The sequence below is a fragment of the Psychrosphaera algicola genome, assembly GCF_028401425.1.
Lineage (GTDB): Bacteria > Pseudomonadota > Gammaproteobacteria > Enterobacterales > Alteromonadaceae > Psychrosphaera > Psychrosphaera algicola.
The window spans coordinates 2,883,576-2,941,246 of the sequence record NZ_JAQOMS010000002.1; the positions used below are offsets into that span (position 1 = coordinate 2,883,576).

The following is a 57,671-nucleotide window of genomic DNA, read 5'->3' on the forward strand; positions in this document are numbered from 1 at the left end:
AAAACCTGCAAATTGTTTTTCAGCCGATATTTGACGTTATTGGCCAAGAACCAATGGGTTATGAAGCATTAACGCGCGGCCCTGTTTCTCATCCACTGCAGTTTCCTAATGTATTGTTTGAAGTGGCTCATGCATTTGGACTATTGTCCGAGTTAGAGCTTTTATGCCGCAGACTCGCATTTAAACGATTTGCTGAATTGGAACTTGCTGGCAAACTATTTATTAATGTAAGCCCGCATACAATTGAACAAAAGTCACATCCCCATGGCGAAACCATAAAGTTACTTCAGCAATTTGGGATCAAACCTGAAAAGTTAGTGATTGAAGTTACAGAGCGTTTTGAAGCTACTGATCCGTCTTTATTAAAAGACAGTTTGCAGCATTATCGGAACATGGGACTGCAAATTGCGATAGACGATTTAGGAACTGGCCACTCTGGATTAAAACAGTGGGCAGAGCTACGCCCAGATATAGTCAAGATTGACAGGTACTTTATTAGTGATTGCCATAACAACATTGTTAAGCGCGAATTATTACGAACCATTTTTGAAATGGGTAAAGCGACAGGGGTGAGTATTATTGCTGAAGGTATTGAACAGCATGATGAATATATACTGTTAAAAAACTTAGGCATGCAATACGCACAGGGCTTCTTATTAGCTAAACCGAATGTTTCACCGCAGAGTACATTCCCAAGCCAGTTAATACAATGTGTTGTTGGGAAAACAGAAGTCACAGGGTTTGATACTGAGCAATTTGAAATAGGTAACCTAGTTAAACCCGTTATGCCTGTCAAAGCTGACCGTAAATGCATCGAAGTTTATAACACTTTTAAAAGTGACGATAACCAACTTTGTGTTGCAGTCGTAGACGAGTACAACCAACCAATTGGTTTAGTATATCGTGATCAACTGGCTGAGTTATTTTCAAGCGATTTTGGTCGCGCATTATACGAACGCAAAGACATCGACATGGTGATGAATCCAGTAATGTTTTCGGTTGAAATTGGCTCGCCAATAGATGAGATCAGTAAGTACATTACCGATAACGACGAGTTTGATAAACGTCCTGAATTTATTGTAGTAAACAAAGGCAAATATGTTGGCTTGGCTAATGTTAGGTCCTTGTTAAAAAAATGACGGAGGAAAAAATCAAACATGCGCAACACGCCAACCCGCTCACAATGTTGCCTTAGCAATGTGGTTATCCAGCAACGTATCAACCATTTACTGAGCTACAATATTCCTTTTTCCATGGCGTACTTTGATTTAGATTATTTCAAACCCTTTAATGACATTTATGGGTACGCCGCAGGAGACAACGTCATTAAGCTGGTTGCCGATATTTTGTCGGAAATCTGCCGAGAGCATTTTGTTGGTCATGTCGGAGGCGACGATTTTGTCGTTATTTTTCAGTCCGGCGATTGTAAAGAGCACTGTCTTAACGTTTTAGAATGTTTTAATCAGCGGATAAGTCATTATTTTCAACCCGAGCATTTGATCCAGCGCGGCTATATGGCAAAAGACCGCGAAGGTAACGAACGACGTTTTCCTCTATTAGATTTATCCTGTGGTGTTATAAGTCCGGATGTTGAACTTATGGATACCCACCATGAAGTGTCGTTGTTAGCATCAGAAGCCAAAAAACAGTCGAAACAGGTTTCCTCTGGCATTGTCTATTTGCAAACGACAGAGGTAAGAACGGCATAGGCAGTAGCTTTAGTAAACTGTTAAATGCCAGTGGGTTATGGCTTTACATCACCCAAGGTTCATCAGTGTCTAGGCTGATTTTTAAGCTGCTGATAACATTTTTTAATGTGCTCGTTGTTTGACCAGCCCGATAAATCACATAAATCGGATATGAAAACTCCGGTGAGTTAGGAACCATTTCTAATTGACCGGAACGTAAATAGGTTTCAACAACCCGAGTTCTAAAGTAACCATTGCCACCGCGGCTTAACATAAATTTTAATGCAAGTGGCCCTAAATTAAAGCTCAGTGCAGCTTGGCGAGGAACGGGCAGGGCGGCGTCAAACTTGTTTTTAAAATCGGCGCCCCAGTCGATAAATAGATTGGGTAATGCCGACTCAGTTGAACGTACATGCACTAATTTTTCTTCGGCGACTTGTTCTACCGTCAGGCCCGAATAATAGTTTGGTTGATGCACAACTATGGCGTCTAAGTTTCCAAGTTGCAGTTGTTCAACTAATTTTTCGGTCGCCGCCACTTCAGTGTGCGCTGTTATCGACGGGTGTTGGTGTGTGAGTTGGTTTAGCCAGTTTACGACAATAGGATTCCACAAGCTTATATCGGCACCAATGTGTACAGATTCACTCAGGTTTATCGGCAGTCGTAATTGTGCTTCGGGCATTTTCCCAGGTTTGCACTAAAGCCAATGCGTATTTAGCAAATACCTCACCTTCCCGGGTAAGCTTGGCACCGGAACGATTGCGAACAAATAAGGTGCAACAAAGTTGCGCTTCCAAACTCCTAACCCTTGATGTAACAGCGGTTTGAGTGATATTGAGTTTCTGAGCGGCCTCGATAAAAGTGCCTGTGCCCATGATCGCTAAAAATGTCTTGGCGAGTGAAATATCCATTAGTATCAATATTTTTCATATTAAAGATGTTTAATATTCGTTATACAAACACATTTGCATCTTTTAGTCTCCTCCAATTGCAAATTTGGAGCATGTTTTGAGAACGTTTGTTATATCGAAGCAGGATTGGAACGAAGGTCGTTTTAATTGTGGTGGGATAAAAACAACGATGTTTGTTATCCCTTTGATGAAGTCATATTTGGCATTAAACCGTTTTGTATTTTGGTTACGGCATAATGGCTGAGTCTCAAAAATCAAATCGTAGAGTTAACTCGCCTCAAGTTTACGCAACTTTTTTAAAGCTCATAGGCTTTGAAAGCAGTAAAACCACATTTGCTGAAAAACTCATTTCTGGGGTCGGGGCAACTTTTGGGATCTATTTCTGCTTTGTCTTATCTCAAATCTATTTGCCCAGCGATTACTCATCTATTTTACTAACGGCAATGGGCGCAACTTCAGTGCTTATTTTTGCGTTACCCCACGGCGCATTATCGCAACCATGGAGCGTATTTGGCGGTCATCTTATTTCCACAGGGTGTGGCTTTTTAGCTTTTAGTATTGTGCCTGATGTACAACTGGCAAGTGCACTTGCGGTCGGGCTAGCGGTGTTTTCAATGTACATATCAAAGTGCCTTCACCCGCCCGGTGGCGCAACAGCCTTGTATATTGTGTTGACTGCTCACAGTGCCTAGGGTTTTGTTCTGTGGGATTTTGTTAGCGTTGTGTTGATTAACATCGGCGTATTAGTGTTATTTGCAGTCGTGTTTAACAACTTGTTTCATTGGCGTCGCTACCCAGCTTATTTAACGTTTCATCACGCGGAAGTGCCAGATAATAAACAACATCTTAGTCACGAAGATTTTAATGCAGCGCTACTGCAGCTCGACTCGTTTGTGGATGTTAGCACCGATGAGTTAATCACCATTTGTGAGCTGGCTTTGGAGCATGCGAAACATGCCCAGGTGGAGATGACATTTTAATTACCCCAGCTTGTTTTTATAGCAACGCCGGTCTGGGCATGGCGTGGGATGTTCGAGAAGTCATTCGGGTGACCAAAACAGATGTGGTCTATCGATCAGCGACCAACAAAGCTGAACCAATAAACCGTTGTCATTTAACAGAGTTTAAACGCTGGGCAAAATACGAGGTTGAATTTGAACATAACGCATGGCTCAAGAAACAACGATTAAAAGCCGTTTCTTGAGGCAACTTCATTAGCTTCTTGTTGCCTTATTTATTCAAAAACGTGGCGGTTATCTTATTGGCTTGTTCCGTCACCGACCCCTGCACCTGAACGACTTGTTGCTTGGCTGTGGTAACGGTTTCTGTTACTTGAGACATTAACCGCTCGAACTCATTAAAGTCATTTTGTTGTTGTTGCGCACAACTTAAGGTTTGCTCGGCAACATCCGAAGATGTTTGCGCTTTGTGGCGCACTTCGTCAGTAGTTTCAATTAATGACTGAGCAATATGTGTTTGTTGCTCTGCGGCCGTCGATATTTGCTGGAAATTATGTTGTAGGTGGTCACTATGGGCAGTTAACTCATTCAGGATATCACTTGTGTTGTCGAGTGATTCTTGGGTTTTCATTGCGAGCTTTCTTACTTCGTCGGCAACAACCGAGAATCCGCGACCATGTTCGCCGGCTCTGGCAGATTCAATTGCAGCGTTAAGCGCCAGCAAGTTAGTTTGGCCAGCGATGTTTTTGATCACATCCATAACCTCTTGCACGCTAACAATACTATTGATGAGTTGCTCTAACTTAGCGTAGCTGGTTTTGACTTGTTGTGCCGTAGATTGGCTTGCAGCTAACATTTGGTCAGCCCCTCGCGGCCTATAACCATTGCCTTTGAAGTGTCTTGGGCGTTTTGTTCAACATCTTTGGCGAGTTCGTTTAATCGATTGTTGATATGCGACAAATTAGCTAAAACGGCTTGCGTTTCAGAAACCTTATTTCCGGTTTCGTCTGTTGCCTGTGCAATTTCTTCGGTTTGCTCTATTAGTGAGTTTAGCGCATCTGAAACAACAACCATTTGTTCAGACTTTTGTTCTGCTTCTTGCTTTTGCATCGTTAGCAATTGGTCAAATGAACGGGCAATTTCACCAAATTCAGAATTTGCATCGCTATTAATCGCCACCATTTCACCCGTATTTACCAACTTATCAAACGCATCTCGTAGCGCTCTTAGCGGTTTCAATACTAAGGTATGTTGGACAAGGTAATTACCACCAACAATCAAGGTCGTTGCCAACATCATGATAGTAGTTAGAACCGTGACAAACTGATAAGTGTTTTGCTTTTGCTGAGTTATGTGGATAGCAACTTGTTCAGTTATTTGCTCAAGCTTATTTATGTCGGTTTTAATTTCGGCTAGCGACAACAAGCGGTTATCTATGGTCTTAGTCGTATTTTGGAGCTCTTTTGGGTAGCGATTTACAACGCTTCTGAGCGTGCTTATAAACTCTTCCGCGATGTCAGTTTTGTCATCGTCATCATCAAAAAGTCTAAGCCGTCGTCTTCTGATTCGGCAAATACGCCTAAAAGGCCGATGTTTGACAGTTCGTTATTCAATTGCGTTAAATTGGCGAGCGATCTGTCGATATTTAATTTAAAAGCGTCATCACCGGATGCCACAAAAAACAAGCGATAATGGGATAACTGCTGCGACTCATATAAAAACGAAGAAGCTAGGTGCAGTAGTTTTTTGCGACTTTAGGGTCATTGTCAAAATTTAGACTGGCGTAATCGGCCAAGCTATCTGCAGCACCAAATAATTCTCTTTCTGCATTATCGAGCAGTGCATTTTCATTGCCGCCTAACTTACCGAGTGCACGGTATTTTCCAGCCATTTTCTGTTGAATATTGGAAAGTTCAGAGGTTAATAGCTTAGTCGTCTCAAGATCGAAATTTTCGGTTTTTATTTGAGTTTTTATTTGTTCTACAAACGAGTCCGCATCGCTCAGTAAGAGCGCATCACCTGAATTTAAGTACATTTGTATCGTGCGATAAAGCCGAATGTTAATGTCTTGATAAACTTGACGGTAGCTCGAGTCGTTAACATCCGCTTGCACCAATCTTTGTTTAGCCCAGAACAGGATTAAGGTTAATGCTAAAACGACAGTAAAGATGGTGAACGAACTGGTACGAACTATGGTTGAAATTCTCATTTAAAAACACAAATCTAAGAAAATATGGCGACATACTATTTTAGAAATGTGTCAGTTAAATGACATTGTAGGATAAATCCGCAAACTAGTATTAATGCTGAGTTTTAGGGAAATAAGGCTTTGGTCGCAACTTACGACCAAAGCAATTACGTAATTAGGCTAATATTTGTAACAAAACCGACTTATAAACTTTGGTGAGTTCATGCAAGTCATGTTTTTTAACGTGTTCGTCTGTTTTGTGGATGGAATGATTGGGTAATCCGAGCTCAACCACTTGGCAACCCGCCGCAGCGATAAAGCGACCATCTGATGTACCACCAGACATTGAAAGGCGCGGAAATAGCTTAAGTTCGTTAAAAATAGCCCGTTCTACTTCTGCGATTAGATCGATATCCTGCGGCGCAATATGAGTAGGAATATTGATATTTTGGCTTGCTTCATCAACGATACTACTGCCGCTGGTAAAGTAAGGTTTGCAAGGCCGAGACCACTTAATATCAATGTTTTTAGTCAATTGCTTTAGTTGCATTAAGCCATCTGTAATGCGCTTAATGATTTGCTCTTGGGATTGTTTGTGGCTGTACCGTACATTAAATCGTAGCGTGCATTGACCCGGAATGATGTTATCTGTCCATGTTCCTGTGTCTATGCTAGTGATTTGTAACTGACTACCAGGAAGTCTTTGCTGCCTTCATCCCACGACAGTTCACTCAACCAACGACCTAACATCATCGCTTTGTGCGCTGCGTTATTAGCGTCCTGAGGATAAGCAACATGGCCTTGTACGCCTTGGATCACAACCTCGCCTGAGACAGAGCCGCGACGGCCGACTTTTATCACGTCGCCCACTTTACTTTGACTGCTCGGTTCGCCGATGATGCAGTAATGTGGTACTTCATCTCGTTGCTTTAAATACTCCATGATTTCAGCAGTCCCGAATTCAGCTTCGCCTTCTTCATCAGAAGTGATCAAGAAGTAAAATGTGAAATCGTCGAGATTAATATGAGGCAAGGCATGTTCAAATGCAGTTAACATGGCTGCGATTCCGCCTTTCATATCTGCAACACCGCGTCCGATCAGCAGACCGTCTACGTCCGTTAATGTGAACGGATCCGCCGACCACTGTTCAGGATATGGGGCCGGAACCACGTCAGTGTGTCCTGCAAAGGCTATGCGTGTTTTGCCTTTACCAATCTTGGCAACAAGGTTAGAAACCCCTCGACTTCAAAAGCATGGCATTGCATGCCGAGCCTTTGGAACACACGTGACAAGTATTGCTGACAGCCAGCATCATTTGGCGTGATGGATGGGCGGTGAATAAGTTGGACTAAATGTTCCATTGTCTGGTCCAGATCAAACTTAGGTTGATCCATAACGGTTTGAGTTTGCATAATTCTTTTACATATCTGTAACAATTGGTGCTATTTAACCCTGTCAACATGACAATATTGTTATCTTTAAATGAATGAATTATGACATCTCAGTGACAGGCGTTAATGTCCCGTATTTCAGCCGAATATGAATAAACATCTACTGCAAGATAACGCGTCAATGATGGATGATTTTGTTAAAAACCAAGGCATAAATTAATGCTGTCATTAAGGCATATGTAGCGGTGAGCGTGGTGTGTTTATCCACAATATACTGATATAAAATAATGAAATTGTGGATAAAACATGGTTGTTGCGTTCCCCTGTCGCGTTAATAAGCGACAGGGAGCTTAGATTAAAACTCCATTTTGTAAGCAACACTGAAGCCAATACCTTTGGTGGTCGAACGTAGAAGCTCGTCATCAAAAGAAATTTCTTTTGCTCATCTAAAATGTTGGTGAGTTTTAGTTTAATGGACGTATCGTACGTTGGATAATATGTGTAATTCATGTCCAAAGAATGGAATGGTTTTTCAACGGCGTCATCATAGCCGTCGATACCGGCAACAATCACACGTTCACCAAATACATTGTAAACAACCGTCGCAGAATGCTCGCCATTTGCTGAGTCATAACCTAATTGTAAGTTAACCACATATTCAGAATGCCCTGTTAGACGACGTTCTAAGTTGGTTATCGAGGTCGAAACACCAGTTTGGTCAACGATGTTTTGACGGTCCAAGTTAATTTCAGAATCACTTAATGTCAGGTTACCTGAGATAAACGAATTTTCAGCAAAAGTTCCGAAAACGTCTTTTAAAACGTAAAGGTCCTGCAGGAATTCAAACTCAATACCTGTCACTGACGCGTTTTCGCCATTGGCGATACGAATAAGCGGTGGACCGTCCTGAGAAGGGCTTTGCACGGCTTCAATAGGCTTGTCTAAATCTTTAGTAAAGATACCGACAGAAATGTTGTTACCCGCAGCCATGTACCATTCCCAACGGATATCAATGTTGGTCATATCTGTGGTTTCGAGTCCCGGTGTACCTGATACTGGAAATTCAGTAAGCGGGTCGATGTAAGTCGCCGCGGTGATTTCTCTTAAGTCAGGGCGAACAACGGTTTGACCATAGCTGAAACGAAGCTGCATTTCGTCATTCATCATGTACGTTAAGGCAAGTGAAGGATAAATACCGTCTTCTTCAAACGTTAAGTCATCTACAGACGTTTGGTTATTTGTTAGCTGAACTTCGCCACTAAATGGGTCGTAAGGCAGTGCAGTTTGACTGAAGTCTTCAAAACGAAAACCACCAGAGATGCGATATACGTTATTGATAAAGAAGTCAGCTTCGGCATAAAACGCGTTAATGGTTTGCTCGGCTGTGTATAAGTCACCGGCAATTGTGGTGTCATTTAGAACTGAGCGCACTAAGCTCGCGTCGGCAATGGCATCGTTGCCAAGTATTTCGTTGATATTGTTACCCGTTAAATCAAACCCTGATGGCAAAGCGCGGGTATCGATATCAAAGCGTCGGTTGTCAGCAGAACGTGTTTTTTCAACAGCACTTGCACCGACTTTAAATTCCATTTCCAAATTAGAAAGATAAACTGGTAGAGACGCGTTAAAACCAATGTTAGTGACTTCATCGGTCAGGTCTTGGAAATTGAAACGTGCAGCGGTACGGCCTAAACGAAGTGATGACTCGTTTTCTGCGTCGTAAATTCCGTCTTCATTGGTATCACCAACAATATAAGACAAATCAAGGCCGCTTGGTGCTTCACGTCGAGATTCAGAATCAGAAATAATCCAATCGATTCCTAATAAATTCAAATCAGCAAATGTGTGCTGACCACGAATTTGCAAAGCCGTTAAATTACGTTGTTCGTATACAATTTCTTTGCCGTTTAAAATGGCATTATTTTCAGATGGTGAAACGTTACTCGATCGGCCAAATTTATTCCGGGCTTTATCGCTCGTATCGTTTAAGACGATATAGGTTAAATCTAACTCGTGAGCTTTGTTGTAATTGGCGCCGAGGTTTAACATAAACGACGTTTTAACTTCGTTTGTGGTCGTTAGTATATCGTCGTAACCGCGCACAAACGTATATTCTTTTGAGCCGTCTTCGTTATCAAACGACGCCCATTGCTCTAGTTGATATTCTTTAGCGACTTGCCAAGCATTATCGTAGGCAAAAGTAGTCATGAAGCCGTACGTTAAATCACCGGCGTCATAGACATCACCAAAAGCCACATCAAACCCTAGATTTGGAGCGACTGTCGTGGTTTCTGGATTTAGGTCTTTATTTAAATCTAATAGACCCTGTAAGCTTTCGTCTGCACTAATTCTGTCAAGTGAAGTAGAAGCTTCGCCTACCGGAGCCCAAAACTGGCTGATTGATTGTGGCGCATCACGACTACCGTCATCCTGTCCCAACCAATCTGTATCGCTACCTGTGTAGGTAAGTCCGTCGTCAAAGTTATTGGTGTTGCCGCCGAGTTTAACGCTGAAATTAAAAATGCGTTCATCTGGAATGCTCTTTAAACGGATGTCGACATTACCACCACCAAAAGCTGCAGGCATAGAAGGAGAAAATGATTTTTGAACCGCTAGACCCTCGATGATATCGGCAGGAAATAAATCCAGTGGGATAACCGAACGAGTTGGATCTGGGCTTGGTACTGCTGCACCATTTAATAGGGTTGATGAATAACGTTCACCTAATCCACGAACATAAATAAATTTACCATCGACTAATGTTAGACCCGTTACGCGGCGAAGCGCTGATGCAGCGTCACCATCGCCGGTACGAGAAATCTGCTCCGCACCCATGATGTCGGCAACAAATGCTTGCCCACGGCGTTCTTCAAGAACGGCTGCGGCACTGCCTTTTAGGCGTGTACCCGTTGCGACTACTTCTTCCATTACGTCTTCGTCTTTGTCATCTTCAGCATAAACAAAGGTCGGTGCAAGTGCGGCTGTCATGGCTAATGTTAATGCTGACAAACCAAATCGATATTTAGTTAGGCTCATGATTACTCCAGAGTCATTGATTCTTTTAGTATTTTTAAACTATAAAATTTTGACGCTAGTCTACGGTCGGTTTGTGACACTTAGATGAAGCAAGAGTTACAGAAATATGTCACAGCGAAGGGATTGTCATATTTTGGAAATGCCAAGGCGCTTAGACTTGGATGCATTGATTTATCAGGCGTTATCGAAGCTTTCTAACATGGTTCAACAAACCACAGAGGCATGAGATTAAATAGGCGTGAAATAAAAGGATGACAAAAGAGCGATTATCATCGTCTTTTGCCATCAAGTTACGTTTGTGATTTTACGTTAAACAACTCAAGTCATATTGCTCAGGTTGGTGATACAGGGCAAAACCAAAACGCAGACGATCGCCACGGAAATCGGTTTTAATGCCATGTTCACTAAGGTAACTTGCGAGTTGTTGGACTTTGTCCTCAGGTAACCTAAATGTCAAAAAGTGACCGTGTTGATTTACCCTGTTAATTGGCGTGTCGTTCGAGGACTCGATGGCATCAAATAGACTATTTTGGATTAGATTACTGCGATTAATGTCAGGGTGTTGCAAGTCGTCGATGATGGCTAAAAACGCCCGTTGGCATTTGAGGACATGGTTGTGGATGGTATCAACGGTAATGCCATTCTTTTTAAATAAAGTTAATGACGCGTGTAAGCGATACATAGCCGATAAGTCCGTTGTCGCACCGGCAAACTGTTGGCCATTTTTGGCATAACCGACTTTGCCGGGAACACGCTGGTGGAGATCGCCAAATTCCGCAAACCAACCCGTGTAACTCGGCTGGAAGTTGCCATCTGGGATCACAGCAAAACATGCGCCTTCACCGCCCTGAGCATATTTGTAACTGCCCGCGAGGTAAAATATTTTGTGTTCTAATTCACTTAAGTCAGTAGGGATAGCAAAAAACCATGATAGCCGTCAATGGTGATGATTGGCGATTGCGGTAAGCCATCGATAAACTGCTTAAGATCTGAGATGGCCAAGCTGGAATTAAAAAAGACCTTAGCTACAGAAGATCCAGTCGTACTCGTCCTTGTTCGCTTGTTCAGTAAAACGTTGTTCAAAGGTGCTAAAGGGCTCGGTTGGGATTCGAACTATGTCGACGAGATCGTCCTGTTGCCAACGTTCACTTTGTCTTTGAAATGAATAAAACTCGCTGTCCGTGGTTAGAATCTTGATCTTTTTGTTTGGTCAAAAATGCTGTAAATACGGTAGAGAAGTTCATGCGTATTGGGCGCAAAGACAATTCGTTCAGGTGCTTGGATGTGCAGTGCGTCGGCAATAAGCGATTGGCACTGCGGCATTTTTTCGCCCAAAATTCGTTGCCATTTATCGTCTACCAGTTCTGCGGTGTCATCCCAGTATTCCAACATCGCTTCTCGTGTTACGTCGGGCCAATAATGATGACTGTGACAGGCAAAATGTTGAACATTAGGGTTTGCGGTTAAAAATCGCTGATAATACTGCTGAAACATAAGGCAATCCAAAAAAGGAGACAAGCTACAATTTATTGAACGAAATCAAATGTTGCAAGTCTGACAGGTGAGTTAAGTAAAAAAGCCAAAACGAAGTTGTAACAAAATCAAAACAGAACCTCGACTTGATCGCGGTAACTGAGTGCTTTGGGATCTAAAACTACATTCTTTGTTACAATTGTGGGTTTTAACTTAGCTTCTAACTAGGTCAAACTGCCTGCACACTATTTTTTAAAATAGCAGTTACCATGTCATTAATTATATATTTCACTATGGAAAGTACATGTTCAATATCACCCCTTTTAGCAAAGTTAATTCGGCACAAATACGCTCACTAGCCATCCCTTTGGTTTTGGCCTGTAGTTATTTTTCCCCGAACGTCTATGCCGACAGCTTCGATGAATTAAAAACATCGTTAGCATCGCTCACTGAAACGAGCTAAGGTATCGGGTCGAATTACCTTGTCGGTAGATGAAACCCGCGGTGAAAAAGACGATGATGATTTTGAGCAAAACTCTGGTTACATCAGTTCGTATATTAACTATGGTAAAAATGGCTTAGCGATTACCTATGACGCCGATATTATGAGTCAATTGGAAACCGAGTTTGAATTGGTAGCAGAAGATGAAGAGGCTAAAACGCCGACATTAAAGGGACTAAACGAACTTAGAACTCGAGATGTCACTGCGATATTATCCCAATCTCAGCGTCTACTAAAAATGTTAAAAACAGCTGAGTTTGTTTCTGAAAAACAAGTGGAATACAAAGGTCAGCAAGTAAGAGAGTTACAATTTAAGCTGGCATTGGATTCAATAATAAATGATCAACGAACGCGTGATTATGTGGATAAATTTAACAGCGACTATCGAGTCATTATCGACGACAACGGATTCCCAATGGCGTCAACGCTTACCTACAGCGGGAAAGGGCGTGCGTATATCGTCTTTTCATTGAAAGCGTCAGGTGAGCGCCATGATGAATATCGAGTCATAGGCAATCGGTTGGTGAATATTAGTTCTCACAACAAATCAAATTACGATTCAACCTTTGGTATAGGTTCAGTAGAGACTCAACGCTTTTTTGACGCAAGTCAAAAATCGGTAAGCCAACCACATTAATTTTGCTTTAGCGCACACGCTTTGCAAATACAGGCTTTATCTTTAAGGTCATCCGGCACTTTGTTTAGCAGTTCTTTGGTAAACGTAATGTCGGGTGATGTACACCAACAATCTTCTCCACAATTTGTCAGATTTCCGCACTGGTTATCGGTATTACACAAAGGGCATAAATTGGGTTCAACTCGGATGACTTCGCTACTCAAATGGACCTCGTATAAAACTGGTTAACGGGACAACGCTGCGCAGAATTATAGGCGATCATAATTGAATATCCATAGATTTCCGCACCTTGTTCATTTTCTGCGTCATTATCAAAATTGTTAGCTCTGAGGAATGGGATAAACCGAATTCCAAATAGCTATCACGTAAAAAGTAAATAGCAAAAAGCCACTGACATGCAGTGGCTTTTGATATTGGACGTTAAGGCTGATACCAACCTTAACGAATTTACTCTACTGGAGTTTAGTCTAGACCTACTGCCCAACCCGCTGTCCAGTCGTTGTCCGCATCTTTAACCGCACCGATAAAATCAGTTGTGTCGAAGAACGAATCTACTGCATTAACATCAGTCGCTGTTGTTGCGTCGATAGTGAAGTAACCATTTAACACTGCGGCTTTATCTGCTGCTTTAGTGTTACCAGCGGCTGTCCACCATGCGTCTAGGTCTACATCGTTGTCGCCATTTTTGAAGTTCTCAGAACATGCGATTACAGAAGTCATGAAGCTGATTTGTAAACCGCTAGTTGCTTCAAGGTAAGCTTGACCGTTCGGGTTAACGTCAGCGCCTTCAACTTCAAAACATTCGCCGCCTGCGTTAGTAATAACCGCGTTGTAGAACTTAGCTGCTGTACCTTCACGAAGATAAACACCTTCAGAATCTTTATCAGCTGTGTCGTAGGCGTTACCTATGATAGTGATGTTAGAAATCATAGGGTTAGATACAGGTGTTTTAGACATGTCTTTGTCGTTATCCGCTTCGATACCACGGTTAGCTTCGCCGTCTGCAGAATCGTGTTGGATAAGAACATACTGTAGTTTACCTACATAGCCGTTGTCCCAATCTACGCTGTCATCTTTGTTGCCAGTAAGGACTAAGTGTTTTGCATTAACCGCGCCGCCGAAGAACTCAACACCGTCGTCTGCATTTGCGTGTACTTGCAAGTAATCAACCGTTGTACCAGAACCAACACCAGCAAATGTTACACCGTTTAACTCGTTGTCAGGAGCAACTTCAAAGCCTGCATTTTTAACAACAACATACTTTAATGTACCTGAGTTATCAGTGTTGTCTGTGCCGCCAAATACGCCACCAGAAGTGACACCTTCAACTTGTAGAGCACATTCAGAACCGTCAGTAGGACATTTGTTAGAGATACCGTTACCTAAGATAACGATGCCGCCCCATTGGCCAGAACCTTCAGTTTGGTCAAGAACGTCTTCTTTAGATGTAAATACAACTGGCGCTGTCGCCGAACCAACCGCTTCGATTTTAGAATCACGTGAAACCACTAAGTAGTCGCCACCATTCGAACCGTAAACTGTTGTGCCTGCATCGACTGTTAAGATAGCTGACTGTTCTTTGTCACCACCAACAAATACCGGACCGTTAATCGCCCACAATTTGTCATTAGTTAATGTAAGGTTTGACGTTAAACGTCCAGAAATTTCACATGTATCCATTACACCGTCAACAGAATCAATTGATGCTGTGCCAGCAGGACAACCTGCAACTGATGGAACACCACCACCGAAACCAAATGCCCAACCTTCACGCCAATCTGATGTTTCAGGAATTGCACCGATAAAGTCTGCAGTTTCTAATGCGCCTTTACCTACAACATCCATTGCAACAACTTTGTTATCGCCTGTAATTGGAGAGTCATCATGTGCAAGTGGTTGGCCGTTAGCCGCTAAGAAAGCACTGTCAGATAGTGAGTTGTTTTTAGCAACATCAGTGAACCATGTATCTAGGTTTACGTCAGCATCGCCATACTTGAATGGTTCAGAACACGCGATTACGGTATTTTGAATCGTGATTTCGCCATTGCTTAAGTAGTCTTGACCGTTTGGATTTACATCAACCGCTTCAACTTCAAAACATTCGCCGCCAGCGCCTGTGATGATAGAGTTGTAGATTGACGCTTTTGTGCCTTCACGTAAGTAAACGCCTTCAGAATCTTTGTCTGCAGTATCGTAGCTGTTACCAACAATAGTTAAGTTAGCGATCATTGGGTTAGACACTGGTGTTTTAGTCATGTCTTTGTCGTTGTCGCCTTCGATACCACGGTTTGCTTCACCGCCACTGCGATTGTGTTCAACGTAAGCATATTGGATTGAGCCACGGAAACCGTTGTCCCAGTCAATTGAATCGTCTTGGTTGCCTGTTAATACTAAGTGTTTAGCATTTACTGTACCGCCGAAAAATTCAACACCGTCATCCGCATTTGCGTGTACTTGCAAGTAGTCAACAACCGTACCTGAACCGACACCACCAAATGTTACGCCGTTTAATTCGTTGTCTGGGGCAATTTCGTAACCCGCATATTTAACAACAACATATTTCAACACACCAGAGTTGTCTGTGTCGTCTGTCCCACCAAATACCGCTCCATCAAATGCCCCTTCAACTTGAAGCGCACAAGACGTACCGTCGTCTGGGCATTTATTTGAGCTTGCGTTACCAAGGATAACAACACCGCCCCATTGACCAAGGTGCTGTTTGCTCACCTAGGATGTCTTGTTTAGACGTCATAATAATTGGCGCGTCAGCTGTACCTTCAGCCATAATTTTTGAACCACGACTAACAACTAAGTAGTCGCCGCCAGTTTCGCCAAATATTGTTGCACCGGCTTCTACGGTTAGAATCGTTGCATCCGCATTGTCGTTACCAACAACAACAGGACCACGAAGTGCGTAAACTTTGTCGCTTTCCAACGTCATGTCAGCAGTAATTGTACCTTCAAGAAGAATGATGTCGGCTTCAACGCCAGTTGCCGCTAAGTATTCAGCTTCAAGTGTTTCTTGGTCAATTTCAGTTTGCGTTTTAGGTTCTTCATAACCTGCACAACCAGCTGGAATTGGCGTCACTGCACATTCATCAACTTCTGTCTTTTTGTCATCATCGCTACTACAAGCCGCTGTTAATGAAACAGCAACAGTCAGAGCTGACAATTTAAATAAATCTTTAAGTTCCATTTTGCTCTCCGCATTCAAAATTTTGTTGTTAATTACTGACTGGACAAAATGTCCAATTAATCGAAAAATCTGCGGCACAATCTACTGGTTGTTAATGTCATTTTTATAACGACTGTATGACGCTTCTGTTACAAATGGTCATTTGGGGTTGTCATAATTAGAAATAAATGGGACTTTGAAACCGGTTTGAATTTTAGTTATTTGACTGATATTTAACGTTTTTTATAATATTTGTGAGCGGATATGAGACCGTAACAATTGAGTCTCTGCTAGTGACTCGATCTTAACTTAACTCTGAAATTTGACGAAAAACGATTTTAATAAATACATTTTTGTCACTTGCTTGGGGTTGGTACAAATAGGCATCAATGTTAGAAAAAATGGCGTTTAATGGCTCCGCCAGTTCGGGGAAATATTGCAATAAGTGCGCTTGATAGTCGGCAAGGGTTTGCTGTGATTGGCGTGTTAAGTCTCGGGGCGTAAGCCTTTTTTAGGATTATGTTGTTTGTCATATTTTGTTAAACGTTGTTCTAGTTTGGTTAATACTTGGGTGATTTCATTACTTTGGCCACGGGGTCTGATTGTCATCCAGACCGCGCCTGCAATGATGACAACTAGGGTAATAAATACATAAAGGATATGGCGCATATCGGTACTTTGTAACCAACTGGTAATGCGATTCTCTTCACGGGTGGGATCAAAATCCAAAACCCATATCGTCCAATAATAATCAAGAGATTGGATTTGCTGGCGTAGGGTATTTAACCAAGCGACGGATTTAACCATTTCCATCGGCTCGACATTTACGTTGTTATTAATGACCTCTGAGCCGCCAAGTCCCTGCAAAATCCTATTTGGCGCAATCGTCGCAGTAGGGTCGAAGCGGTACCAATGTCCAGAATTGCTATTGTCTGCTTGTTGCACCCAAAATTCGACCTATAGGCATGCGCTGATGAGTCATAAACGTTAAAGTAGTTGCCATTGGGGTTGTATTCGCCTCCTTGATACCCTGCGACAACTCGGGTAGGAATGCCCTGTTGTCGCAACATAACTGCTGTTGCACTGGCATAGTGGGCGCAAAAGCCCTGTTGTGTATCAAACAAAAAGTTGTCTATATGATCCCCAGTTAATTTGGGTGGCGTTAAGGTGTATATAAAACCATTTTGACGGAAGTAGTTGGCAATAGATTTGATAAAAAGTTGGCTCTGCTGTTGTTTGTCACTGGTAGTTTGCTTTGCGATAGACATCCAACGATGGCTTAACTCCGCCGTATTTGCATGTAGGTTAGGTGGCAAATATAGGTTTTTTTCTTTTGCCTGTCCGTCAAAGTTATTGGTCTAGTTGAAACCTTTACCGCTTGCTCCGCACCTAAAACAGACACTAAAGCCAGCTGGCCAGTTTGCGCTTCATATTTCAGTTTAGTGGTTAATTTAGTGGCATAACTTAAAGTGTCATCGTGGTTATGGTTCACTTTGTCGGTATTTGAATGACTATTTGCCAACGAAAACAACCAAGGCTGGTGGGTTGGTTCCGCTATTACTGAATAGGTTATTTTAGAGGGGAAACGTCGTTGTCAGACGATAAATCATCAGCAATATATAGGGACGAATTTGATTGTTGGGCATTCCGAGAACGTTTGGGCAACCCGGCGATTGCCCAGGTTTTTCCGTTAAAGTTAGGCATTGTCATAACACGCCAATACAACTGCTGCTGGCTCGGATTGTTGTCATCAAATGCGACTCGAAAGGCCAAACGGGTTGATTGGGCTAATTCGGCTATATCACCTATAGTGTCATACTTTCACTGAGGCCCGACACCGTTTGCTCTTGTTTAGGTAGTTTCCAAAAAGGCGCTAGGTTTGGTAACAGTAAAAAATCAAAGCTGCTAATGGCACGCAAACCAGAGTGTACTTAATCAAAAATCGAAATGTATTTGATATGGGTTGTTCTGGGTTCTCACAAATAAAAAGGGCTAGCCAAGTAATCAAAATGAGCACGAAAAACAGCAAGCTATACAAAAGTGTTTGTTCGTAAATAAAACCAACGCTGATCAGGAAAAACAGACATAAACACAATTTATGCATAATAAAAAACTGTCGGGGTATTTGACTATTAATTGTAGCGGGCAGGGTAAACCACCAAAGAGCAGACCCTGCCAACAACAAGTTGACCATAGCGTTGATTAAGCCTGAGTGCCGAACAGACAACAGGATAACAACCGTCATCCCCAGAGCCCCGATATTTTTACTGGATGCGCGGGATAAGACACTAAGTAATGCTGAGCCTTGGTGGATTAACACTAATCGAAAGACCAAAAGACCAGAGCAGGCAATAAAAACCGCTGTCGTGATAGGCTCGTCCAATGCAAACATCAAGCAGAATAAAACGCTGGCAATAATTTGCTGCGTTAACTCAAATCGCGTATTGCTCGAATTAAGCTTCATGTGATGTTAGTCCATACAAGGCAAGGGCTTTTAAACACTCAGTAAGATGGGCTTCCCTCTATTTGGCATGATGATTTTGTTGCCAAATAAAGACGAGGTTAATGCCAACCCAAATTCGGCGTCTTGTTTGGTTAATTCAAAACAGGCGAAACACAATATCGATAAGTTTTGCTCTAAGTCGTGGCCCGATAGGGAAGACAAGGACAGCCACTTTAAGTCGATGTCGTTATTGGAATATTGTTTTACCAACCAATCTGCATCGGGATTTTTGGCTTGATGTTTCCATGAAACACGAGAAAGGGGTTGCCCAACTTGGTAAGTGCGGAGCTCATCAAAGTCCATGTCGCTGGTTGACTGTTTAGTTGAGGTATCAAGTTCCAAACTGTCGATATGATTTTGTAAAGTTGAGCCTGCAGTAGCTGAACCTAATTGCCATGGTTCGGCCAAAGGCGAAGGGTAAACCCATTGTTTGTTGGAAAAGCGTAAAAAGTCCAGCAGCGAAATAACCCAAATGGATACCGAGATTGAAGTCTAATATCTCCTAATTGCTGGTGGCCTCGCTGTTTCGCCGTGCAAGGAACCGTAAACGTCGTGTTCGCTTTGACGTCAAACACGCAATGCTCGGAACGGTCAGGTAAGCTAAAAATCCAATTGTGACGATCTTTTTAGAGCCTAGGTGCAACAACATTGAGAATGGCTCACCACTCACAGTGTCAGGTAAGTCTGTTAAGGCCAGCGTGGCGCCGTTTAAATTAAAAAACATAGGTACATCGCACCGAAAAGCCAAGTAAACAGCAAGTAACTGACAATAAGGATAGGGTTGTTTTGATAATTGGTTCCAAGGATAAAAAGCAACACGATCATCAGAAGTAAACTGAAGCCAAAACCCGTAGGAACAATAAATAAACGGCTATGGTCTAACGTCATCCGCGTTTGGCGAGGAATTCGCTTTTCGATAAACTTTTTTAATGTCCCTTTTTTTGGGTAGCCATCGTAATTACAACAAGGGGTCGACGTTATTTAAAATGGCGGCTGACATAGAGTGTTCATTACTTACGCTATGAATACCAAATCGATGTTCAGCAACCGCACCAAAAACCTGTTTTATATGATCAGGCGTAACATAGTCTTGGTTTTCGATAAAAGCATAAGCCTTCGCCGCACTGATCAAAGCCAAGCCTGCACGGGGAGAAAGTGGGTTAGGGCATTGCCCAGGTTGACGAGTAAAATGCAGCAGGCGCATGACATAACCTAAGGTGGCATCAGAAATATTCACATCTTGGATCTGTTGTTGAATTTCGGCCAATTCCTTTCCAGTAAATACGGCGGTCAGCGATTTTAGTGTCTGATTTGCGCCGCCATTTTTTAGCATAGTTAGCTCTGCCTCGTGTGGCGGGAAGCCTATGCTAATTCGCATCAAAAAGCGGTCTAATTGCGACTCAGGCAGTGGGTAAGTTCCGGTTTGGTGCAACGGGTTTTGTGTGGCAATGACAAAAAACGGCTTTGGTAGTGGGTAGGTTGTACCGTCAACACTCACTTGCAACTCTTCCATGGCTTCTAACAAAGCGCTTTGGGTTTTTGGGTTTGCCCGATTTATTTCGTCAGCTAAAATTAACTGATTAAAAATAGGCCCTTAGTGAAACTGAAAGGCATGAGTGTGTTGATTAAATATCGAAACACCAATTAAGTCAGCAGGAAGTGCGTCAGAGGTAAATTGAATACGTTGATAATCAAGGCCAAAAACAATGGCGAGCGCATGGGATAATGTTGTTTTTCCCATTCCCGGTAAATCTTCAATTAACAAATGCCCATTGGCTAAAAGGCAGGTCACCGCGAGTTTGACCTGATGCGGTTTACCTAATAAAACTGAATTTAGTTGTGTTAATACTTGCGAGATCGTTTGCTGATTTTTTGTCATGCTACTGCTCTTTTTATACGTACACCATGATACTAGATTGAAAACCGACAAAATCCTATAAAAACCAGCAGGTTTGGATCCTAAAAATGATTAATTAGTCGTTTCGTTTTCGGCCAGTAGGGACCGTAATACGAGTTGTAAATCCTCTTTGTCAAAGGGCTTAACCAAATGTTTGTTCATACCGATTGCAAGGGATTTTTTAATATCTTCTTCAAATGCGTTGGCCGTTAATGCAATTATTGGAATGGTTAATCTAAGTTTTTCGCGCAGAACTTTAGTCGCCTCATAACCATCAACCTTAGGCATATTGATATCCATCAATATAGCGTCATATTGATTATTGGGATCACTGCATAAATCAATGGCTTGTTGTCCGTCTCTCACTCGACTTACTTTATAGCCCATAGATTTTAAGTATTGCTCAGCAACATGGGCATTAATGTCATTATCTTCAGCGACAAGAATATGGAAATTGCTCGGGGTATGATCGAGTTTGTCGTTTGATAATGCAGTGATTAATGTGTCAAAAACTTCGATTCTTGCAGTGGCTTACTAAAATGGAAATCGAATAAGTTTTCCTTTAATTGAAAAGCGTCAAGGTTGTCTTCAGACGCTGAAATGAGGATTAGTTTTTGATTTTTTAGCGGTGATAATTTCGGTTTAAGTATTTCCGCAACTTGCTCACCACCCATACTACAAGCATGTTCAAATCGATGATAAATAAATCAAACTGATTAATATCGCATTTTAATAACTCTTCACCAGAACTAAAGATTTCAGCCATTACATTTAAGGCAACAAGTTGATGTAAAATAAGCTTTCGGCTGGTGGCTAAATCATCAACGACGGCGACTTTTTTATGGGCGAGGTCGTATTGATTATTGAAATTAACGATTTCGAGTTCCTGCTCAGAGGGGCTTTTGCCAAGGCAAAGGGCACAATAATCGTAAACTTGGAGCCTCTGCCATATTCACTGTGTAATTTTAATTCTCCATCCATTAGTGTGGTGAGTTCAGACACAATATTAAGTCCAAGGCCTGCACGATTATAATGTTTAGTCAAATCTTCAGGTGAGTAGTCACTAAAAATCACACTTTGCTGATCTTTTGTCATGCCAATACCAGTGTCCGCGATTTCGATGGAAAGTAAGACGTTTTCTTGTTGCAACTGACAGTGTGCCTTAAACGATATGGTTCCGTGGTCAGTATATTTAACGGCGTTATTAAGTAGGTTGTTGATGATTTGCCTAAGTTTATTACCAGCACCATATAAATTTTCTGGAATTGCTTCTGAAATGTCCATCTCTAACTGGATGTGTTTCTGGTCGCAAATAATGGCTATTGGCGACAAACACTCGTCGAATATTTGAGTGATGGAAAAGTTACTGTTTTTAACGGTATGTTCTCGATTTTCGATCGCCGAAATATCTAAAATTTCGTTAATAATACGTAGGAGTTGATTACCGGAACGCTTAGCGTTTCGAATAAGAGTGTCTTTCGCAATAACGCCTTCTTGTTCAATTGCTAATTCCAACATACCAAATAAGCCATTAAGTGGGGTGCGTAATTCATGACTCATATTTTGCATAAAGAGCGTTTTGGCTTCACTTGCAAATTCAGCCTGTTCTTTCAATTTTCGAGCGGTTTCCTTCTCACTAGATAGCTGTGCAATCGCAGTAGTTATTAGCCTCTGTAATGGATTAAATACGTAAATCAGTTGTGCAATAAGCGCAATAATCATGGCGATGGTCAACACAGTCACAACCCATTCCAATTTAACTAGGTTGTTATTGGCGGCAGCTTCAAATGTATCGACCCCAGAATTTAATTTGGTCATTAGTCGCTCAATTGTGGAGAACGGCATTTCATCTAATGTGGCATCAAATCCAAACTCGACCGTTCTTCTCGCCCAGAATATAAAATCAATGATGTCGCTGTTCAAAGAGGGGAGTCTTCAAAATAAAGCCGCTGAATTTCATCCGATAATGTTTGTTTATTTGCTAGAGGCAATGTTTGAGTGAGCTGATTGTGGTTCTGTTCGAATTGGGTAATTGCGGCCTCAAGTATGGTTAGATTTTGACGACGAGTTTGCATGTCAGAAGATTGCGCTAAACGAGTTAAATACAGTGTGATCTTCTGTGACAACATGCTTTGTTGACCAGCAATGTTGACTAAGTGATTATCACTTTTTTGTTGTTTTATAGTGAGTTGCAATGCCATTAGATTAATGATGACGAGCGCAAAGATTACGCCTAATCCAAATCTGTGTTTATTGCTGATGGTGTTAGAAAATTGTGTATTTACGTCCATATACTTATATTCGAAAGTCCTCTCGATAAGTAACAATAGTTAGGAATTAGTTGAACCGCAAGTGAAATAATTAATTGAGTTTACGAATTTATTGGTCTACATTATGTCATCCGACCAGTGGAGGAAGTATGATCCAGACGTCACGAACTTTAGACCTAAAAACTCACCAATTGCACTTACGTCATATTTATCAACGTGATGACGGCCAACCAATATTGATGCTGCACGGCACAATAGAAAATGGGCGGATATTTTATAATGACAAAGACAAGGGACTTGCCTGTTATCTAGCGAGCCAAGGGTTTAATGTCTTTGTTTTAGACTATCGTGGACGCGGTAAAAGTCGGCCTCAAATCAAGCATAATTTTAACCATGGTTATCACGAATGCATTGTTGAGGATATTCCGGCTGCTATTGAATATGTGTTTAAACTTACTGGCCGTAAAATGCATGTGATTTGCCACTCTTGGGGCGGTATTTTGTTTCACAGCAGTTATACCCGATTTGAGAAATTACAAAACAAAGTAGTATCTGCCATCTGCTTTGGAACAAAGCGACAGGTGTTAGTTTGGAATCTCGAGCGGTTATTAAAGGTGAGTTTGTTTTGGCATCGCTTTGCACCTTGGATGGCCAAAAAGTCGGGTTATTTAGACGCTGTAAAACTTGGTATTGGTGCCGAAAGTGAAACGTATTTAGCTGTTAAACAAAGCTCAGATTGGGTGAAACCAAGTAAATGGGTCGATTCTGTTGACGGATTTGACTACGGAGAGTCCGCTAAAACCACTAACTGGCCACCAACATGGCATTTAACGGGTTCTAAGGATCGGGTGTTGGGTCATTCAGATGATGTTAATTTATTTATTAATGAATCGAATCAAAACGCAAAGTTTTCGGAGTTATCGAAGGTCAATGGCAACATGCTCGACTATGACCATATCAATATACTTACCGACAAAAATGCGGTAAACGACCATTTTCCACTAATCAAAAATTGGCTTTCTGAACATTAACCAAGGGCTAACCATACTCCTACTGCGACCATAAGCGTGCCTGAAATTTTGTTCATTTTGGTCACGTTGTTTTCACTCTTTAATAAGTTAGCCAATGTTTTGCCACCAGACGCATATAACATCATGCAGACAAATTCCGAGACCATAATGATGGCAACTAATACCGTTAACTGCAGTGGCATCGACAGCTCAGGGTTAATAAATGGCGGCAGTAATGAAATCATAAAGGCCCAACCTTTGGGATTGGCAACGGCAGTTACCAGTCCTTGATTAAACAATTGCTTTCTCGATATGGTTTGCTGTTCTTGGGGCAAACTGGATAACGCAAGTTTACCTCTGTTAAGCCACATATTTAGACCTAACCACATTAAATATAAGCCACCGACCCATTTTAGAATTTGAAAAATAAATGGGTATTGCAGCATTATGGTCGATACACCAATGACCGCTGACACCGCAACAATCGCAACCCCAAGTAATTCACCAAACATCATCCACATCGTGCGTTTAACACCAATTGACATACCAAGAGTAAGTGCCAATGTCATACACATACTCTGGGTAATGCTAACGACAAAAAATGTAGGGATAAATAAGGCAAATAATGTGAGATCTAGCATGAGTCGGGATTACTGCTATTTGAGGGGGAAACAGGCAAACCAGATGTATCCGGTTTGCCCACAGTTTTATTAAACCTGGAGTTATGGATCAGAAGCTAAGTCGTCTGATTTAACCTTAGGTTCTTTGCTATAAAGCTTTTTTAAGGCTCTATATGGTTTTCGGCTGTCTTCCAAAATAAGGTACAAACAAGGTACCAAAATTAAAGTGATCACCGTAGCAAATAACACGGCAAAGCCAAGTGCTACCGCCATTGGGATAACAAATCGAGCTTGTAAGCTGGTTTCAAACATAATCGGCAATACACCTACAAACGTAGTAATCGACGTTAATGTAATCGCCCTAAAACGAACACAACCAGCATCAATGACAGACCGCGTTATTGAATGACCTTCTTTACGCATTTGGTTTACGTAGTCGGTCATAACGAGGCTGTCATTTATCACCACCCCGGCGGCGGCAATGAGTCCAAATGTCGACATCATACTTAGGTCGATGCCAAAGAAATAATGGCCCCAAATCGCACCGGTTAAACCAAATGGTATAACCGACATTATGATTATAGGTTGGCTGTAACTCTTCAGTGGTACGGCGAGCAACACATAGACCAGCATCATACCAGCTAGGAAGAACATAATTTGTTCGTTCTGCTGTGATTGTTCTTCTTCAATCGAACCACCGAGTTCGGTTTGCACCGATGGGAATAAGACTTTTAAATCAGGTAATAATGTTTCTCTGACTTTTTCAACAACTTCATTTGGCTCAACGGTTTCTTCGTCGATAGAACCCCAAATGTATACACTGCGGAAGCCGTTTTCACGTCGAATATAGCTGATACCAGGTTTTTCAATTAACTCAACCACATCGCCTAACATGACTTCTTGGCCGCCGGGAGTTGTCACGACAGCGTATTTTAAGTCAGCAAAACGCTCGCGTGTTAACTGAGGATATCTAACCATGACTCGGATTTCTTCGCCGCCACGGATAACACGTTGTGCTTCACCACCGTAGAAACTCGCGCCCATTTGTGACGCAATCGTCTGCAGATCTAATCCTAAGTCATACGCGACAGGTTTGAGCGACATTTGAATTTCTTTACTCGCAGGGTCAATGGTTGAACTGACATCAAACAGCCCATTTTCCTGCTGTAACATAGAAATAAATTTCAAACCTGCTGCATTTAAGGTGTCAATATCAGAACCATATAGTAAGTAACCAAAGTCACCGTCGCCATTGCCTTGGCTATTGACGTCGTCACGTACGGTCATCGACTTCATGCCAGGTAAACGAGGTAACGCTTCGCGCCATCTACGGGCAAGTTCAAAGGTATCAAATGGGCGTAATTCTTCGTCAACCAATGGCACAACGATACGGCCTTGAGTTCGTCCTTGGTTAAAGGCCAAAATATCTCGAACCATACCAGTACCGTATTGTTCTACAGTCTCTCGTTCGATTCGCATGATGACTTGTTCAATGAGCTGTAATGTTTCGATTGTTTGAATGTCAGAAACATTGTCGTTCATTTCAATTTGAACATCAGGGAAGTCATGTGGCACTTTAGGAGTTGGTACCATACGAACATGGTTAGCCGTTATTAGTCCAAAACTCACAAAGAACAAGGCGATAAAGGTCATGAATACTGTCCAACGCCATTCAACACATTTGGCTAAAAAGCTGCGGTATGGGCCATATACAAAGCCAAAGAACTTCTTGTTGAACTTAGAACGCCAGCCGTTTTCTTTAATCGGTGGGAATTTAGTATGCGCAATATGCGAAGGTAAAATGAGTTTTGATTCTATTAAACTAAAGACCAAACACAAAACAACAACAACTGAAATATTATAGAAAAACGCGCCTTGTGGGCCGCTTGAACCTAAAAATGGTGCAAATACCGCGATTGTGGTTAAAACACCAAATGTGGCCGGTGTTGCAACACGCTGTGCACCGCGGACAACATTATCGACACCGCCACCTTTTTCTCAATCTCAGAGTACGCACTTTCGCCTATTACGATGGCATCGTCGACCACTATCCCGAGTACCATGATAAAGGCGAACAAAGACAGGATATTAATTGTTACACCAAACATCGGCATTAGAAAAACAGCCCCGAGGAAACACAATGGCAAGCCAATCATTACCCATAGGCAGCAAGTCTAAAGCGGAGGAAGATAGTTAACATTAAAGCAACTAAAATCGAACCTTGTAAAAGGTTTTTCAGCATCATATCTAAACGTGCATTGAGATAGTAAGTCATGTCGACTAGGATTTTAATTTCCATACCATCTGGTAACGTTTTGTTGCGCATTTCAATAAAGTCTTTTACAGACTTGGCAACCGGTATCATGCTTTGATCTTTAGTCGCGTTTACAGCGATGTAAATCGAGTTTTGGCCTGAGTATTTGTTATAACGTTCGCCTTCAGTAAAGCCATCTTTGATAACGGCCACATCACGTAGTAAAACTTTATCACCATTTTTACCAACCTTTACGGGGATAAGTCTAAACTCTTCACCACTATAATATTGGTTTTCAATACGGACTGAAACTATGCCACTGTCAGTGCGTAACTGACCTGCAGAGTAGTTTGCAGAATGCCTGCTTATTGCACGTGAAATATCAGTTAGGGTCAGATTGTATTTACGTAACTCTTCTGGTTTAACTTCAATTGCGATTTCTTCATCAGGCGCAGCGACATTAACTAACGAGACGTTATTCAATTGCAATAACTCGTCTTCAAGTCGTTTGGCCATTGGTTTGAGTTCAGACAGTGGGTAATCACCTACAATCGATAACTCTATAACTTGTTGGTTAAACTCAATTTGTCGAATATTGACCGGCTCCATCGCCGCAGGAAATGTCGCAATACTGTCAACGCGCATTTTTACTTTATCGAGGGTTTCAGCAAGGTCTTTATCAGGGTGTATTTCTAACGTCATTTGGCCAGAGTTACGGAACGCTCGAGACCACATTTTTTAATTTCGGTGACGTCTTTAAGAGACTCTTCTACCTTAATTAAAATACTTTCTTCTATTTCTTGAGGGGATGCACCACGATAAGCGGCACTAATTTCAATGTAGTTGATTTCAATATTTGGAAACATCTGACGCTGTATAGTGAAATAACTCACAATGCCCATGAACAAAATAAAGATCATCATTAAGTTTGCCGCAACTGGATTGTGGGCAAAATAAGCTATTATCCCTGTGGGTTTAGTACTTGTGTCACTCATAATATTGCCTTATCCATTCGTCACGTTTTGTGCAGCAGCTGGGGAAACAACTTGAGACTCATCTGATTTTTTATCTTTTTCCATGGCTTCAGTTCCTGCAACACGTACTTCCATACCAACTTGAGGATATTCTGGCACCGTGGTGACAATTTTGTCATTTTCGTTTAAGCCCGATCCAATTAAGTAGATCTCGCCTTCTTCTCTGACAACTTCAACCTTGTTAACACGAAGTTTATTGTCTTCGTCAATAATCCAAACTTTACGGTTGCTGACTAAATCTTGAGATAAACGGAAAACGTTGTTTAAAGGAGCGCCGTCAAAACTAACTTGAACATAGCTGCCAAACATAACTTTAGGTTGGTCGCTTTTTAGGCTGTAAGGGTCGTTAATTTCAACGACTAAGTGACTCATACGAGTGTCTGAATCTATGCGACCAGAGTCTCTTGAAATCACCGCTTGGCGTGTATATGAAAAGTTGCCTTCGGTACTAATTTGAGCAGATTTACCAGCTAACTGTGTTGGTAAAAACGAACGGTCGAAGCCGGCAATCGGAAACGAGACTTCGGCTTTTTCGATATTGTAAATTTCGCCAATGGACATACCCGGAGAAGCATATTGGCCTCGGCCAATGGTGCGGTTAATCACTAACGCGTCATAAGGGGCGACCACTTTTGTATTGTTTAAGTCGTTTTGCGCAGCTTTAACCGAGGCTTGTGCTGACTTAACATCGGCCATTGCACTCATCAATTGTGGTTTACGCAAATATAGGTCAGTAACTTTGGCATCAGGTAAAGTTTTAGCTTCAATTTTGGCAACGTCCGCACGACCTTGTTCTTCAACAAGCTTGGAATTGGCTGCTGACAAGCTTGATTCGGCTCTTAATAGAGCGGCTTGATAAGGCACAGGGTCAATTTCAACTAACACTTCGCCGCTTTTAACCAAACCACCGGCAACAAAGTTAGGGTGCCATTTTAAAATTTCGCCGGCGACTTGCGCTGACAACATGGTTTTTTCAACAGGAGTCACAGCACCATGTCCAACAATTTTAACTTGATGGGATTCTGAGTTAACGGCTCGAACACTGACAATAGGTCGAGTATCTACTTTTTCTTTATCTTTTTCTTTGTGACCAGATTGACCAACAACTTGACCTAAGCCAATACCAACGCCTAGTACAACTAGAGGTAAGGCAATCTTTAACCATGTTTTACTCATTTTGAAATCCCTGTTACAAATTATAATTTTGGCGATTTTTACATTGATTGCCGTATCTTATCGTATTTTCACAATGAAGAAAGCTACTATAAGTGTAAGAAATTGTTTATTCCGGATATTTTTACGCTGCTTTATATAAATAATTGGAAATAGACCGATACAGTTTTTGTCTTTGGCCGAGCCAACTTACAAAATATATAAGATTTAGTTTACGAGTGAGATACAATAATAGACCACTTTTATTAAAAAAATTGTTTGATGTATACATTACGTCCTTATCAACAAGATGCGGTTAACGCAACGCTCAAACACTTTAGGCAAACCAATGAACCCGCGGTCATTGTATTGCCTACTGGTGCCGGAAAAAGCTTAGTTATTGCTGAACTTGCTCGTTTAGCGCGACGTAAAATCCTTGTGCTGACCCATGTTAAAGAACTGGTCGAGCAGAATGTTGAAAAGTTTCGCAGCTATGGCGATCAACAAGGCGTTAAAGCTGGGGTATTTTCAGCGGGCTTAAATACCAAACAAACCGACTTCCAAGTGACGTTTGCCAGTGTGCAATCCGTCGTTCGAAATTTACCCCTGTTCGCTACAAGTTACTCGTTAGTTATTATTGACGAATGCCACAGAGTAAGTGAATTAACTGAAGGTGAAAATAGCAGCCAGTACGGAGAGATCATCAAACAGCTTGCTGGCTACAATCCAGACATTAAAGTACTTGGTTTAACCGCGACTCCATATCGAATGGGGTTAGGCTGGATTTATCAATATCATTACCACGGTATAAAACGCAGTGCGACCCCGACTCCTTTTAAATCTTGTATATATGAGCTACCGCTAACCTACATGATCAAACATGGCTTTTTGACACCACCTAAATTGGTCGATGCCCCCGTAGCACAATACGATTTTTCCGCGTTAAACAGCACAGCTAACGGCAATTTCAACGAGGCGGAAGTTAATGCCTTGTTGGTTAAATACCCAAGAGTCACTCAGGCAATTATTGAGCAAGTGGAAGAGCTAGCGTCGAAACGACAAGGTGTAATGATATTTGCCGCGAGTGTAAAACATGCAAAAGAAATCTGTGGTTATTTGCCAGAACAATCCACTGCGTTGATCACAGGTGCAACAGACTTAGTGACTCGTGCTGACTTAATTGCCAAGTTTAAAAATAAGACACTAAAATATTTAGTTAATGTGTCCGTGTTGACCACGGGCTTTGATGCGCCGCATGTCGATTTAATCGCGATACTTAGACCAACAGAATCGGTGAGTTTGTATCAACAAATTGTGGGCCGCGGCTTGCGTTTATGTGACAACAAAAAAGACTGTTTGGTAATTGACTATGCGGGCAACGGCATCAATATTTTCTATCCAGAAGTTGGTCAAAAAAGCCGAACTCTAGTTCAGAGGTTGTTCAAGTATTTTGCCCAAGTTGTGGTTTTGCCAATACTTTTGGGGGCAAAAAGACCAAGAAGGAAAGGTGATAGAACACTATGGTCGTAAGTGTCAGGGATTTTTACAGCATGATTACGAAGACGATGAAACCGCTGAAAATAGCAATCAGGCCATTGAGCGAATCGATTGCGATTACCGCTTTCGATTTAAGGAATGCGAACATTGCAACGCGGAAAATGACATCGCCGCTCGGGTTTGCCATCAATGCCAAAAGACATTGTCGACCCAGACGACAAATTAAAAGCAGCACTCAAATTAAAAAATGCCATGGTAATTCGTTGCGCCGGAATGATGTTTGAATTTCAAAAAGAGAGTGGACGCGACAGCCAAAAGTCAAAATTCGATACTTTGATGAAGACGGCCTAGAGTTGACTGAAACTTTTGATTTTAGTAACGACAAAGCGAAATATAAATTTAACCGCCTTTACGGACGACGTCTAAATAATTCGGCCGCGCCCAGGATTTTAAAACCGCCGATGACGTTGAATCAAAACAAAACGGGTTTACGCCACCTGACTTTGTGGTCGCCAGAAAGCAAAAGCATTATTGGCAAATCGTAGAACGGATATTCGATTATGAAGGGCGATATCGAAAAGCCAACGAATTAGGCTAAACGGCCCGGGCTAATATTCAAAGTATTGTTTCTCGTATGACTTATTTTTCGGCGGGCGACTTTGTAAGAAACGAAATTAAATAGGCGTACGCATAAATGGCGCTAAATAAAATGCTTGGCGCTACTGTTAACCAAAGGTTAGGTGTTTGATTCACAACATTAACCGAAATAACTAAAACCGATTGCAGCATGATAGGCACGATAGGGGTAACCCAAATAAGGCGTCGTGGCTTTGTTGTCATTACGGCAAGGCTTTGTAATCCATGATGAAAACTGCCAAAAACCACTTTGTTTCGTTTGGTCAGTTTATGAAGGCTACAAATAAATGGTGTAACTAAGCTTAGAGAAAGAATGTGGCTGTGAAATTTAGCTGCAATATTCTCTAAGATAAACGTAAATACCAAAGTAACTAAACCACTGTAAAGGCCTTGCACCAAGGCGCTTCGAATTGTGTCATTTAACGCTATCGTAGGCGATAGATTGGCCCAATACGCCCATGACGCATAAAATGTAAATGCGATGAGTGAAGACACTAATAGTCGTTTTAGATTCAAGAGTTACCTACAAATTTGAATGTTGACGTTTGAAGTGCTCCACCAAAGGTGGAGCTATTTCAAACATAATCAACGCGGTTAGAGCCGTGCTAAATAACTCACTACGACGAGTAAAATTATAGCGGTAATGGTATATCGTTACCATTTAGCTTAGCGGCACGTTCGGCAATTGAAAAGTCTACCGTATATTCGTCAGTTGCTTCGTTTGGCACTATCATGCCTTGAGACTCTAACATTGCGATATATTGAGGCGTTTGTTGAACCGTGATCTGATCAATTTCTTCCGGCGTTGCATCAGCGAGTTGCGGATTGTTAACCAGTTGACCTCGAATAAACTTTGCAACAGCTACAGTAAACAAAGGTCTAGAAATTTGAACTTGGCTAGACGCATTTACATGGCTTAACCAGAAATTTGGATCTTTAATTGTTGCGGGGCCGTTTCGACATTTTCAATTTTGGCGTTTAGCACAGCGTTGAAGTGACCTTCCGGCAGTTTACCTTTAAAGCGAGTGATATTAAATTCTGGTTCTGGGCCTAAAATAGTAAGTAAATTGCTTTCTAAAAATGTCACCATTTTCTCAACCTGCTGTTCTGGATGTTCGACAGGCGCTGGCTCGGAAAAGATTTTAGCTAATTCCATATACATATTCTTATCGAGTTTGTTTACTTCTAAAGCGATTTCAAATTCTTCGCCAAAATACTCACCAAAACTAAAACGACCAAGCTTATAGATTTGGTCACTACGCACTAGGTTTGTTGCGTCATCCAGTTCTGAATTTACCAAAATAGACATGTGGTCTAGGGTCAAAACATCAGGAGAGGTTTCATTTTTAACTTCAATTTGATTAACCGACACCGTCATCTCATATTGAGGTATTTGGTCGTAATTAAACATTGATGCCAAATCACCTTTAATTACAGAATCAAATACTAACTGTTGCAGAGTCATGTTTACTTCAGGAGACGTAACGTCTATCGCCGGTAATTCGCCGGTATAAATGAGGTGACCGTCAAGTGTATGTGCATTACCCGCATAAGATTTAACGTCAAATTTTATATTGTCGTCACTGGTAAACTGGAACTTCTCTGACTTGTCTTGATAGGACAGATCGCCGCTGAGGTCAATTTGTGCATGTATTTGGTAAAGCGGTTTTGCATGATCCCAAGTTACACTCGACTTTAAATTTTCAGCGCGGTAATTAACTTCGATGTTTGCTAACTTGCTACCCGAGGTCAAAACGGGCGCGTGGTCTATGTTAAAATCCAGCTCAATTTCAATATCGTCCATTGGCGCTTTGTCAGGTGAACTAGGTGGCATGACTTTGTCTAATTCTAAAGTCACTAAAATTACACCTGACGTAGAAAACCAGCCTGAATCCATTGACTTTATTTCAGCGTTGTAAATAGGCATTTCGGTAACATTTTGAACTAAGCCGGTTATCGTTTCAGCGATATTCAAAGAGATTATTTTAGGCGCAGCAACGACGGCAGTAGCAGCAACAATGGCGCCGCCAACAAGGAGTTTATTCATCAGAATTCCTTTTCATTAAGGTAAGTTAGCGCAGAATAATATGTTATTTTCCCGTCAAATCCCAGCTTATTGGTCACCTAGCGAATGATAAATCCTTTACTAACCTATAAGTGGTAAAACCCAATAGAAGTCATATTACTTTAAACCAAACTTTTTGAGGCTATGATTAAGTATTTGTTGGGTTTTATCTGCTGAGCGTGGACAGGGGTTGGTACCCATACCAAATCGCGCCATTGGTCGGTTTCAATACTAAAACATATTGAATTAAATTTAACCTGCAAGGCGCCATGTGTCGCAACCCCAATGACCTTTATGCCACTGCCTTTAGCAGCAAAACGCAGGCTATCCATGTCTGGTCTCCTTATTTTCGACGTATTCGCTCCTGTAGACTGTATTGAATCTATTGTTGGTTGAGGGGTCTGGGTTTGAATATAATTTTTGGTCGATTCTAATATGGAATGTAATGACGGATTGCTTAGCTGGTTTTCGCTGGATGGCATTTTGATAGACGAATTCGGATCTATCGGATTTGGCGTAACTTTCGAGACAAGCGTGTTTTCTTCTGTTTCGGTAAGTGTTTTTCAGCGGTAGACTCTTCTGCACCGGTTATTTCTGTTGGTAATTCGCTATTTTCCTCGGAGGCTTGAGTTGGCGTTAATGGACTTGTTGCAATTGCCGTTGCCGTAGATGTTACATTGGGTGATGAAACTGGATCTTTTGGTTTTTCAGGCAATTGAACTAAATAAGAGGATATTGCCAGTTTCGGTTTTGGCGGTGTGCTTGAGTTTAATATAGAGCTAGATTTAGTGTCGAACAGAAAGGCGCTTATCGCTACGATTCCCACGTGCAATAGGGCTGAGTACAGTAGATATTTTTTCCAACTAGAAATAATGCAACCTCATAATATGACATGAGGTAAGACGTTATTAAACTTTGATAGTTCAATATAAAGTAAATTGAGGCTTGTATCAGGTGCAACTGCGTGGCGAGGTTTGTGGAGGTGAGAAACTCAGTTGAACGCTATCGACCAGCATTCAACTGAGGTATTACCTATGGGATATCGATACTTACGCATCAACCCCTTTTGATTGTAAATACTCGTCGTAAGTACCGCTAAAGTCGACGATTTCATCAGATTTGATTTCAATGATACGGGTTGCAATTGAAGATACAAATTGACGGTCATGACTGACAAAAATCAAAGTGCCTTCATATTGCTCAAGAGCCATTTGCAATGACTCAATCGATTCCATATCCATGTGATTAGTTGGTTCATCCATTAACAAAATGTTTGGTGTCGACATCATTATTTTACCAAACAACATTCGACCTTGTTCACCACCAGATAGCACGGTTACCGACTTTTTAATGTCGTCTGATGAGAACAGCATACGGCCTAAGAAACTACGGATCGACTGCTCATCGTCATCTGGACGACGCCATTGGCTCATCCAATCAAATAAGTTTAAATCTTGTTCAAAATCTGCCGCGTGGTCCTGGGCGTAGTAACCCATCTTGTGATTTTCAGACCACTTAATAAAACCGCTGTCCGGCGTAAGTTCGCCTTGTAAACAGCGTAATAAGGTTGTTTTACCGACGCCATTTTCACCAATGATCGCAATACGTTCGCCTACTTCCGCCATTAGGTTTAACCCTTTAAATAACGGGCCTTCGTCAAAACCTTTAGATACGTCTTCGATTTCCAACGCGGTTCTATAAAGTTTCTTCTCCTGCTCGAAACGAATAAATGGATTGACGCGACTCGACGCTTTCACGTCTTCGAGTTTAATTTTTTCCATTTGCTTCTGTCTCGACGTTGCTTGGCGAGCTTTAGAGGCGTTCGCAGAGAAACGAGCAACAAACTGCTTTAAGTCATCAATTTGAGCTTTTTCTTTGCGTTGTCGTTTAACATACGCGCTCTGGCTTGAGTTGCGGCCAACATGTATTCGTCGTAATTACCTGGGTAAATACGCAACTCACCGTAATCTAAGTCGGCCATGTGAGTACAAACTGAGTTTAAAAAGTGACGGTCATGCGAAATGATGATCATCGTTGAATTACGTTGGTTAAGAATGTCTTCTAACCAGCGAATTGTATCGATGTCCAAGTTATTGGTCGGTTCGTCTAACATCAAGAAATCAGGTTCTGAGAATAGCGCTTGAGCCAATAACACACGAAGCTTCCAACCCGGAGCAACTTCGCTCATCAGGCCATAATGTAAATCAGTTGAGATACCCAGACCTAACAGCAATTCACCTGCTGAAGATTCAGCTTCATAACCACCCATTTCAGCAAACTCAGATTCTAAGTCCGCTACTTTCATGCCATCTTCTTCAGACATTTCAGGAAGGCTATAAATACGGTCGCGTTCTTGTTTGATGTTCCAAAGCTCTTCGTGACCCATGATGACAGTGTCTAACACTGTGCATTCTTCAAACGCAAATTGGTCTTGACGTAAAATGCCCAGTCGCTCACCTTCGCCATAACTTACGTTACCTGAGGAAGGCGTAAGATCGCCGGTCAAAATTTTCATAAATGTGGATTTACCACAACCGTTCGCGCCTATTAGGCCGTAGCGATTGCCGTTACCAAACTTTACGGAAATATTTTCAAATAATGGCTTAGCGCCGAACTGCATAGTGACATTTGCGGTGGTGATCACAGGCTGGTTTCTCGTGTCGATAAAATTTGGCGGAATTTAACCAGAAATAGGCCAAAAATGCCAGTTAAACCGTGATTATTGGACACTTAAAATGTGTTTTTAAGATTAAATTTCAGTTCTCAAAAGTACGACTATAATGACTATTTAGAAATGAAAATTTACTGGCAACCTGTAAAAGGAATTTTGTAGTGAAAAAGATATTAACAACAACATGTTGCATTATTTTGAGTTGGCAGGTGTACGGTGTAATTGTTGATGACAAAACCAAAACGGCGGCTCAGGCACATAAAGCAGAACAAGAAGCACAGTTAGCAAAATTTAAACTCGACAATCAGTTAGCGTTTAAATCTTACCGTGATGCATTTAGAGATGGCTTAGCCGAATATAAAGGTCGCGTGGAGCAAGTGTGGGGTTATGCCGACGTAAGTACTAATTCAAAATGGGTTCATTATTCCGATGACCTATCGGAAAAGCTGGTGATCGATTACGAAAACAATGCCATCGGTCTACAACGATCTGCAAATCAGTCACTCCCAGAAACTAAACAATTTATTGAAGATGCTCTGAAACAAAAAATTGGTGATAAGTCAGTGGCTGAATCACTAGGTATCGATATTGTCGACATTGATCAAATCGCAGAGCAGTTGATCAGTGACGCGAATTTGGCCGCCAGTGCCGAGTTTATTCGGTCGAACATAGACGATTTGAAAAAACTAAATCCCAACTGCAATTTCAATCAACTCAACTCAGTTTGCGAGAACAGAAAAAAGAACGTTCATACATTAAAGAAATAGATAAGGAGATTGCTAAGACCGAAAGCTTGTTACGATCTGGGAAAGCAGTTTCTAAAGATGTCATTGGTTCAAAAGTGTCTTTGCCAAATAAGCGAGTTGATCGGGCATTGCTATATAAAACAGATGTTAACAAGCAGGCAAAATATCACGGCCTGCCGGTATCTTTGATTTATGCCGTAATGGAAGTGGAATCGAGTTTTAATCCGCGAGCACAATCACCCATACCAGCGTTTGGTTTAATGCAAATTGTACCGACCACGGCTGGATTGGACGTCAATCGTCACTTACGCAAAAGCTCAGAAGCACCGTCCGCTAATGAGCTTTACCAACCACCCCAAAATGTGCTGTATGGCGCAACTTATTTGGCGATGTTATATCAAACCTATTTCAAAGATATTAAGAACCCGTTGAGTAAACACTATTGTGTTATAGCAGCCTATAATACAGGCATGGGAAATGTTTCGGCACTGTTTAGTCGCGATGGTACCAAAGACCTAAAAAAGCCGCCAATGTTATTAACAAACTGTCAGCACAACAAGTACACGATAAGATTAAGTCTAGAGCACACCCAGAGACAAAGCGATACATAACTAAAGTCCTTGACGCACAACATTATTTTGAACAAAACATGTAGACACCGTTGTTGGTCATATGGCTGACAAAGAGCGATTGTAAGATAGTGTTATGCAAGTTGTTATCGTACAAGTGACGGGATAGATGTTATCCAAAGAAAGAATAATCCAGTTTTTAATTGGTTAGCGTATTCATTCTGCGGCAGTTGGATTTCTAAATTCGATGACAAAATGGTTCATATTATTGTTTTTATTATGCAGAATAGTATTTAACAGTAATCGCCATGAAAAAATGTGCAAATTTAAGACAAAAAAGTGCATTGAAAAATGTAAACTTGTTGATTCAGCTGTATTGTAGAGATCGTTGGAAGGCGTAAACGCCAAAATATTGGATTGTCTAATGTGAAGTTAGACCTAAAAGGGGATAGAAATTGCGTGACCTCAAGAAATTAATCATTTTAGCAGCGTTGCTAATTACAGGGTTCGGCGTTTTTGCAAATGATAACGATGACTTACAACTGGAACCGTACGCTAAATCAGCAAAGCGGATCGGTAAGTTGGATTTTTACTTAACCTACCAATATTCCTTTAAATCCTCAGGTAACTTAAAGCATCTCAATGTCGATGTTGGCGAGCAGTTTAAAAAAGGGATTTGCTGGCTTCGGTTGATACCGATGAATTAAATTCTGAACTTAACTCTTTATTGGCTGAAAAAGCATTTGTTAATGAAGAGGTCAAACGCCTACTGACATTAAGAAAGCAAAATGCCGTATCAGCAAGTGAATACGAACGAAACAAATCACAATCTTCGCAATTAAAAGCCGCCATTATTAGAGTGCGTCAGCTACTTGAAGCGGCCTCGATTGTCGCACCGTACGATGGAATTGTTATTTCAAGATTGTTAGAACTTGGGGAATTCGCAGCGCTAGGGCAAACCATATTGGAAATTGCGCCAATTAAAGACAATCTAGTTATCAATGTTGACGTGTTAGGTAGTGAATTGAGGTATTTAAATTATGGTGTCGAACTGCCCGTTAGTGCCAGAGATAAATCAAATTCGCAACTGGCTAAAGTAAAAAACTGACATCAACACCTAATCAATTTACCGGCTTATATAACGTTAGTCTTGCGATCCAACCATATAAAAACATGGTCATTGGGACTCTATTTGATGTCGAACTTTCTGGCGAAAATCAGTTGGTTTTTCGTGTCCCTGCGCATCTGTTGAAAGTCGACTTTAATCAAACAGCCTTGATTAAAACTAAGTCAGATTCTGGCACTGTCAGTATGCAACGATTTAATATTGTTGATTTCACTCAAGATTACGTTTTAGTAGAACCAAACGGATTAACAACTCTTTCAATTATTAAATAAATGGATTAAGCCACGTGCTGTTAAAACTTGCTCAATATTTTGCCAACAATATACGACTACTTAATCTAATTATTTTAATGATTTTGTTATTGGGGACATCTGCTTTAGTTTCGATGCCAAAAGCAGAAGACCCACAATTTGACATGCCTATTAACGTGGTGGAAGTTATGGCACCGGGCATGTCGCCTAATTCGTTAGAAAGTGAAGTTGTCGGTCCAATCGAGCAGTCTCTAGGTCTTGTCGAAGACATTAAAACGATTGAAACGGAAATTAAACAAGGTGCAGTTACATTTACAATTAAATTTTTGCACGGTACTGCAGCGCCCAAAAGTTTTGACGATGTTGTAAATGCAGTAAATCGAGTTCGTTCTGATTTTCCAGAAACCGTCCGCAATATAATATTTGTTAAAGCATCTCCTATTACTGTTAATGCGGTGCAATTAGCGGTTTCTTCGCCAACAAACGATTGGCAAATGTTGAAACGCACGTCACAAAATTTACAAAAACGATTACAAGCCATACCAATTGTAAGACAGGCTGAAGTCTGGGGACTACCGTCACTTGTTGTTTCTATTAAAGCTGATACGGCAAAAATGCTGGAACACAATATTTCAATCGAAGATATAAGTCGTTCGCTCGCTGCAAATAGCCGAGCAGACCATGCGGGTTATATCGACAGCGATAATATGCGTTTTTCAATCAACCTGTCGGGTGAGTACACCAATTTTGAAGAACTAGCTGGCACGATTGTTAAGTCCGATGGCAATGGTCATGTGGTGTTATCAGACATTGCCGAGTTATCGTTAGCGCCTTTTAAACCAGACAATTTAAGTTACTTAAATCAACAACCTGTCGTATTTGTTACCGCCCAGCTCAAAATGGGTGAGAATATCTTTAATTTTGGTGAGTCAGTTCGTGCTGAAGTCTCTAAGTTTTTAGAAGCCTACCCAGAAGTTGACATTCAGACAACCTTTGACCAAGAATCCGGCGTTCAAAACCGCGTTAGTGGGTTTATGTTCGACTTGTTTTATGGCCTTCTACTGATACTTATTTGTTTGCTGTTTTTTATGGGACTCAAGCAATCTTTTTGGGTTTCACTGGCATTACCGCTGACAATATTTATTACTATTGTGATCATGAAAACCTTTGGTTTTGTACTACAACAAATGACCATCGCGGGACTAATTGTGTCACTGGGTTTGTTAGTCGACAACTCGCTTGTTGTGGTAGAGCAGTTTGCAAAACTAAAAGATCAGAGCCAATCTCGTTTGGACAAAATTAAACAAGTACTTTCAGAAGTCGGCATGCCGCTCGTCGCGGGCACACTAACTACAGTGTTTGCATTTTTACCTATGCTGCTTTTAAGCAGTGATACCGGCGACTTTATGCGAGCTTTGCCAGTTGCAGTTACCATAGCACTGGTTGCCTCTTTGTTTGTCGCACTCATTATCCTTCCTGCTTTGATTAGTGTATTTGGGGTGTCAAAACACTCTAAGTTAACCTTGTCTTATGTTCTTGATAAATTTGCCAATGGCCTATATTCAAGAGGGTTACATGGGATACTAAAATTACCTATTGTCGCCATTGTAATATTTATAGCAATTGCTGCTGGCTGTATCAGTTTATTCCCTCAAGTGGGTGTGAGTTTATTCCCGAAAGCGGAAAAAATATCATCGTAGTCAATGTCGAAACGCCTCAGTTTTCTTCGTTAAGTCATACTCAAGGCGTTGCGTTATCATTAAGCGAAGAGTTTGAAAAGTACCCTGACGTTACCGATGTCATGTTAACGGTCGGAAGCAGTAACCCAAGAATCTATTACAACCACATTCCCCGCAGAGGTGTGGTGAATTTTGCTCAAATCATGTTGTTAATTGACTCATATGAGCGAGAAAAAGTGCAGGGCGTAATTGCTAAAATTCGAACCGATTATGCAGATTTTGAAGCCGCGAAGGTCAATGTGTTTGAATTCCAACAGGGGCCTGTAACCGACAGACCTATTACCATTAGGTTCCTAGGTGACGATTTGGAACAATTAGCTGAACGCAGTCGCACGGTCGAAGCTTACTTAGAAAAGCAAAAGTTCGTGTTCGATATACGTAATATTTCAGCTAATGCGGGTTGGGCGTACGATGTTAGAGTTGATGAATATCTTGCAACTAAGTCGTCTATTTTTAGTGGTGATGTAGAGCAACAAGTTAGAAATCATTTAGATGGTGCTATCGTTGGCAACATGACCGATAGGTATGGCCAAGGTTATCCCATTGTCGTTAAGGGCAATGATATTGAACCAGAAGTGATAGACGATTTGTTAGTGGTAAACGCTCAAGGCATGGCCGTTCCATTAGGTGCGGTAGCGCGGGTTGAACTCAATAAGTTACAAGGACCATTTTACCATTACCAAAGAATGAGAATGAATAGTGTCTCTGCAGATGTATTACCGGGTGGAAATGTTGCCGAAATCACCGCTGGGCTTATCAGTTATCTTGATACCTTATCTTGGGATGATGGACTCTCTTATGTTGTCGGTGGTGAAGAAGAAGCCCGAAAAGAAAACTTCGGAGGACTGTCAGAAATCATGATACTTGTTGTGCTGTCTATATTTGTACTGTTGTTTGTGCAGTTTAATAGCTTTGCTCAGCCAGCGGTAATCATAAGTTTACTGCCAATCGCGTTTGCTGGTGGGGTCTTTGGTATGTTCATGACCGGTATCAGTTTTTCAATGATGGCATTTATTGGGTTAATAAGTTTAATCGGTATCATGGTCAACGACGCAATTATTGTGGTTGATGGCTTTAACCGAGGCATAAAAATGGCCTATCGGCTAGAACGCTATGGTGCAATCTGCGAGTAGTCGCTTCACACCAGTGATCTTAACGTCCTTAACAACTATAGTGGGCTTATTGCCTTTAACACTTTACGGTGGCGAGTTATGGCAACCAATGGGTACAGTTATCATTACTGGTCTATTGTTTACGACTCTGGCATCATTGGTTTGGGTTCCAGCATTGACCGTTTTAATATCAGGTCGAAATGCTAAAACACATAACGAAATTTCAAATAACGGAGTATCAGGTTAATGTACGAGGAGTATTTCGGGTTAAGTAAAAACCATTTCAACTTACCCCTGATCCAGAGATTTTTTCGCAAGTACTGGCCATCAAAAGGCGCTATCTTATCTGCAATATGGCTTGAGCCAAGGTGAGGGGTTCATTGTCATCACCGGTAATGTTGGTACAGGTAAAACGACTATCGCCAATCATTTGATCTCGCAATTAGAAGAAGAAAGTATCGTTGCTAAGCAGTTAGTAACCCCTAACTTATCGCCTGATGATCTAATAGTCGCTATCACTAAATTATTTCATTTACACCCAGAGGGCGACACTAAAGCGGCTCACATTGCTGAATTAACTGACTATATGCGTCGGTTAAATAGTTTAGGTCGTCGCTTGTTGTTGATCATCGACGAAGCGCAAAACTTACCGATTGAGTCAGTCGAAGAATTAAGAATGTTGTCTAATATTCAGGTGGATGGCAAAGCAATTATCCAAAGCTTCTTGCTAGGTCAAACTGAATTACAGGACATATTAAGCGCTCCTCAAATGGAGCAGTTTAGACAACGGGTTATCGCATCAGCAAGCCTGACGCCGTTATCTGAAGAAGAATTGTATAAATATATCGCCTATCGTATGCAAATGGCTGGCTGGGAAGGGCAACCACTATTTAGTGATGAAGCCGTCACTCGGATCCATGCATTCACAGAAGGTATTCCACGTAAAATAAACACTTTCTTAGATCGTGTTCTTCTTTATGCATTCATGGAAGAAAAGCGAAAAGTGGATATCGGCCTAATTGAAGAAGTGATTAAAGAAGTATCTGGGGAACTAAACCACCAAGACGATGGTAAAACTCAGAATATGGAAATCACCCAGACTGCAACGGGTACTAAGTTGAGTCGTGCAACGACGCAACCACAGAAGCAAGTTAATCAAGCACAGCAGCAAGCCATGAACTCTATAAAAGAGGAAGCGGTAAGCGACGCTGAAATGCAAGAAATTGCATTGGCTTATGAAGGTAATATGAAAACTGAGAAGTTGGAAACCTTGCTTGAGTCCGTTTTGATCATGAATAGACGTTCGGTGTTATTGCAGGGACAAATTTTAAAAGAACTGCGTAAAATGAACGAAAACGGCGGTAGTGACAAAGAAAGCTAATCTTGTTACGGGTATATAGCTTAAAATTAAAGTGAGGTTTTACCTCACTTTTTTATGGACACTTTAAAGCGTGTAAACTTGCCATTGGGGTGACTGGATAATTCTGAGGGCTAGTATTACTTCATTAAATGAAAAAAGGAGACATTGTCGTCTCCTTTATTTGTAACGAGTATCCCGTGCTGGAATGTGTTGTATGGTTTTACGCTATCAACGATAGGCCGTTTTCACACCAGCTGCGGATTGCCTGTTAATCAGGTTTGATGTCTTTGAGGTTATATTTTTCTATCAAAGAATATAGCGTTGGGCGTGTCACCCCAAGTAGCTCAGCGGTTCGCGATATGTTGTGTTTTGCCTGAGCAAATGCCATACGAATCGCCTTACCTTCTGCTTGTTCTCGAACGGCTTTTAAGTTGAGTTCCGTTATATCGTCTTCATCAGCTTCGTCGTAAAAGCCAAGGTCGTCAGCAGTAATCAGACTCGCATCAGAAATAATAACGGCGGATTTTAGTTTATTTTGTAATTCACGAATATTACCGGTCCATTCATGATTCAACATCGCTTTTATTGCGTCTTCAGAGAAGCCTCTGACGTTTTGCCCAAACTCTTTATTAAAGACATTCAAAAAGTGCTTCGCTAATACAACAACGTCGCCGCTTCGTTCGCGCAATGCCGGAAGTTCAATAGTAACTTCACCAACACGGTAGTATAAATCTTCACGGAATTTTTCTTGTTTGGCCATGTCCGGTAAATTTCTGTGCGTCGCACATATTACGCGAACATCAACACTTATCTCGCTGCGGCCGCCAACCCGTTCAATGACTCTTTCCTGAAGAAAACGAAGCATTTTAGCTTGCAGGTTTAAAGGCATGTCTCCTATCTCGTCAAGAAATAAGGTTCCACCATTGGCAAATTCTACTTTACCTTTTGTTTGTTTAGCCGCACCGGTAAAGGCACCTTTTTCATATCCAAATAGTTCACTTTCTAATAGGTTATCTGGAATAGAAGCACAGTTAATCGCAACAAATGGACCTCTAGCTCTTGGGCTAGCGTCGTGAATAGCGCGGGCAAAAACTTCTTTACCCGTTCCACTTTCACCTAACAATAAAGTTGTGATGTCAGCTTTCGCAATACGCTCAGAAAGCTTACAGGCTTTTTGAATCGCCGGACTTGACCCTATGATAGTACCAAAAGGGTTTTCACCGAGTTGGAGGTTTCTGTTTTCAGCTTCTAAATCGGCCACATGGAAAGCTCTGCCAATGATGATGGCTAAGGTATCCATTTCAACAGGCTTTTGATAAAAGTCGTATGCGCCAAGCTCTATTGCTTTTAATGCATTGGCTTTGTCTGAGTTGCCGGTGACACAAATGACTTTTGTGTTTGGGGCCAAAGTCATTATTTCTGAAAGTGTTGCAAGGCCTTCACTGGCATTGGCAGGATCGGGTGGAAGTCCTAAATCTAAAGTCACAACTTTAGGTTCATGGCGACGTAGTAGGGAAATTGCGGTTTGGCGATCTTCAGCAAATACCAATTCATATCCTTCTAAGCCCCACTTAAGTTGCTTCTGAATTCCTAAGTCATCTTCTACTATCAGTAACTTTTCCACTAGTCTTCCTTTTTAGGTATCGTTATCTTGAACGTACTGCCTTTGCCAACTTGGCTTGAAACTGTCAATGTTCCGTTGAGTTCCTCGACATAACTTTTTGCTTCATACACTCCAACGCCCATCCCAGCGTTTCCTTTGGTTGTGACAAATGGCGTGAATAATTGATTATTCATGAATTCAGTCGTCATGCCAACGCCTGTATCAGTAATTGTTAAAATATAATTATTGTCGACCTGATCCAGAGTCATTTTGACTTGCCCATCATCCGACGTTGCCTGTTGTGCGTTTTCAATAAGGTGGCCAACGATAGAGTAAAGCCTATCATAATCTGCAAAAACTGAAATAGGTTCAGAAGGTAATACCATATCCACTTGCGGAAGATTTCGATTGAAATCGTCACGAAGTTTAGCCGCAAAAGCATTAAGCTCAAATCGGGTTTCGCTTCCGCGCGTTTGTTGTTTTTCTTTAAGTTGAGACAACATCCGATCCATACGTTCTTTGGTGTGACCTAACGTTTCGAATGTATCGTCGATAAATTCAGGGTTGTCTCGATGTTTTTCGGCGTTTTTCACTATCATGCCTATTTGCGCTATGACATTTTTTAAATCATGAACGACAAACGCCGACATCCTATTGAAGGCGGCAAATTTAGCATTTTCTTCCAATTTAAGACGCGCTTCACCAAATCGAATGTAACTGCCGATTTGAGAGCTAATAACCGTCAGATAATCTCTAACTTCCCAATTAAGTGCTAGTTTTTCATTACCATAACTACTCAGTACAAAAACACCATGAAACTCATCGTTAATAAAGATAGGGATAATAATTTCAACATCAAACATAATTAAATGATTAATAAAATAGCCTCTAAATTCCACAGCATATTCCGCAGCACCAAAATCGGACACGTCAACAAACCATCTATTTTCCGCTAACTTGGTGGACAAATGCAGCAACTCATTAGTGGCGTTTTGGTTTAACGAAAAAAGATCTTTTGTTTTAAGTTCAAGCTGGCCATTTGTTAATTTGTAATAAGCTCCATGCGTATAATTTAGTGACTTACACAGGCCTTTCAAACCCACTTCATAAAAGTCGTCATCTGAGTTTTCAGCGTCTAAAGTCATGGTTAGACCTAGCCATTGTTCACGATAATCAAATTGATTAGCGTAAAAATGCTTTTGGATAAAGATACGAAAATACTTGCGAACCGACTCTGATATAAATATATAGGCCAAAAGCAATAAAGCCCCGGCAACAAATACGATTTGCACTACGCCCGACCATGCTTGACCTGACCGTTGAATGAAGTAGCCAGTCAAGGACATTAATAACAAATAGCCACCGGCGAATACCAATAACGAACTTTGCAAAACAACATCTCTGGAAATAAAGATCCTCAAATTCCAATTATCGACTCGCTTAATGGTCAGTAAAATAAAAGGCACGATGAGCACGTAGATAAAGGGTCTTGCAGAAAGGTAAACTGGGTCCAACGTATTTAGCAACAAAGCATTAGACATCATAATAAGGTGGTAAATATTTACGCTCGCCAATCCTAAAATGAACGGTCTATAACCCCAGCGATCGTTGTGGGCTGCGCGATATATTTGCTCAAGCAGGATCAATTGAATAATGGCGGTTAACAGGCTGGCACTAACTAACAATTTAAACTTCAGTTCAGGAGATAAACCTAAAAATGCAAAAGCCAAATTAAAGAGAATCGCCGCTACGATTACTGTGATGCTATATTTTTGTTTTAGAAAGCAAAAAAGTTTTTTGTGGAAGTATCAAGCATCGCCAGTAACAACAAGGTCCATGTTGTCATAAATAGCGACTCTAATAAGGGCCAGACTAAAAATGGGTTGCGAGTTAGCATGGTCGCGGCAAAAAGTGATGCGGCTCCCTAAGGCTGACGTACCTAAAAACGTAACCAGAAATACCGTTCTAAGAGTGCCTTTAGCCTTACTGGTAAATATGAGGGCAGAACTTGCAAGATAAAAGAAACAAACAAGAGCGAAACCAATATAAAGTACGATGTTCACCAGTAGTTTTCCAATTAAAAATATGAAGTTGTTAATATTGTCACAAAACGAATGCGAATAAAATTAACTAATCAATTGTGTCTTATTTAGTCATTTAAGTTGTCGACCAAATAAGACTTTTTCATCGTTAAAAGTCAGTATTTAGTACATTTATTGTGGTAAAAGTGCCCAAATGTAATCAGCTGGAATTGCATAGCTAATGCCGCTAGGGTCAGACAATACATGCTCTTTTGTGGATTTTACTTTTACACTATTTAATATCGCGATGACCCTACCGGATTCACTATCAACCACAGGGCTACCGCTGTTTCCCGGATACGCAGTGGCATCAAGTTGGTAAACAAACAATGGATTACGCAACTGTTTAATGACTTCAATCGTTAGCTGACTGGCATTATTTTGAGGAATGGCCATAGGAACATAAGCCGCGACATACCCCGTATGAACAGATTTATACAAACCAAGTACCGAACCTATCGGTAAACCGGCGATAAATATCTCAGAACCCGCGGGAGAGGAATATTTAGGTGTTGCAAGGGGCAAAGTCGGTAAGTGAGCTCGAATTTTTAATATTGCGACATCCGAGCGTTCATCTTGAGCGATAAGTTCCGCTTTATAAAACAGGGCGTCTTTACCTTCCCCGACATGGATAGATATTTCAGATTTTGCGTCATCAAACCCTTTGCCGTTGACCACGTGATGATTAGTGGCAATAAAGGATTCATTATTGTTTGTTGTTTTAACAACAAAGCCTGTCCCTCTCAGTTGATAACGCGGCGCACCAAGTGGGTTGTATATGCCGACGCCAACAATAGATTGTTTCGCTGTTTTGATAAGTGTCAGTTTCTTTTGCATATCATGGGCAAAAGCTACTTGGCTTATAAGCAATAAAAACAATGCTAAATATTTAGTCATTTTTGGGTATCCTGATTTTTAACAAAGTAAGATTTTCCAGCAAATGTTTCTACCACTTCACGATAAGCTTTTGTAAAAATATGTGGAATAAGCACTTTCATCGGCATTTTTGCAGCATGCCCTCGAATGTAGGCAAGAAGCAATCCCAGCTTGTTTATTGGGCCAGTCACTAAAGGGTGTTTCGGCGCAAGAGCGCCATGGAACACAAGGTCCCAGTATGCATTTTTTATTAGTGAAGCATGCTTTTTACTGAGTTTGCGATAAGTACTCTCGCATACGGTTGTGTTAAATAGTTTTTTGCAGTAACGCAGCGCCAGATAAAGTTCAAGGCTGAAATTTGATTCTGTAGCTAAGCTGTAAATATCTGCCCAATACTCTGCTGAGTGATGTTCGCTGATCAATAAACTAATATCATGAATATTGCGTAAGCCATGGTCGTAGTCTTCATTTAAAAATAGATGAACCGCACTATGTAATGTCATTGCACTAGGGCGCAATACGTTCATATCAGCTACCGGAATGGCATCTTTGACAAATAATTCAATGTTCGGTGCTCTACCCGAAATTATAGGGACCAAGTTATGATGCAAGTCGATTACCGTACCACGGCTTGAATGCATCAATGGTGGGATTTCATGGCTCCACTCTCGATAATATTTATCGTCATAATCATTAACTTCTTTGCCAGTCCAACCATAGGTATTAAGGACTTTTTCAAAGCTGTCAATTTTGTCTTTTGCGGCTAATAAATCAATGTCGCCGTAGGTCCTACCTTCGCTAGCAAGGTTGTTCATCACAGAATAGGCCGCGCCCTTTAGCAAAATAAGTTGCTGACTAGACTGACCTAAAAGGCGAGCTAATTCGGCAATTTCAAACTTTACACTTTGGCTTTGGCGAATAGCTATTTTTATTGAGTTGCCTAAATGAACGTCGAGGTGTGCAGATATTTCATCGTCACTTAAAGCAATATTTTGTCGTTTAAAATTAATTGCAAAACGAGCGAGTAGTTGTTCTTTTCTCAAAACTTTAATGAGTATTTGCCAGTTAAGTTTAGACAAACTTGCGGCCTGAGCCGGATCATTAAGTAGCGAAATTATGTCTTTAGCTTTCAAAAGAACCTCTTCATCTAAAAACTTCTCAACTTCTTTAACATCGTTGTAAACGATTTCGTAGCAGTCTACTTTTTCGATTATTTGAATGATTGTTTCAAAACCTTCAACGCCCAATAAACTAAAGTTAAACGCATTTTCGGCTAGTTGCATAAAAGCTTGGGTTTTGGTCAGGGCGTAAACTTCCAGCTCGACATCTGGGTCATATCTTGGGAAGACCACTGATTTTATTTCAGCTCGTGTTTTACGTTGCTCCCAACTAAATTTCGATGGGCTAACATGTACTACATCGCCTTTATGGGTGTTCCCTGCAATTGTTGAAACGGCGACTTCCGGAAACCATTGTTGTACTAGTTGGCCTGATCTATTTTTTAAACAAATAGGTCGAACAAACGGAATCGCTTCAAGTGTCTCAGGGTCGATTAGAGCCATTTCATCAGAAAGTAAACGCCATGATGTTTGTCCCTGTAGATAAGCGGTTAAGGTACTTTTGCCGCTGTAAGAGGCGCAGGGAAAAGTACGGCTTTGTTATTTTTGGCGACAATACCCGAGTGAATAATTAAGTAATTAAATATGTTACTCGCAATAACATAATTCATGCCCCATTCTAAGTTTGCATAGGCATGACCAATGGGCAAGCCTAAAAACGGTTCGAACTGGTCAAATTTAAAGGAACATTGAGGTTTAATATATTTCCGAACTAAGCCACTGTAATCAATAGAAACATCGTAGTCAGCCAAAGAATTATCATCAACTGACGTTAATAATTGAGGAGGGTATAACTTAGTTAGATTGTCGATTACTAGTGGGATTGTGGTTTGGATATTTAATTTAAATGGCGCCACTTCTAATTGAAAGTGCATTTAACTATCCTAAGTAGATTGAATAAATCGCTTTTCAAGTAACAAACTAACGATGTTATTAATCTCGTTAGTTTGGTTACTCAATAAAACATCAGTGGTGCATGCATACGCTAAAGACTCGCCTGTTTCAGTATGAAATAAAACACACCCAGACCCATCTGAAAAATCATGAGCCTCGACAAAGTCTGAAAAACTAAACATTAATCAACTTATACAGGATTTTGATCAATTAGCTGCGCAAGTGCACGACCTAATGCGCCAGCACCATTTATATTTCGCATATTAATTAAGTTATCTGCAAAATCGGCTATTGTTGCAAAAGGGCCACCATAGGCAGAAAGCACAGGATAGTTAATTCCATATTGGCCATGGTAAAGCGCGTTCAGATACATGGTCACCATTTGCGCATTTACATTGTCTGGTCCTGAAAAATCAAAATACGGGTAATCCTTACCATATTGATGTTCTTTACGGTATTTTCCTGTACACGTTTTGTTAATACTTCTGTCAGTAATGAATGGCTTAGAATTGCTTCTATTGTTCAAATAAACGCCGCTGTTACCTTCACTTTTAACGCAGTATTTTAACGTTGGGTGCCAATCAATGTAAGAGCCGTTAGAACTACGCTTAACAATAATATTGTTAAGGTTATCATCTACTGGATAGGCATTAAACGCATCTTTAAATGCTTTGTTTTTATCACTGCTGTCAATATTGCTTAAGTGGTTTTTCCAATAGCCGTGCGAACGTAAACACACAGCGTTACTTGAAGACCAGTCTGACGAACCACCAGAGGCGATTATTGAGCCGGCGATATTGCCACCAGTTGCCCAAACAGATTTTGCAGGTAATGATGCGATCAGAATTCCGGCTGAACTTTTTGTTAAAAACTTCCTTCTAGAAGAAACCTTTTTTCTACTGGATTTTCATTGCTTGCTTTCATGACTTCAATACCTAATTTTGTTACAGCGCACGACCCCGTATTATAATCGGGCCTGCTTGATAAATAAACAGTTCTAATGGATTAATATAAGCAATTTACGAACCAAGATGCAACCCCTTGTATTTTAAGGGTATTTAAGGCCTCGCTTTTGCCGGTGTAAAATTAGCTGACACTAGTCAAAATGGTGCCGCAGGGCAAAAATACACTTATTTGTTTAGATTGCTCTAATTAGCCATAAAGCTATTTATTTAGTTCATTTTGATGCCTATACTAAAAGTCTTACATTACTTCATTTGTGCTACGGAAATTCAACTTGAAACTCTTAAAGCGGTTCATAAACACACCTATTATAGGCACTTTAGTAAAGGCTATCATTCAGAAAAAAGCTAATTCTGAAGCAATAAGTATAGCAAACCATTTTTCTGAATTTCTACAACCTGTTTTGGCAATCAGTGAGCAACAAGTTAGTCATTCATTTCAAATACGCCACAACGTATATTGCGAAGAGCTAAAATTTGAGCCGGAGTATCCTGACAAACAAGAAAAGGATGACTTTGACATCCAGTCGTTCCATTGTTTAATTCAACATAAAGCGACAGAGCGATACGCTGGAACCGTTAGAATTGTTTGTAGCACTGCTAATGATGAATTGCTACCACTTGAAAAATATTGCTTAGATTCTATCGACCACGACACACTAAACCCCAAATTGTTTCCAAGAAATGAAATATGCGAAATATCTAGGTTAGCGGTTCCTGAGGAGTTTAGACGAAGAAAAACCGATAAATTTGCCGGTGCTGCAACAGGTGCAATTAATGTTGACAGCTATTCTGAGGAAGAACTGCGATGCTTTCCATTTATCGCTGTAGGTTTGTACCTGTCGGCTGCAAGTGTTGTAGTAGAAAAAGGGATCAAGCACGTCTTTGTCATGATGGAGCCAAGATTAGCGCGAAGCATGAGATTTGTCGGAATCGAATTTCAACAAATTGGTCCCGTTGTCGAATACCACGGTAAGCGCGCTCCGTATTACATTGACCCATTTTCGTTATACAAAACATTATCACCAGGCTTTAAGTTGTTATTCGCCAATATAGAACAGCAATTTAAAGAAGCGTAAATTGGAGGCAAACCAATTGCTGGTTGAAATTGGGTTTTTTATTAAAAAATTGGTAGGGGAATTATTAATGCCCATACCAATTTGTATGGCAATTATTTTGTGCGGGCTTTATCTATATAAAAGAAATAAAATGGCAATGGCGCGCAAATTACTTATTGCCAGTGCGTTATTAGTTACGTTCTTCTCTTTACCAATAACAAGTCAACTTTTGATCCGCCCATTAGAACTGTCTTACCCAAAACTGCCAATTGAAGATCCTAATTATCTGGCCACTGTAAAACCAGCTTATGTTGTGGTCATGGGATGTTGGCATAGTGACAATCAATTGCTGCCACTTGTGGCACAAATTCATCAATGTAGTCTGCCGCGAATTATTCAAGCGGTGCAAATGTGGCATCAATACCCCACGCTTAAAATCATATTTTCTGGTTACGCGGCAATGGATGATAAAAAATCAGATCCTGCCATTAATGCCGAGCTCGCAGTGGGGCTCGGTGTGCCGTTATCTAACATAGTGTTAATCGAAGGGCCAAAAGACTCTTTAGACGAAGTCCTCGCCCATAAAAAGGTTGTTGAGACGAGTAACTTTATTGTGGTGTCTAGTGCTACACATATAAAGCGGTTAGATTATCTCTATCGTAGTAACAATCTTAGCCCAATATTTTCACCCGCCGAATATGTATCAGGCTATGGTGAATTGTCGTGGCGTTCTTTTGTTCCAAACGCTTCCTCGATATACCAAAGTGAGCGAGCTATATATGAATATCTCGGTTTGTTATGGGTCACAATCAAAAGTGTTGTTTAAACACGATAGATATCTGACTCATTTCAAGCTAAATTAATCAGCAAGTTTTAGGTGCCTCTTTGAAGTCGTTTTATATAGGAGGAGCAAACGTAACTAAATAAGGAATTTTTCATGTTTAACTATAACGATGCATTTTCACGAAATATTGGCTGGATTACAGAAGAAGAACAAGAGGTACTGAGAACAAAACGCGTAGCAATGGCTGGCGCCGGCGGAGTAGGTAGCGAACATACAGTTACGTTAGCAAGGTTAGGTGTCGGGAAATTTAACATTTCCGATTTTGACGAATATGAAGTTCATAATTTTAATCGTCAAGCCGGTGCGTTTATGTCGACGATTAATCGACCTAAATGTGAAGTTATGGCGGAAATAACCAAAGATATAAATCCAGAAGCGGATGTACGTGTTTTTCCAGAAGGCATATTTGAACATAACGTTGATGAATTTTTAGAAGGTGTTGATCTTTACGTTGATAGCTTGGACTTCTTTGCTCTTTCTGCCAGAAAGCTCGTTTTTAGAAAATGCCAAGAAAAAGGGATCCCAGTGATAACCGCAGCTCCTTTAGGTATGGGAACGGCATTTTTATGCTTTATGCCCGGCGGTATGAGTTACGAAGAGTATTTTAGGTTTGAAGATAAACAGACCGAAGATGAGCAATTGATCCAATTTTTAATTGGATTGTCTCCTTCTATGTTGCAGCGCGACTATTTAGTTGTGCCTGAAAAAGCAGACTTCAATGCCAAAAAGGCCCATCCATTCCGATGGGGGTTAAATTTTGTGGAGCTGTAGCTGGAACCTATGCTTTGAAAATATTGCTGAACCGTGGAGAGCTAGTGTGCGCACCATACGGTTTACATTATGACGGTTATAAAAACAAACTGAAAAAAGCCTGGCGTCCAGGCGGGAATCGCAATCCACTGCAAAAAATCATGTTTAGCATTGCTAAAAAATTGGTTTTAGATAAATAAACACAGTTGATTAATGATTGAGCGCTAAACTGAATGTCAGGATCTTTTACAAATGATGTTTTCAAAATCAACGATCTTTTATAAATCACATAAAATACAATGGGTTACAATATTGGCACGCGGTTAGCATAGTAAGGTCATAGTCGCTTTGACAAAACATACAGGAATATAAACATGAACATTAAAAAATCTTTACTAGCACTTACACTAGTTAGTGCATTTGGTGCAAACGCTTCTCCTATCTCAATCGATGTAGGTACTGATTACGATATGGATGGAAACTCTGTTTCTGGCGTTTTCGATAAATTTACATTTGGTACGTTTGACCCAACATCTGCATACTTAGATGTTGACCAAAACGGAAAAATCGAACAAGGCAACATGGTATTTGACGCTGCATTCGGAATCGAAGTTGCTTCATTAAACTATACGACTGACAACGAAGCATATAACACTAACGTGCCTGCTTTTGGTCTTGCAACTTACACGTTAGTTGCTGACTACGAATTTTTCGGATTTGCTGGGTTTAACGACCTTAACAGCAATAACGTTCAAGATACTGGCGAAGCAATTGGTGCACAGTTTGTTGGTGGTTACGTTAACTTGTTCATGAAAGACATTGCTAGTGGTGTATCTACACAAGTATTAGCGTTAGACGTGACTGGTTCTGGTGCTGACCTAGGTGGCACGGGTGTTAACTTTAACATCAAATCTGACATCGCTTCTATTGCTGACGACTTCTTCTACTCAGCGTATAGCGTTGGTGGTTACACAGATTTTCATGACATCATTGCAAACGTAACTGATGCACATGTTGGTGGTCGTATTACAACTGAAATTACAAATGCGGGTACTACACCACTTTATAATGACAGCTATGTTGCTACTGCTTACCAAACAGCCGTATTAAGTACTTTTGGTATTAACGCAACTGAGGTTGATTTCTTAACTCGTGAAACAACACTAGACTCTGCAAACTTAAGTCTTTTTGTTTCTGAGCCAGCTTCACTAGCTATCTTCGGTTTAGGTTTGTTAGGACTTGCAGGCGCGGCGCGTCGTAAAGCATAATCTAACAAGTTAGATGTTTTTAAAACCGCTCAATATGAGCGGTTTTTTATGCCTAAAATTTAAGTCTAATAATATGCGCTATAAAGCCCTCATTGATCTTTAATTCTGCTTACTGCTTACTACTTACTACTTACTGCTTACTGCTTACTAAATTAAATTAAATTAGATCCATACTTATACTAAAAGGTTGCGGAGTTGCGGAGTTTTAAGGCGCAATCGCATCCAATAAATTGATTCAGAAATTAGTGATTACAAAAACATGCCGACGAATTATTAGGTGCATTATGACGTACAAATGACTCTCTAATGGATTCGTTCCTGCAGTAAAGGAAGTAAAGAGAGTGAATAGAGTACCGATAATTGTCATGGTTACCGCAGGAAACATACAAGCAATTGCACTGGCAGATTATGTGATGCGCGTTAACGTGTGGCTATTTTTAAACCGGAGTCGCGACACATAGGCGCAGTTGTACTTTGCTAGGGTGTGGTTGTCGTTAGCATACTCAGCCTAATAGTTGCTATTAGCTGTGGAACAAATGAATCATTAAGAATGAGCAGGTTCTGTTTTGGGGGCTAAAAGAGGGTGTGGCTTAACCCGTTGGGTTGGCAAGGCTTATGTTTGTTACAAATTGCACCGTATGTTGGTGCTATGTTTATGATGTAATGGGACAGCGATGTCCCATTCCATCATAAATGCATTTGGTTATTTATAACGGGTAAGTTACAAAGCGTTAATTCTATTGTAATTTGTTCTTAAGCTTCGTTGATCATCCGTTAACTTATACGCTTTATTAATTAGCGCTTTGGCCTTTTTAATATCCCCCAGTTTTTCGTAGATAATGGCGCCTGTATCCAGCAATTGCGGTAGATTATCGGTAATCTTAAACGCTCGTTCTATCGTAGCCTTGGCTTCAGGCAACTGGTCGTTTTGGTACTGCAACCAAGCTAGGTTGTTAAGTGCCACTAGATTTGTCGGGGTTATGCTAAGCATTTTTCCAAAATAAAGCTGTGCTTTTTTATTGTCCGTTGTTAAAAACTCGTTTGCTAACATATAGATATTTGAAATGTCATCAGGTGCCTTTTCTATATGAGACTCAACAAACTTAATGGCCTTTGGTTTTTCACCTTTGCCTACATATGCGGCATAAATATAACGCGCTGATTCAGAGGTTTGTTTTTTATCATAATATGCCTGTAACAGAGGTAAAGACTGTTTATAATTTTTTCTGTTTAACAATATTTGCCCCTGCAGATATTGCACAACAAGGTTCTTAGATTCATCTTTAAAATAGCGGCGTAACAAGCCTTCCGCTGTATCATTTTGACCATCACGAATTAACAGGTTTACGTGTACAATTTGCAAACCTTTTGAATCTGGGAAATGAATAAGTGCGTTTTCTACAGACGTCAACGCTAAAGCAAATCGTTTTAAACCCTGCTCTGCACTGATCTTTTTAACTAAGGCCAATTCAGCTGTTGGATTAGCTTGGGTCCAACGGCTATAAAGCTTAAGCGCTTCATTGTTTTTGCCAACAACTTGCAAACTGTCGGCAAGTGCTAGCCAATAAAACTCATTTGTATCTTGAGTTGGTTGAAAGTCATAACTTGTTAAAATTCTGATGACTTGATTTGGTTTTTTTCGTTTAAATATAACTGGGCAAGTTGTAAACGATGAGGTTCAGATGTCAAATTAACCTTAAATCTGTCTTCCATCAGATCGAGGGCCTCTTTAGTATTACCCTGCTCTCTACCGATAAAATAGTACATTTTAAGGGCTGTTAGGTTGTCCGGCTCTTTTTGAAATAATTTGGTTAAGTACGAACTGGCTTCCTGATAATTACCTTGCTTCATATTTACATTGGCAAAATACATATGAGAAGGGGTATTTGTAGAATCTAGTTTTAAAGCGTCTTCAAATGCTTTGGTTGCCAACTCGGCTTTGCCTTGTTTTTGATAAACATAACCAGCCAAGTTATAACCATTTATGTCATTTTGTTCCTGCCATGTTTTAGCAAGTTTAAGCGCTTTATCAAATTCATTGGTCGCCATGTAGGCCGAGGCCAAAGCAGACTTAGCGACCGACAAGTCAGGTGCGATCTCTAAAGCTTGCTCTAAGTTAACGACACCACTAACATCATCAAGGCTGAGTTTGGCAAGGCCGTGAGTAATTAACGCGCTGGCACTTTTACCATCTATGTTTTCTGTTTTTGCCAATAATGTTTTTGCTGTTTTAAAGTCACCGTCTTTAATTAACTCAAAACTTGCACTAGCAAACATAGATGTGTCAGCATCATTTAGGCCTTCAAGTTCTAACATGGTGGCTGAGGCTTCTAATGTATAACCGAGTTGCAGCTGAGTAATCGCCAGTATTTTTTTGGCTGGGTGAGTTGGCGGCATCTTGTCAGCTATTGAACTTAAGTATTGATATGCTTTTTCATATTGTTTGTTTTGAAAAGAGGTAAGTCCAGCCATCAGTCTATTTGTAGTTGAATCTATACCGTTTTGAATCGCTTTTTCAAAGTGACCCTAGGCGACTTTATATTCCTTGGCGTCAAATTTAATAACACCTTGTAGCTGATTAAGGAAAGCCTGCTCATGGGTGTATTTTAACAAATATTCTGTATGTACTTGTGCAGCAGAAAACTGCTTATCTTTTACTAATGCGTCAGCAATATATAGTCGTATTTGTCTATATTTTGGCATTAATGTTAAGTGGTGTTCATATGCTTTTGCCGCTTCGCCATACTTTTTAAGGCTTCCTAATACGAGGCCCTTTAGCATAAAAATATCTGAATTATTTGGGAACTGTTGAGACAAAGCCTCTATTATGTTGGCCGATTCCATCAAGTCTTGTTCTGACATTAGATAAGCTGAAGCTAGTTTACCGTAGATGGTTTCTGGGGCTAACGTAACTAAGACTTCGAGGGTTTGCTTGCCTAGTTCTTCATTTTTTAAACGATAGTTAGCCATGGCTTTATGGTACAAAAAGGCACTTTGCAAGTTGATGTCTTGCCATTCCTCTGGACCTTCAATAAATAATGTACTTTCAAAGTCACTTAAAAGGTTGTGCACTTTTAACAGATCTGAATAATGCTTTTCCGTACCTTGGCCTTTGTTTATTACATAGGCTAATTCTTTTTCAGCATTATCTAGCGAACCATCTGCCATATAGAGTTCGGCCAATTGCTTTCTGGCTTCGATATTGCTAAGGCACTTCCTTGATTACATTTTTTAACGCAATGATGGCGGATTCACTGTCACCGTTTTGAATATGCTGTTGAGCAAGTTTGAAATACTCTTCAGGGAGGTACCGCCACAACCTGCTAATGCAATAATTATTGTAGAAACCAGTAGTAATCTTGAGGAGTTCATATTCAATCCAATCCTATTTTTATAGTTGACAAAGTGTCCGTTTAATCATTCAACTTACTATATTATAGTGCGTAAGTTTTGTCCCGCATTGTATTGCAATAACAAATACGTATTAGTCATTGTCTTTACTTAACGTTTAGAAATTTTCTTTTTAATTTACCTAAGCTGGCTTCAATTTTAAATTTAATTTGTCGTTTTTGTACAGTAATTTGACAGTACGCCTCTGTATTGTTTGATAATTTTCTTTTGTAATCGGCGTCACCGGCTAAGTAGTCGATATAGGCAATATTCATAGTATGTGCTTGCCTTGCCACTAAGCAATGCAGGGCAAGTCCAATTTTAATTTTGTTGTCAGTAATTGGCTTAATACAGC

At 40.8% G+C, this 57,671-nt stretch carries 64 protein-coding genes and 8 pseudogenes (2 of these 72 cut by a window edge); 22 read left to right on the forward strand and 50 right to left on the reverse strand.

Annotated elements, in window-relative coordinates; genetic code table 11:
- Nucleotides 1-1,139, forward strand: the 3' portion of a protein-coding gene (locus tag PN838_RS15780) for an EAL domain-containing protein (protein ID WP_272181265.1). The gene continues 55 nt to the left of window position 1, outside the view; the window shows 1,139 of its 1,194 coding nt (coding positions 56-1,194); the start codon falls outside the window, past its left edge; it ends in the stop codon at nucleotides 1,137-1,139.
- Between the two features lie 18 nt (nucleotides 1,140-1,157).
- Entirely contained in the window at nucleotides 1,158-1,709 is a 552-nt protein-coding gene (locus PN838_RS15785; protein WP_272181266.1) for a GGDEF domain-containing protein, read from the forward strand.
- Between the two features lie 43 nt (nucleotides 1,710-1,752).
- Here PN838_RS15785 and PN838_RS15790 read toward each other — a convergent pair whose 3' ends face one another.
- On the reverse strand, nucleotides 1,753-2,370 hold the full coding sequence (locus PN838_RS15790) for a substrate-binding domain-containing protein (protein ID WP_272181267.1): 618 nt from the start codon (nucleotides 2,368-2,370) through the stop codon (nucleotides 1,753-1,755).
- Nucleotides 2,330-2,599, reverse strand: a complete 270-nt coding sequence (locus PN838_RS15795) for a LysR family transcriptional regulator (RefSeq protein WP_272181268.1) — start codon at nucleotides 2,597-2,599, stop codon at nucleotides 2,330-2,332. The genes PN838_RS15790 and PN838_RS15795 overlap by 41 nt, the downstream gene beginning before the upstream one ends.
- 97 nt (nucleotides 2,600-2,696) lie before the next feature.
- Here PN838_RS15795 and PN838_RS15800 point away from each other — a divergent pair, with 97 nt between their 5' ends.
- The 4 genes from PN838_RS15800 to PN838_RS15815 are packed head-to-tail and all read left to right on the forward strand — an operon-like array spanning nucleotide 2,697 to nucleotide 3,803.
- Nucleotides 2,697-2,843, forward strand: coding sequence for a hypothetical protein (locus PN838_RS15800; RefSeq protein WP_272181269.1), 147 nt, complete (start codon nucleotides 2,697-2,699; stop codon nucleotides 2,841-2,843).
- Nucleotides 2,836-3,291 (forward strand): HPP family protein, encoded by a 456-nt coding sequence (locus PN838_RS15805; RefSeq protein WP_272181270.1) that lies wholly within the window; start codon nucleotides 2,836-2,838, stop codon nucleotides 3,289-3,291. Before PN838_RS15800 ends, PN838_RS15805 begins: the two co-directional genes overlap by 8 nt.
- Nucleotides 3,292-3,321: 30 nt before the next feature.
- On the forward strand, nucleotides 3,322-3,579 hold the full coding sequence (locus tag PN838_RS15810) for a hypothetical protein (protein WP_272181271.1): 258 nt from the start codon (nucleotides 3,322-3,324) through the stop codon (nucleotides 3,577-3,579).
- A gap of 38 nt (nucleotides 3,580-3,617) precedes the next feature.
- On the forward strand, nucleotides 3,618-3,803 hold the full coding sequence (locus PN838_RS15815; protein ID WP_272181272.1) for a hypothetical protein: 186 nt from the start codon (nucleotides 3,618-3,620) through the stop codon (nucleotides 3,801-3,803).
- Between the two features lie 26 nt (nucleotides 3,804-3,829).
- Here the strand turns inward: PN838_RS15815 and PN838_RS15820 are convergent, their stop codons facing one another.
- The 11 genes and pseudogenes from PN838_RS15820 to PN838_RS15865 all read right to left on the reverse strand — a co-directional run bounded on the left by PN838_RS15820 (nucleotide 3,830) and on the right by PN838_RS15865 (nucleotide 11,667).
- Nucleotides 3,830-4,414: a methyl-accepting chemotaxis protein gene (locus PN838_RS15820; protein WP_272181273.1), complete on the reverse strand. Its 585-nt coding sequence runs from the start codon at nucleotides 4,412-4,414 to the stop codon at nucleotides 3,830-3,832.
- Nucleotides 4,408-4,983 (reverse strand): methyl-accepting chemotaxis protein, encoded by a 576-nt coding sequence (locus PN838_RS15825; RefSeq protein ID WP_272181274.1) that lies wholly within the window; start codon nucleotides 4,981-4,983, stop codon nucleotides 4,408-4,410. Before PN838_RS15825 ends, PN838_RS15820 begins: the two co-directional genes overlap by 7 nt.
- 71 nt (nucleotides 4,984-5,054) lie before the next feature.
- Nucleotides 5,055-5,234, reverse strand: a complete 180-nt coding sequence (locus PN838_RS15830; protein ID WP_272181275.1) for a hypothetical protein — start codon at nucleotides 5,232-5,234, stop codon at nucleotides 5,055-5,057.
- A 53-nt stretch (nucleotides 5,235-5,287) separates the two neighbouring features.
- Nucleotides 5,288-5,767, reverse strand: coding sequence for a hypothetical protein (locus PN838_RS15835; RefSeq protein ID WP_272181276.1), 480 nt, complete (start codon nucleotides 5,765-5,767; stop codon nucleotides 5,288-5,290).
- A gap of 154 nt (nucleotides 5,768-5,921) precedes the next feature.
- Nucleotides 5,922-6,296 (reverse strand): M20/M25/M40 family metallo-hydrolase, encoded by a 375-nt coding sequence (locus PN838_RS15840; protein ID WP_272181277.1) that lies wholly within the window; start codon nucleotides 6,294-6,296, stop codon nucleotides 5,922-5,924.
- A 60-nt stretch (nucleotides 6,297-6,356) separates the two neighbouring features.
- A pseudogene (locus PN838_RS27455) lies at nucleotides 6,357-6,425 on the reverse strand (hypothetical protein); the annotation flags it as partial.
- On the reverse strand, nucleotides 6,413-6,961 hold the full coding sequence (locus PN838_RS15845) for a M20/M25/M40 family metallo-hydrolase (protein WP_334313526.1): 549 nt from the start codon (nucleotides 6,959-6,961) through the stop codon (nucleotides 6,413-6,415). The gene PN838_RS15845 and the pseudogene PN838_RS27455, both read right to left, overlap by 13 nt.
- On the reverse strand, nucleotides 6,937-7,158 hold the full coding sequence (locus PN838_RS15850) for a hypothetical protein (RefSeq protein WP_272181278.1): 222 nt from the start codon (nucleotides 7,156-7,158) through the stop codon (nucleotides 6,937-6,939). Before PN838_RS15850 ends, PN838_RS15845 begins: the two co-directional genes overlap by 25 nt.
- 207 nt (nucleotides 7,159-7,365) lie before the next feature.
- Complete coding sequence (locus PN838_RS15855) at nucleotides 7,366-10,125, reverse strand: TonB-dependent receptor domain-containing protein (protein WP_441295813.1); 2,760 nt, start codon at nucleotides 10,123-10,125, stop codon at nucleotides 7,366-7,368.
- 352 nt (nucleotides 10,126-10,477) lie between these two features.
- Nucleotides 10,478-10,996 (reverse strand): hypothetical protein, encoded by a 519-nt coding sequence (locus PN838_RS15860; RefSeq protein WP_272181279.1) that lies wholly within the window; start codon nucleotides 10,994-10,996, stop codon nucleotides 10,478-10,480.
- 362 nt (nucleotides 10,997-11,358) lie between these two features.
- Nucleotides 11,359-11,667, reverse strand: a complete 309-nt coding sequence (locus PN838_RS15865; RefSeq protein WP_272181280.1) for a hypothetical protein — start codon at nucleotides 11,665-11,667, stop codon at nucleotides 11,359-11,361.
- Between the two features lie 461 nt (nucleotides 11,668-12,128).
- Here PN838_RS15865 and PN838_RS15870 point away from each other — a divergent pair, with 461 nt between their 5' ends.
- Nucleotides 12,129-12,785, forward strand: coding sequence for a hypothetical protein (locus PN838_RS15870; protein ID WP_272181281.1), 657 nt, complete (start codon nucleotides 12,129-12,131; stop codon nucleotides 12,783-12,785).
- Here the strand turns inward: PN838_RS15870 and PN838_RS15875 are convergent.
- From PN838_RS15875 to PN838_RS15920, 13 genes and pseudogenes are all read right to left on the reverse strand, one after another.
- Nucleotides 12,782-12,988: a cysteine-rich CWC family protein gene (locus PN838_RS15875; RefSeq protein WP_272181282.1), complete on the reverse strand. Its 207-nt coding sequence runs from the start codon at nucleotides 12,986-12,988 to the stop codon at nucleotides 12,782-12,784. The two genes, PN838_RS15870 and PN838_RS15875, sit on opposite strands and share 4 nt — an antisense overlap.
- A 259-nt stretch (nucleotides 12,989-13,247) precedes the next feature.
- Entirely contained in the window at nucleotides 13,248-15,512 is a 2,265-nt protein-coding gene (locus PN838_RS15880; RefSeq protein ID WP_334313388.1) for a beta-helix domain-containing protein, read from the reverse strand.
- A complete protein-coding gene (locus PN838_RS26535) occupies nucleotides 15,463-15,981 on the reverse strand; it encodes a beta-helix domain-containing protein (RefSeq protein ID WP_334313389.1) in 519 nt (172 codons plus the stop codon). The genes PN838_RS15880 and PN838_RS26535 overlap by 50 nt, the downstream gene beginning before the upstream one ends.
- A gap of 465 nt (nucleotides 15,982-16,446) precedes the next feature.
- Nucleotides 16,447-16,905 carry a hypothetical protein gene (locus PN838_RS15885; RefSeq protein WP_272181283.1) on the reverse strand — a complete coding sequence of 153 codons (459 nt, stop codon included), beginning with the start codon at nucleotides 16,903-16,905 and terminating at the stop codon, nucleotides 16,447-16,449.
- Nucleotides 16,906-16,931: 26 nt separating this feature from the next.
- Nucleotides 16,932-17,228, reverse strand: a pseudogene (locus PN838_RS27460) (transglutaminase-like domain-containing protein); the annotation flags it as partial.
- 11 nt (nucleotides 17,229-17,239) lie between these two features.
- The gene (locus tag PN838_RS27465) at nucleotides 17,240-17,491 is read right to left on the reverse strand and encodes a hypothetical protein (protein WP_370661047.1); all 252 of its coding nucleotides are present in this window, start codon (nucleotides 17,489-17,491) and stop codon (nucleotides 17,240-17,242) included.
- 38 nt (nucleotides 17,492-17,529) lie between these two features.
- Nucleotides 17,530-17,769 carry a TgpA N-terminal domain-containing protein gene (locus PN838_RS15890; RefSeq protein WP_334313527.1) on the reverse strand — a complete coding sequence of 80 codons (240 nt, stop codon included), beginning with the start codon at nucleotides 17,767-17,769 and terminating at the stop codon, nucleotides 17,530-17,532.
- 685 nt (nucleotides 17,770-18,454) lie between these two features.
- Entirely contained in the window at nucleotides 18,455-18,871 is a 417-nt protein-coding gene (locus PN838_RS15895; protein WP_272181284.1) for a DUF58 domain-containing protein, read from the reverse strand.
- 550 nt (nucleotides 18,872-19,421) lie between these two features.
- Nucleotides 19,422-20,342 (reverse strand): annotated as a pseudogene (locus PN838_RS15900) (AAA family ATPase).
- A 90-nt stretch (nucleotides 20,343-20,432) separates the two neighbouring features.
- Complete coding sequence (locus PN838_RS15905; RefSeq protein WP_334313528.1) at nucleotides 20,433-20,879, reverse strand: response regulator; 447 nt, start codon at nucleotides 20,877-20,879, stop codon at nucleotides 20,433-20,435.
- 103 nt (nucleotides 20,880-20,982) lie between these two features.
- Entirely contained in the window at nucleotides 20,983-21,126 is a 144-nt protein-coding gene (locus PN838_RS15910) for a hypothetical protein (protein ID WP_272181285.1), read from the reverse strand.
- A 47-nt stretch (nucleotides 21,127-21,173) separates the two neighbouring features.
- Nucleotides 21,174-22,283, reverse strand: coding sequence for a sensor histidine kinase (locus tag PN838_RS15915; protein ID WP_272181286.1), 1,110 nt, complete (start codon nucleotides 22,281-22,283; stop codon nucleotides 21,174-21,176).
- Nucleotides 22,280-22,651, reverse strand: coding sequence for a type IV pili methyl-accepting chemotaxis transducer N-terminal domain-containing protein (locus tag PN838_RS15920; protein ID WP_272181287.1), 372 nt, complete (start codon nucleotides 22,649-22,651; stop codon nucleotides 22,280-22,282). Before PN838_RS15920 ends, PN838_RS15915 begins: the two co-directional genes overlap by 4 nt.
- A 128-nt stretch (nucleotides 22,652-22,779) precedes the next feature.
- Here PN838_RS15920 and PN838_RS15925 point away from each other — a divergent pair, with 128 nt between their 5' ends.
- Entirely contained in the window at nucleotides 22,780-23,661 is an 882-nt protein-coding gene (locus PN838_RS15925; protein ID WP_272181288.1) for an alpha/beta fold hydrolase, read from the forward strand.
- On the opposite strand, the gene PN838_RS15930 is transcribed toward PN838_RS15925, so the two are convergent.
- The 5 genes and pseudogenes from PN838_RS15930 to PN838_RS15940 form a co-directional block, all read right to left on the reverse strand.
- Nucleotides 23,658-24,281, reverse strand: a complete 624-nt coding sequence (locus PN838_RS15930) for a LysE family translocator (protein ID WP_272181289.1) — start codon at nucleotides 24,279-24,281, stop codon at nucleotides 23,658-23,660. The genes PN838_RS15925 and PN838_RS15930 overlap by 4 nt on opposite strands.
- Nucleotides 24,282-24,362: 81 nt before the next feature.
- The gene (locus tag PN838_RS27470) at nucleotides 24,363-26,177 is read right to left on the reverse strand and encodes an efflux RND transporter permease subunit (RefSeq protein ID WP_370661114.1); all 1,815 of its coding nucleotides are present in this window, start codon (nucleotides 26,175-26,177) and stop codon (nucleotides 24,363-24,365) included.
- 5 nt (nucleotides 26,178-26,182) lie between these two features.
- Entirely contained in the window at nucleotides 26,183-26,374 is a 192-nt protein-coding gene (locus PN838_RS27475; RefSeq protein WP_370661048.1) for an efflux RND transporter permease subunit, read from the reverse strand.
- Nucleotides 26,375-26,415: 41 nt separating this feature from the next.
- A pseudogene (locus PN838_RS27480) lies at nucleotides 26,416-27,509 on the reverse strand (efflux RND transporter permease subunit).
- A 9-nt stretch (nucleotides 27,510-27,518) separates the two neighbouring features.
- Nucleotides 27,519-28,724: an efflux RND transporter periplasmic adaptor subunit gene (locus PN838_RS15940; protein WP_215961912.1), complete on the reverse strand. Its 1,206-nt coding sequence runs from the start codon at nucleotides 28,722-28,724 to the stop codon at nucleotides 27,519-27,521.
- A 255-nt stretch (nucleotides 28,725-28,979) separates the two neighbouring features.
- Here PN838_RS15940 and radD point away from each other — a divergent pair.
- Nucleotides 28,980-30,795 (forward strand): annotated as a pseudogene (radD, locus tag PN838_RS15945) (DNA repair helicase RadD).
- A 41-nt stretch (nucleotides 30,796-30,836) separates the two neighbouring features.
- On the opposite strand, the gene PN838_RS15950 reads toward radD, so the two are convergent.
- From PN838_RS15950 to PN838_RS15975, 6 genes and pseudogenes are all read right to left on the reverse strand, one after another.
- On the reverse strand, nucleotides 30,837-31,328 hold the full coding sequence (locus tag PN838_RS15950; RefSeq protein WP_272181290.1) for a hypothetical protein: 492 nt from the start codon (nucleotides 31,326-31,328) through the stop codon (nucleotides 30,837-30,839).
- Between the two features lie 137 nt (nucleotides 31,329-31,465).
- Nucleotides 31,466-31,774: a DUF945 family protein gene (locus tag PN838_RS15955; RefSeq protein ID WP_370661115.1), complete on the reverse strand. Its 309-nt coding sequence runs from the start codon at nucleotides 31,772-31,774 to the stop codon at nucleotides 31,466-31,468.
- Entirely contained in the window at nucleotides 31,750-32,880 is a 1,131-nt protein-coding gene (locus tag PN838_RS15960) for a DUF945 family protein (RefSeq protein ID WP_272181292.1), read from the reverse strand. Before PN838_RS15960 ends, PN838_RS15955 begins: the two co-directional genes overlap by 25 nt.
- Before the next feature lie 140 nt (nucleotides 32,881-33,020).
- Nucleotides 33,021-33,230 carry a hypothetical protein gene (locus PN838_RS15965; RefSeq protein ID WP_272181293.1) on the reverse strand — a complete coding sequence of 70 codons (210 nt, stop codon included), beginning with the start codon at nucleotides 33,228-33,230 and terminating at the stop codon, nucleotides 33,021-33,023.
- A 170-nt stretch (nucleotides 33,231-33,400) separates the two neighbouring features.
- Nucleotides 33,401-33,724 (reverse strand): hypothetical protein, encoded by a 324-nt coding sequence (locus PN838_RS15970; RefSeq protein WP_272181294.1) that lies wholly within the window; start codon nucleotides 33,722-33,724, stop codon nucleotides 33,401-33,403.
- Nucleotides 33,725-33,947: 223 nt separating this feature from the next.
- A pseudogene (locus PN838_RS15975) lies at nucleotides 33,948-35,542 on the reverse strand (ABC-F family ATPase).
- A 188-nt stretch (nucleotides 35,543-35,730) separates the two neighbouring features.
- Here PN838_RS15975 and PN838_RS15980 point away from each other — a divergent pair.
- The 8 genes and pseudogenes from PN838_RS15980 to PN838_RS16015 all read left to right on the forward strand — a co-directional run bounded on the left by PN838_RS15980 (nucleotide 35,731) and on the right by PN838_RS16015 (nucleotide 42,493).
- Entirely contained in the window at nucleotides 35,731-36,336 is a 606-nt protein-coding gene (locus PN838_RS15980) for a hypothetical protein (RefSeq protein WP_272181295.1), read from the forward strand.
- 26 nt (nucleotides 36,337-36,362) lie between these two features.
- Nucleotides 36,363-36,926, forward strand: coding sequence for a transglycosylase SLT domain-containing protein (locus tag PN838_RS15985; RefSeq protein WP_272181296.1), 564 nt, complete (start codon nucleotides 36,363-36,365; stop codon nucleotides 36,924-36,926).
- Nucleotides 36,927-37,339: 413 nt separating this feature from the next.
- Nucleotides 37,340-37,591: a hypothetical protein gene (locus PN838_RS15990; RefSeq protein WP_272181297.1), complete on the forward strand. Its 252-nt coding sequence runs from the start codon at nucleotides 37,340-37,342 to the stop codon at nucleotides 37,589-37,591.
- Entirely contained in the window at nucleotides 37,561-37,992 is a 432-nt protein-coding gene (locus tag PN838_RS15995) for an efflux RND transporter periplasmic adaptor subunit (protein WP_272181298.1), read from the forward strand. Before PN838_RS15990 ends, PN838_RS15995 begins: the two co-directional genes overlap by 31 nt.
- Nucleotides 37,993-38,057: 65 nt before the next feature.
- Complete coding sequence (locus tag PN838_RS16000) at nucleotides 38,058-38,282, forward strand: hypothetical protein (RefSeq protein WP_272181299.1); 225 nt, start codon at nucleotides 38,058-38,060, stop codon at nucleotides 38,280-38,282.
- A gap of 113 nt (nucleotides 38,283-38,395) precedes the next feature.
- Nucleotides 38,396-41,133: pseudogene (locus tag PN838_RS16005) on the forward strand (efflux RND transporter permease subunit).
- Entirely contained in the window at nucleotides 41,114-41,359 is a 246-nt protein-coding gene (locus tag PN838_RS16010; RefSeq protein WP_272181300.1) for an efflux RND transporter permease subunit, read from the forward strand. Before PN838_RS16005 ends, PN838_RS16010 begins: the two are co-directional and overlap by 20 nt.
- A 111-nt stretch (nucleotides 41,360-41,470) precedes the next feature.
- Complete coding sequence (locus tag PN838_RS16015; protein ID WP_272181301.1) at nucleotides 41,471-42,493, forward strand: ExeA family protein; 1,023 nt, start codon at nucleotides 41,471-41,473, stop codon at nucleotides 42,491-42,493.
- Between the two features lie 247 nt (nucleotides 42,494-42,740).
- On the opposite strand, the gene prsR is transcribed toward PN838_RS16015, so the two are convergent.
- From prsR to PN838_RS16055, 8 genes are all read right to left on the reverse strand, one after another.
- A complete protein-coding gene (gene prsR / locus PN838_RS16020) occupies nucleotides 42,741-44,096 on the reverse strand; it encodes a PEP-CTERM-box response regulator transcription factor (RefSeq protein WP_215961922.1) in 1,356 nt (451 codons plus the stop codon).
- Nucleotides 44,096-45,838: an XrtA/PEP-CTERM system histidine kinase PrsK gene (prsK, locus tag PN838_RS16025; RefSeq protein WP_334313529.1), complete on the reverse strand. Its 1,743-nt coding sequence runs from the start codon at nucleotides 45,836-45,838 to the stop codon at nucleotides 44,096-44,098. Before prsK ends, prsR begins: the two co-directional genes overlap by 1 nt.
- A gap of 45 nt (nucleotides 45,839-45,883) precedes the next feature.
- Nucleotides 45,884-46,138 carry a hypothetical protein gene (locus tag PN838_RS16030; RefSeq protein WP_272181302.1) on the reverse strand — a complete coding sequence of 85 codons (255 nt, stop codon included), beginning with the start codon at nucleotides 46,136-46,138 and terminating at the stop codon, nucleotides 45,884-45,886.
- Nucleotides 46,139-46,288: 150 nt separating this feature from the next.
- Nucleotides 46,289-47,053, reverse strand: a complete 765-nt coding sequence (locus tag PN838_RS16035; protein WP_272181303.1) for a S1 family peptidase — start codon at nucleotides 47,051-47,053, stop codon at nucleotides 46,289-46,291.
- Nucleotides 47,050-48,594, reverse strand: coding sequence for a nucleotidyltransferase domain-containing protein (locus tag PN838_RS16040; protein WP_272181304.1), 1,545 nt, complete (start codon nucleotides 48,592-48,594; stop codon nucleotides 47,050-47,052). The genes PN838_RS16035 and PN838_RS16040 overlap by 4 nt, the downstream gene beginning before the upstream one ends.
- 47 nt (nucleotides 48,595-48,641) lie before the next feature.
- Nucleotides 48,642-49,025 carry a hypothetical protein gene (locus PN838_RS16045; protein ID WP_272181305.1) on the reverse strand — a complete coding sequence of 128 codons (384 nt, stop codon included), beginning with the start codon at nucleotides 49,023-49,025 and terminating at the stop codon, nucleotides 48,642-48,644.
- A gap of 9 nt (nucleotides 49,026-49,034) precedes the next feature.
- The gene (locus tag PN838_RS16050; RefSeq protein ID WP_215961927.1) at nucleotides 49,035-49,226 is read right to left on the reverse strand and encodes a hypothetical protein; all 192 of its coding nucleotides are present in this window, start codon (nucleotides 49,224-49,226) and stop codon (nucleotides 49,035-49,037) included.
- Between the two features lie 8 nt (nucleotides 49,227-49,234).
- Entirely contained in the window at nucleotides 49,235-49,783 is a 549-nt protein-coding gene (locus PN838_RS16055) for a hypothetical protein (RefSeq protein ID WP_272181306.1), read from the reverse strand.
- A 498-nt stretch (nucleotides 49,784-50,281) separates the two neighbouring features.
- On the opposite strand from PN838_RS16055, the gene PN838_RS16060 reads away from it, so the two are divergent.
- From PN838_RS16060 to PN838_RS16075, 5 genes are all read left to right on the forward strand, one after another.
- The gene (locus PN838_RS16060) at nucleotides 50,282-51,085 is read left to right on the forward strand and encodes a PEP-CTERM/exosortase system-associated acyltransferase (RefSeq protein WP_215961929.1); all 804 of its coding nucleotides are present in this window, start codon (nucleotides 50,282-50,284) and stop codon (nucleotides 51,083-51,085) included.
- Nucleotides 51,086-51,152: 67 nt separating this feature from the next.
- Entirely contained in the window at nucleotides 51,153-51,890 is a 738-nt protein-coding gene (locus PN838_RS16065) for an ElyC/SanA/YdcF family protein (RefSeq protein WP_272181307.1), read from the forward strand.
- 111 nt (nucleotides 51,891-52,001) lie between these two features.
- Nucleotides 52,002-52,679 (forward strand): ThiF family adenylyltransferase, encoded by a 678-nt coding sequence (locus PN838_RS16070; protein ID WP_334313390.1) that lies wholly within the window; start codon nucleotides 52,002-52,004, stop codon nucleotides 52,677-52,679.
- Entirely contained in the window at nucleotides 52,652-52,858 is a 207-nt protein-coding gene (locus PN838_RS26540; protein WP_334313391.1) for a hypothetical protein, read from the forward strand. The genes PN838_RS16070 and PN838_RS26540 overlap by 28 nt, the downstream gene beginning before the upstream one ends.
- A gap of 174 nt (nucleotides 52,859-53,032) precedes the next feature.
- Nucleotides 53,033-53,926, forward strand: a complete 894-nt coding sequence (locus PN838_RS16075) for a PEP-CTERM sorting domain-containing protein (RefSeq protein ID WP_272181308.1) — start codon at nucleotides 53,033-53,035, stop codon at nucleotides 53,924-53,926.
- A 721-nt stretch (nucleotides 53,927-54,647) separates the two neighbouring features.
- On the opposite strand, the gene PN838_RS16080 is transcribed toward PN838_RS16075, so the two are convergent.
- The 5 genes and pseudogenes from PN838_RS16080 to PN838_RS16100 form a co-directional block, all read right to left on the reverse strand.
- Nucleotides 54,648-55,469 carry a tetratricopeptide repeat protein gene (locus tag PN838_RS16080; protein ID WP_272181309.1) on the reverse strand — a complete coding sequence of 274 codons (822 nt, stop codon included), beginning with the start codon at nucleotides 55,467-55,469 and terminating at the stop codon, nucleotides 54,648-54,650.
- A gap of 65 nt (nucleotides 55,470-55,534) precedes the next feature.
- Complete coding sequence (locus PN838_RS16085; protein ID WP_272181310.1) at nucleotides 55,535-56,398, reverse strand: tetratricopeptide repeat protein; 864 nt, start codon at nucleotides 56,396-56,398, stop codon at nucleotides 55,535-55,537.
- 54 nt (nucleotides 56,399-56,452) lie between these two features.
- The gene (locus PN838_RS16090; protein WP_272181311.1) at nucleotides 56,453-57,109 is read right to left on the reverse strand and encodes a tetratricopeptide repeat protein; all 657 of its coding nucleotides are present in this window, start codon (nucleotides 57,107-57,109) and stop codon (nucleotides 56,453-56,455) included.
- A gap of 314 nt (nucleotides 57,110-57,423) precedes the next feature.
- Nucleotides 57,424-57,591 (reverse strand): hypothetical protein, encoded by a 168-nt coding sequence (locus PN838_RS16095; protein WP_272181312.1) that lies wholly within the window; start codon nucleotides 57,589-57,591, stop codon nucleotides 57,424-57,426.
- Between the two features lie 9 nt (nucleotides 57,592-57,600).
- Nucleotides 57,601-57,671 (reverse strand): annotated as a pseudogene (locus PN838_RS16100) (GNAT family N-acetyltransferase); its annotated part runs 498 nt beyond the window's last position; the annotation flags it as partial.

What these genes read in the sequence shown, in the direction of transcription:
- PN838_RS16035 (WP_272181303.1), bottom strand. Translation starts at nt 47,053, where the DNA reads ATGACTAAATATTTAGCATTGTTTTTATTGCTTATAAGCCAAGTAGCT.
- PN838_RS15785 (WP_272181266.1), top strand. Translation starts at nt 1,158, where the DNA reads ATGCGCAACACGCCAACCCGCTCACAATGTTGCCTTAGCAATGTGGTT.
- PN838_RS15865 (WP_272181280.1), bottom strand. Translation starts at nt 11,667, where the DNA reads ATGTTTCAGCAGTATTATCAGCGATTTTTAACCGCAAACCCTAATGTT.
- PN838_RS15850 (WP_272181278.1), bottom strand. Translation starts at nt 7,158, where the DNA reads ATGCAAACTCAAACCGTTATGGATCAACCTAAGTTTGATCTGGACCAG.
- PN838_RS15940 (WP_215961912.1), bottom strand. Translation starts at nt 28,724, where the DNA reads ATGAGTAAAACATGGTTAAAGATTGCCTTACCTCTAGTTGTACTAGGC.
- PN838_RS16040 (WP_272181304.1), bottom strand. Translation starts at nt 48,594, where the DNA reads ATGGCTCTAATCGACCCTGAGACACTTGAAGCGATTCCGTTTGTTCGA.
- PN838_RS15855 (WP_441295813.1), bottom strand. Translation starts at nt 10,125, where the DNA reads ATGACAGCCGCACTTGCACCGACCTTTGTTTATGCTGAAGATGACAAA.
- PN838_RS15835 (WP_272181276.1), bottom strand. Translation starts at nt 5,767, where the DNA reads ATGAGAATTTCAACCATAGTTCGTACCAGTTCGTTCACCATCTTTACT.
- PN838_RS15815 (WP_272181272.1), top strand. Translation starts at nt 3,618, where the DNA reads ATGGCGTGGGATGTTCGAGAAGTCATTCGGGTGACCAAAACAGATGTG.
- PN838_RS15965 (WP_272181293.1), bottom strand. Translation starts at nt 33,230, where the DNA reads ATGGATAGCCTGCGTTTTGCTGCTAAAGGCAGTGGCATAAAGGTCATT.
- PN838_RS26535 (WP_334313389.1), bottom strand. Translation starts at nt 15,981, where the DNA reads ATGGAACTTAAAGATTTATTTAAATTGTCAGCTCTGACTGTTGCTGTT.
- PN838_RS15790 (WP_272181267.1), bottom strand. Translation starts at nt 2,370, where the DNA reads ATGCCCGAAGCACAATTACGACTGCCGATAAACCTGAGTGAATCTGTA.
- PN838_RS16075 (WP_272181308.1), top strand. Translation starts at nt 53,033, where the DNA reads ATGAACATTAAAAAATCTTTACTAGCACTTACACTAGTTAGTGCATTT.
- PN838_RS15920 (WP_272181287.1), bottom strand. Translation starts at nt 22,651, where the DNA reads ATGGACGTAAATACACAATTTTCTAACACCATCAGCAATAAACACAGA.
- PN838_RS15840 (WP_272181277.1), bottom strand. Translation starts at nt 6,296, where the DNA reads ATGCAACTAAAGCAATTGACTAAAAACATTGATATTAAGTGGTCTCGG.
- PN838_RS16085 (WP_272181310.1), bottom strand. Translation starts at nt 56,398, where the DNA reads ATGGCTGGACTTACCTCTTTTCAAAACAAACAATATGAAAAAGCATAT.
- PN838_RS16000 (WP_272181299.1), top strand. Translation starts at nt 38,058, where the DNA reads ATGGTCATTGGGACTCTATTTGATGTCGAACTTTCTGGCGAAAATCAG.
- PN838_RS15805 (WP_272181270.1), top strand. Translation starts at nt 2,836, where the DNA reads ATGGCTGAGTCTCAAAAATCAAATCGTAGAGTTAACTCGCCTCAAGTT.
- PN838_RS27475 (WP_370661048.1), bottom strand. Translation starts at nt 26,374, where the DNA reads ATGCCGATGTTTGGTGTAACAATTAATATCCTGTCTTTGTTCGCCTTT.
- PN838_RS26540 (WP_334313391.1), top strand. Translation starts at nt 52,652, where the DNA reads ATGGGGGTTAAATTTTGTGGAGCTGTAGCTGGAACCTATGCTTTGAAA.
- PN838_RS15820 (WP_272181273.1), bottom strand. Translation starts at nt 4,414, where the DNA reads ATGTTAGCTGCAAGCCAATCTACGGCACAACAAGTCAAAACCAGCTAC.
- PN838_RS15910 (WP_272181285.1), bottom strand. Translation starts at nt 21,126, where the DNA reads ATGGCTGAAATCTTTAGTTCTGGTGAAGAGTTATTAAAATGCGATATT.
- PN838_RS16095 (WP_272181312.1), bottom strand. Translation starts at nt 57,591, where the DNA reads ATGAATATTGCCTATATCGACTACTTAGCCGGTGACGCCGATTACAAA.
- PN838_RS15795 (WP_272181268.1), bottom strand. Translation starts at nt 2,599, where the DNA reads ATGGATATTTCACTCGCCAAGACATTTTTAGCGATCATGGGCACAGGC.
- PN838_RS16065 (WP_272181307.1), top strand. Translation starts at nt 51,153, where the DNA reads ATGCCCATACCAATTTGTATGGCAATTATTTTGTGCGGGCTTTATCTA.
- PN838_RS15960 (WP_272181292.1), bottom strand. Translation starts at nt 32,880, where the DNA reads ATGAATAAACTCCTTGTTGGCGGCGCCATTGTTGCTGCTACTGCCGTC.
- PN838_RS15930 (WP_272181289.1), bottom strand. Translation starts at nt 24,281, where the DNA reads ATGCTAGATCTCACATTATTTGCCTTATTTATCCCTACATTTTTTGTC.
- PN838_RS16045 (WP_272181305.1), bottom strand. Translation starts at nt 49,025, where the DNA reads ATGCACTTTCAATTAGAAGTGGCGCCATTTAAATTAAATATCCAAACC.
- PN838_RS15925 (WP_272181288.1), top strand. Translation starts at nt 22,780, where the DNA reads ATGATCCAGACGTCACGAACTTTAGACCTAAAAACTCACCAATTGCAC.
- PN838_RS16070 (WP_334313390.1), top strand. Translation starts at nt 52,002, where the DNA reads ATGTTTAACTATAACGATGCATTTTCACGAAATATTGGCTGGATTACA.
- PN838_RS16050 (WP_215961927.1), bottom strand. Translation starts at nt 49,226, where the DNA reads ATGTTTAGTTTTTCAGACTTTGTCGAGGCTCATGATTTTTCAGATGGG.
- PN838_RS16010 (WP_272181300.1), top strand. Translation starts at nt 41,114, where the DNA reads ATGGTGCAATCTGCGAGTAGTCGCTTCACACCAGTGATCTTAACGTCC.